Genomic DNA, 57671 nt, shown 5'->3' with positions numbered 1-57671 from the left:
TGGTGCTCGTCGAGCCCTATCTCGCCGGTACTTCGGCGCACCAGGTCGCCGAAGCGCTCGATGACCGGCCGCACCGCCTGCGGTCGCTGGGCGTGCGCCGCGACCGCGAAGTGCGGATCTACGGCGGCATGGCCGATCACGACGTGGCACACGGCCTCGACGAGCAGGGCATCGCCGCGTCCGTGCGGGCTTTCCTCGGCCGCTAGCGGTAGTCCGCCAGCACGCAGGTGATGTTGTCCGGCCCGCCGCCCGCGTTGGCCAGCTCGATCAGCTGGTGCACCGCGGCCTCGGGGTCGGCGACCGCGTCGAGCACCTCGCGGATGGCTTCGTCGCGCACCACGTCGGTCAGCCCGTCGCTGCAGAGCAGGTACCGGTCGCCGGGCACGGCCTCGTGCTCGGACAGGTCGGGCTCGTGCGTGGTGCCGCTCTGCAGGGCTCGCACCAGCATCGACCGCCGCGGGTGCACCTCGGCCTCCTCCGGCGTGATGCGCCCTTCGTCGACCAGGGTCTGGACCAGCGTGTGGTCGCGGGTCATCTGGTACAGGATGCTGTCCCGCAGCAGGTAACCCCGTGAGTCGCCGATGTGCGCGAGGCCGAAGCGCGGGCCGTCCCACAGCATCGCGGTGACCGTGGTGCCCGCACCGGCCGGCGCGTGCTCGTTGAGCCGCCTGCCCGCCTCCGCGACCGCTGCGGCGAGCGCGCCGGTGAGGTCTTCGTGTGGCTCCTTGTCCAGTTCGCGCAGGGCGTCGACGGCGAGCGCGCTGGCCACCTCCCCGCTGGTGTGCCCGCCCATGCCGTCGGCGAGCACGAGCACCCGGGAACCCGCGTAGGCGGCGTCTTCGTTGCCCTTGCGGTTGAGCCCTGGATCCGTGCCGACCACCGCACGGAGTTCGTGTGTCATGCCACCAGTAGAGCATGGTGTGAACTCAATACACAAGTCATTGGTTCGTGGATTAGCATGTCCGTTATGAACCAGGAAGCGACCGTGACCGCCGGCGACATCGCGCGGCTGGTCGACGTCGGCCGGGCCGCGGTGAGCAACTGGCGCCGCCGGTACGACGACTTCCCGCGCCCGGTGGGCGGTACCGCCTCCAGCCCGCTGTTCTCCCTGGCCGAGGTCGAGGACTGGTTGCGCCGCAACGGTAAGCGGTTCGAGGTTTCGCGCGCGGAGCGGGTCTGGCAACGGCTGCGCGCGGCGGCCGACGACCTCGGCCTCGGCGAGCTGGTCGCGGACACCGGGGCGGCGCTGGAGAACGGTGGCTTCCGCGCGGACGAGCAGCTCACCGGCGCGGTCGCGGAACTGGGCGGCCGCGAGGTGTTCGAATTCCTCTACGAGCGCTACCAGGAGGTGCACGCCCGGCGGCTGCCGGTGACGCCGGGCCCGATCGCCGAGCTGATGGCGCGGCTAGCGGGCCGGGTGGACACCGTTTTCGACCCGGCCTGCGGCACCGGCGCGCTGCTGCTGGCCGCCGCCGCGCCCCACGCGTTCGGCCAGGATCTCGACGAGACGGCTGCCGCGATGGCGGGCACGCGCCTGCGCCTGGCCGGGATCGACGCGCGCGTGGTCGCCGGTGATTCGCTGCGGCACGACGCTTTCGACGCCGAACTCGCCGACGCCGTGCTGTGCGACCCGCCGCTCAACGAACGCGCTTGGGGGCACGAGGAACTGGCCGGGGACGCGCGCTGGGAGTACGGCGTGCCGCCGCGTGGGGAGCCGGAACTCGCGTGGGTGCAGCACTGCCTGGCGCACGTGCGGCCCGGCGGCACGGTGGCCATCCTGCTGCCGCCCGCCGTGGCTGGCCGCCGTTCCGGGCGCCGGATCCGCGGGAACCTGTTGCGTGCCGGGGCTTTGCGCGCGGTGGTGACCATGCCCGACGGCACGCGGGACCTGTGGTTGCTGCGCCGCCCGGAACCCGGCAGCGGCGCGGACCGGGTGCTGCTGATGGAGTCCACAGAGGACTTTTCGGCGGTGGAAAAGGCTTGGGGCGAACCGGAATCCTGGCCCACCCGGGTGATCGACCTGCTCGACGACGACGTGGACCTGAGCCCGGCGCGGCACCGCGGTTCCGAAGGCGGGGAAAGCTTCGTGGCCGCGCTGGCCGGATTCCGCGCGCTGGGACTGGAACCGCCGGACCTCGGCGTGTTCGAGCAGGACCGGTCGTGGCCGTTGACGACCATCGGTGAGCTGATCAAAGCCGGGCTGGTGCGCAAGTCCGGGGCGGGCGTGCCGGTGAAATCTCCGGCGGGCACCGAATACCGCGTCGATCCCGAGCGCATCGACCCGGATTTCCTGGCCGGGCTGCTGCGCTCGGCCATGCACCGGATGACCTCCAACTCGACCCGGCTGGACCTGCGGCGGGTGCGCGTGCCCCGGCTCCCGCTGGCCGAGCAGCGCGCGTACGGCCTCGCGTTCCGGCGCCTCGCGGAGTTCGAGGCGGCGCTGGCGGAGGCGGCCGGACTGGGGGAAAGGCTGGTGCGGCTAGGCTTCGACGGACTGGCGGACGGTCACCTGCAACCGGGTTCCTAGGGAGGGTCGCATGCTCATCGCCGATCGGTATGAGCTGGACGACCTGCCGCTGGGCCAGGGCGGGATGGGCGCGGTGCACGCCGGGCACGACAAGCACCTCGGGCGCCGGGTGGCGGTGAAGTTCCTGCGCCTGCCCGGTGGCCCCGACGACGAGCTGGAACGCCGGTTCGTGCGCGAGGCGCGGATCCTGGCGCGGCTGGAGCACGCCGGGGTGCCGGTGCTCTACGACTTCGGCATGTTCGAGCAGCGGTTGTTCCAGGTCATGCAGTTCATCGACGGGGTGACGGTGGCCGATCTGGTCGGCGAGCACGGGCCGCTGCCGGTGCCGTGGGCGGCGGCCATCGCCGCGCAGGCCAGCGCGGTGCTCGCGGCCGCGCACCAGCTGTCGATCTGCCACCGCGACCTCAAGCCGACCAACCTGATGCTCTGCCCGGACGGCAGCGTCAAGGTGCTCGACTTCGGGCTGGCCATGCTGCGTGAGGCGGATGTGGCGCAGTTCACCAGGGCCGGGCAGATCCTCGGCACGCCCGCATACATGGCGCCCGAGCAGATCCAGCGCGGGGTGGCCGAGCCGCGCAGCGATCTGTACGCGCTGGGGTGCGTGCTGCACGAGATGCTGACCGGGAACCAGCTGTTCACCGGGCCGACCGCGTTCGCGGTGTTCGAGAAGCAGGTCAGGGAGCAGCCGCCGCGGCTGCCGGGGGAGTTGGGCGCGCTGCTCGGGCAGGTGCTGGCGAAGGCGCCGGAGGACCGGCCGTCGACCGCGGCGGAGTTGTTCGAGCGGCTGCGGCCGTTCACCGCGGACCCGCCGATGCTGCCCGGGTACCTGACGCCGTCGGTCAGCCCGGCGCGGATGTACGCCAGCATGGTGGGGCAGTTGCACGGTATGGGAGGGTGACCACCGGTCCGTGGTCGTCTGGATGGGGAGCGCACTCGATGGAGCGACGGTTCGTTTCGGCTGCCCTCCTCGGTGCGCTGCTGGTGACCGGCTGTAGTTCTCCGCCGGAGAGCCCGCCCACGGTCGAGCCACCGGCTGTTGCTCCGCCTCCTGGCTTCTCGGTGGTCGCCACCGGTGACGTGCTGGTGCACCCGGCGCTGACCGACCAGGCCGAGGCCGACGGCGGTGGCAAGCTCGACTTCCGGCCGCAGTTCGACGGTGTCCGCCCGGTGGTTTCGGGCGCGGACCTGGGGTTGTGCCATCTCGAGGTGCCGCTGGCCGACCCCGGCGGGCCGTACAGCGGGTACCCCTCGTTCAACGCGCCGCCGGAGATCGCCGGGGCGCTGAAGGAAACCGGGTACGACGCGTGCTCGACGGCCTCGAACCACACGCTGGACCAGGGCGAGGACGGGGTGAAGCGCACGCTCGACGGCCTGGACGCGGCCGGGCTGAAGCACACCGGCTCGGCGCGGACGTCGAAGGAAGCGGGCACGCCGCTGGTGCTGGACGCGGCGGGCACGAAGGTCGGGCACGTGTCGTTCACGTTCGGGTTCAACGGGATCGAGCTGCCCGACGGCAAGCCGTGGATGTCGAACCAACTGGACGCGGCGGACGTGCTCGCGGCCGCGCGCAAAACCCGTGAGGCGGGCGCGGAAGTGGTGATCGCGAGCCTGCACTGGGGCACGGAGTACCGCGCGGAGCCGACGAAGGAGCAGACCGCGTTGGCGGAAAAGCTGCTCAAGGACGAGTCGATCGACCTGATCATCGGGCATCACGCGCATGTGGTGCAGCCGATCGAGAAGATCGGGTCGAAGTGGGTGGCCTACGGGCTGGGCAACCACATCGCGAAGCATTCGGAGCCGCGGGGCACGACGGAGGAGGGCGTGGCCGCCCGGTTCCACTTCACGAAGAAGGACGGGGCGTGGGCGGTCGACCGCGCCGAGTACGTGCCTACGCTGGTGGAGCTGGGGCCGCCCATTCGACTGGTCGATGCCACCGTTGCCGAGACGCCAAGGCAGCGGGAGGCGCTGGCCCGTACGGATGAGGTCGTCCTCAGCCGAAACGCCGCCGCCGACGGCCTCACCCGCCCAGGCAAGTAACCCACCCCTTCACCACGGCGGTCGCCACCCCTTCGTGGTGGACACGAATGTGGCCTTGGGAGCGGCGTCGCGGACACGAATGTGGCTTTCGGGGCAAAATCGGCCCCGAAAGCCACATTCGTGTCTTGGGGCGAGCCGCTCAGGCGGCCCCCGCGTGCGGCCGAGCCGCGGGGCGACGCGTCCGGTGCCGTGCCCCGAAAGCCACATTCGTGTCGTGGGGCGGGCTGTTGGGGCGTGCCTGCGTGCGCTGAGCCGTGGAGCGATGCGTCTGGTGCTGTGCCCCCACCGCCACATTCGTGCGGGGCGGGTCGTTCGGGTCGCGCCTACGTGCGCTGAATCGTGGGGCGGCATTCGGGGGCTGTGCTCCGACCACCACATTCGTGTTGTGGGGCGGGCCGTTGGCGGCCGTGCCTGTGTGTGCTGAGTGGTGGGTGGTGCGTTCGGTGCTGTGCCCCGAAAGCCACATTCGTGTCCGGGGCGGGCTGTTCGGGCGCGCCTGCATGTGTTGTGTCGTGGGGCGGCGTTCGGGGGCTGTGCTCCGAAAGCCACATTCGTGTTCTAGGCGAACCGTTCGGGGCGCGCCCGCGTGCGCCGAGCCGTGGGCCGGTGAATCCGGGCCGTGCAAGGAAAGCCGCGTTCATGGCGGCGGGTATCAACCGGGGGCGAAGCTGCGGCGGTAGTCCTTGGGCGACACGCCGACCACACGGTGGAAGTGGTGCCGCAGCAACGCCGCCGTGCCGAAGCCGGTTTCGGCGGCGATTTCGTCCACGTTCAGCGTGGTTTCCTCCAGCAGCCGCCGGGCGTGCAGGACGCGTTGCGTGGAAAGCCACCGGTTCGGCGTCGTGCCGGTTTCGGCGGCGAAGCGGCGGGCGAAGGTGCGTTCCGACATTTTCGCCCGGCGCGCCAGGCTGGCCACGGTGTGCTCGACGGTCAGGTTTTCCAGCAGCCACGCCAGAAGCGGCTGCAGGCTGTCCCCGGTGCACTCCGGGATCGGCGTCTCCACGAACTGCCGCTGCCCGCCCTCCCGCTGCGGCGCCACCACCATCCGGCGCGCGATGAGGGTCGCGACCTCCGAACCCAGCTCCCGCCGCACCAGGTGCAGGCACGCGTCGATGCCCGACGCTGTCCCAGCGCTGGTGATCAGGTCCCCGTCGTCGACAAAAAGCACATCCGGATCCAGCGAAGTCTTCGGGAACCGCTCGGCGAACGCCTTGGCGTGCCGCCAGTGCGTGGTGCACCGCCTGCCGTCGAGCAGGCCCGTCGCCCCGAGGAAGAACGCACCGCTGCACACCGTCAGCACGGTCGCCCCGCGCGCGCTGGCCGCGCACACCGCTTGGAGCGGCGCCTCGGGATAGGCGTCGCGAATGTCGTACGCGGGCAGCGCCACCAGGTCGGCGCCCTCGAGCCCGCCCAGCCCGTGGTCCGGCGTGAGCGACATGCCCATGCTCGTCCGCACCGGCTGCCCGGCGCGTTCACCGCACACCCGGAACTCGATCGGCGGCACCCCGCCGTCGGTCCGGTCCACACCGAACACCTCGCACAGCACACCCAGCTCGAACGGCGCGACCCCGTCGATCACCAGCGCGGCCACCGTCTTCAGCATGCCCGCAGCGTAGTTGGCAGGATTTTGCCGCACAAGGTCAGATCTGCCACTGTTGGCAGCAATTGCTCGGGCGAACAATTCATGCCATGAGTTATGTCGTGCTGATCCTGCTGCTGGCCCTGTCCGCCTACGCCATCGAACGCAACCACCGCCGCCAGGCCCGGCCGTCCCACACCGGCAGCGGGCACACCGAGGACCGCGACCTCGCCAGGGTCCGGACCGAACTAGCCGCTCAGGCCGTCCGCGCCAGCCGGGGTGCCGCCCGCTCCGGCTCGACCACCGCCGGCTGCGTCTCCAGCTCCGCGGCCAGCTTGGCCGCCCACTGAACCAGCCCCGCGATGTCGATGCCGTACGGCTCGTCCGCGCGGTACGGCTCGATGTTCGCGGCGCCGCGGCGCAGCAGGGAAGCGCCGCCGACCGCGTTGCCGCGAGCGGCGTGCGTCAGCCCGACGGCGAGCTGGGCCATGCCGCGCCACAGCCCCTCCTCCGCCTCGGGACCGGTTTTCCAGGCGTCCTCGAACACCTCGTGCGCGTGGAACGGCATCCCGGCGTCGAGCAGCCGCTGCGCCTCGGCCAGCGTCTCCGCCGGGGTGCGCTCGACGCCTTCCGGCTGACGCTCCACCCCTGGTGAGCCATAGGGCAGCGGGCGTCCGAGGCCGTCCCTCGGCCTCGCGTTGCGCGCCCGCCCTTCTGGATCACGGTCTCGCATACCCGGATTCTCGCACGCGCCCCCGACAGTTTGGGGACGTCAGCGAACGCGGCGGCCCGCGCGGCTGCCCGCGGAGAACTTCGCGGCGCCGGATGCCCCAGGCGCGCCCGAGCGCTGGGGGCGCTGGTTGCCCGTCTTCGGCTGCGCCTTGGCTGGTGGCTGCTGGTCACGCTGGCCCTTGGGTTGCGACCGGCCTGGTGCCTGCGCTCGGCCCTGCTGCGCCGGTGCCCCGGAGCGGGACTGGCCGCCGGACCGCGCCTGCGCCCCGGACCGCGACTGGCCGTTGGAGCGTGCCTGCCCACCGGAAGAAGCCTGCGCACCCGAGCGCGACTGCCCACCGGAACGTGCCGCTGCCCCGGAACGTGACTGGCCGCCCGAACGAGCCTGCGCACCGGAATGCGCCTGGCCCCCGGAGCGCGCCCCCGAGCGGGCTTGGCCGCCGGTACGAGCCGTCGGGCGGGTTTTGGCGGCGGCCTTGGGCGGCGCCTTCGGTGCCTTCGCCGCCGGTTTCACCACCGACCGCTCACCCGGCGCCAGCTCGGCCAGCAGCGGGTGCCCCGCGTCGAGCCGGGTCGTTTTCGGCTTGATCCCGGCCTTGCGCGTGAGATCGCGCACATCCGGCACCTGCTCGTCGGTCATCAGCGTGACCACCGTGCCCGACGCCCCGGCCCGCGCGGTGCGGCCCGAGCGGTGCAGGTACGCCTTGTGCTCCACCGGCGGATCCGCGTGGATCACCAGCGTCACGTCGTCGACGTGGATGCCGCGTGCCGCGATGTCGGTGGCCACCAGCGCCTTCGCCGTGCCGTCGGAGAACGCGGCCAGGTTGCGGGTGCGCGCGTTCTGCCCGAGGTTGCCGTGCAGCTCGACCGCGGGCACCCCGGCCGCCACCAGTTTCCGCGTGAGCGCCTTGGCCCGGTACTTCGTGCGCGTGAACACCAGGGTGCGCCCCGGCGCCGAGGTCAGGTCGACGAGCACCGGCAGCCTGTCGTCCTCGTGCACGTGGAGCACGTGGTGCGTCATCGTGGCCACCGGCGACTGCGCCGAATCCACGCTGTGCGTCACCGGATCGGTGAGGTAGCGCCGGACGATGACGTCGACGCCCGCGTCCAGGGTGGCCGAGAACAGCAGGCGCTGACCGTCCCTCGGCGTGGCGTCGAGAATGCGCCGGACGGCGGGCAGGAAACCGAGGTCCGCCATGTGGTCGGCCTCGTCGAGCACGGTGGTCTCGATCGCGTCGAGGTGCGCGTGCCCGGACGCCACGTGGTCGTTGAGCCTGCCGGGACAGGCGATCACGATGTCCACACCCGCCTTCAGCGCGGCGATCTGCGGATTCGCGCCGACCCCGCCGAACACGGTCATCGTGCGCAGCGAGAGCGCCTTGGCCAGCGGCGCCATCGACGCCTCGATCTGGGTGACCAGTTCCCGCGTCGGCGCCAGGATCAGCGCGCGCGGGCGTCCCGGCCGCCGTTTGACCGGCTTCGCCGCGAGGCGCGCGAGCACGGGCAGCGCGAAGGCGTAGGTCTTGCCGGACCCGGTGCGGCCGCGGCCGAGCACGTCGCGCCCGGACAGCGAGTGCGGCAGCGTGGCCGCCTGGATCGGGAACGGGGTGAGCACGCCCTGCTCGGCGAGTGCGGCGATCAGTGGCGCGGGAAGGCCGAGATCGGCGAACTCCTGCTGGCGGCCCGACATGTGTGCTCCGAACGTGGAAGGGGCCGCGATGCCCGCCGCCAGTGCCTCCAGTGTATTCGGCCGCCTCCGGCGGCTCGCGGCGGTTGCTGGTTACGGTGGCGAAGGTTACGGTTGCGTAGGTTCACTTCCTCCTGCCGGAAGGCCTGGCCCATGCCGATTTCCGAGACCACCCGACTGCTGCTCGAACTCGAACCCGTCGCCGAGGCGAACCTCAACCGGCACCTCGAAGTGGCCAAGGAGTGGATGCCGCACGAGTACGTGCCGTGGAGCCTCGGGCGCAACTTCGCCGACCTGGGCGGCGAGCCGTGGGAGCCCGGCCAGTCCGAGGTCCCGGCGATCGCGCGCACCGCGCTCGAGGTGAACCTGCTCACCGAGGACAACCTGCCCAGCTACCACCGCGAGATCGAGCGCGCCTTCGGCCGGGACGGCGCCTGGGGCACCTGGGTGCACCGCTGGACCGCCGAGGAGGGCCGCCACGGCATCTGCCTGCGCGACTACCTGCTGGTGACCAGGGCGGTCGACCCGGTCGAGCTGGAGCGCGCCCGGATGGCCACCATGCAGGCGGGGTACGACAGCGAGGACAAGCCGCTGCTGCGCGTGTTCGCCTACGTGTCGTTCCAGGAGCTGGCGACCCGCCTTTCGCACCGCAACACCGGGCGGTACACGCAGGACCCGATCGCGGACAAGCTGCTGGCCAGGGTCTCGATGGACGAGAACTTGCACATGATCTTCTACCGGAACCTGGTCACCGCGGCGCTCGAGGTGACCCCGGACGCGATGGTCCGCGCGATCACCGACGAGGTGGTCGGCTTCCAGATGCCCGGCAGCATCATCCCCGGGTTCGTGCGCAAGGCCGCGCAGATCGCCAAGGCCGGGATCTACGACCTGCGCATCCACCACGACGAGGTGATCTGGCCGCTGCTGCGGCACTGGCGCGTCTTCGAGCTGGAGGGCCTCGGCGAGGAGGGCGAGCGGGCGCGGGACGAGCTGCACGAGTTCCTGACCGGGCTGGAGAAGCAGGCCACGCGGTTCGTCGAACGCCGGGCGCAGGCGCTCGCGCGGCAGCCCGGCTGAAAGCGGGCCGATTCTGTCGGTGCGCTCGGGTAGGTTCGAGCGCATGGCGACATTGGTTACCTTTCACGCCCACCCCGACGACGAGTGCATCACCGTCGGCGGCGTGATGCGCAAGGCGTACGAAGAGGGGCATCGGGTGGTGCTCGTGGTCGCCACCCAGGGCGAGCACGGCGAGGTGGAGGAGGGCTTCCTCACCGACGGCGAGACGCTGCGTGAGCGGCGCATCGCCGAAACCCATGCGGCGGCCGGGATTCTCGGCGCGCAACGGGTGGAATTCCTGGGGTACACCGATTCCGGGATGATGGGGGAGCCGGAGAACGACGCCGAGGGCTCGTTCTGGACGGCGCCGGTCGAGGAGGCGGCGGAGAAGCTCGCGGCAATCCTGCGCGAGGAGAACGCCGACGTGCTCACCATCTACGACGACAACGGTGGTTACGGCCATCCCGACCACATCCAGGTGCACCGGGTCGGGATGCGGGCCGCCGAGCTGGCCGGCACACCGCGGGTCTACCAGGCCACGCAGAACCGTGACGAGATCCGGCGCGGGGTCGAGGCGGCGAAGGCCGAGGGTGCCGACATGTCGGACTTCGGGGAGGACCTCGATTTCCTCAGCACGATCGGCAAGCCGGAGGCGGAGCTGACGGCGAAGGTGGACGTCACCGCGTACCTGGAGCACAAGCGGCAGGCGATGCGGGCTCATGCCAGCCAGATCGCCGAGGACTCGTGGTTCCTCGCGCAGTCGGAGGAGGCGTTCCGGTTCCAGTTCGGCACGGAGTGGTTCATCCGCGAGGGGCAGGGGCCGGGGATCACCGAGAAGGATCTGCTCGCCGGGTTGTGAGCCGGGCGAGTTCGGCGGGTCGGGAAAGGAAAGGGTGGTGCCCGGCTTCGAGTTCGACAACTTCATGGGCGTGCCGTGACCATTCGCGCTGACGCGCGGGCGGGGTGGCGCGGTCCCGCGTGAGCACCACGTAGGTGGACGGGATGGTTTGCCATGCCAGGCCGCGTGGTGCCTGCGCGAAGGCCGCGGTGGACTGGGGCGTGAGCCTGGTCGCGGCTTCCGCGGCCAGGTCGTCGGGGCAGTCCTGGAGGAAGATGCCCCGCAGGTCGAGGCCGGGCTTGACGGCGACCGTGCCGTCGTCGAGCGCGTCCAGCCAGGGCGACGGCTCAGGGGACATGTCGGCCAGTGACCGGCCCGCCTCCGGCACCACGGCGGCGAGGTAGACCAGGCGCTCCACAGTGGACCCAAACCCGGTGGCTGCGTCGGTGATCACCATGCCGCCGTACGAGTGTCCACTGAGGATGGTTGGTTCGCCGGTGGCGGCCAGCACTTCGCGGACCGCGTCGGCGTTGTCGTGCAGGGTGGCGCCGGGAATGCGGCAGGTGGGCAGGCTGACCGCCTCGGTGGTGACGCCGAGTTCACGCAGTGGCTGGACCATGCGGTGCCACCACCAGTCGGCATCGCGTACGCAGGCCCCGTGAACGTGAACGACTCGCATACGCGCCAGCAGACCACGGTTGGCTGTGGCTGGGCAGCGCCTTTCGCGCACAGCGTGACGCCTTTCGTGGCGAGCTTGCAGCCCACGCGCCCGAGGCTGGCGTCACGAATGTGGCTTTCGGGACGCCAGACGTCTCGAAAGCCACATTCGTGACATCGGCGAACTCCGGCCAGCGCCAGCGCGCGCTGGTGCGGTGTCGCGTGGCTGGCTGCGCTGGGGCTTGGCCGAGGGCGGCGACGGGTCTTGCGAGGCTCGGGCTCGGTGGCCTGCTCGTAGCACCCAGGCGAACTCGAGCGAGCGCCAGCGCGCGCTGTTGCGGTGCGGTGTGGCTGGCCGCGCTGGGGCTGGCGGGGCTGGGGTCGCTTGGTGCGAGAGCGGTGACGTGGGTCTTGCGGAGGCTGGGCCAGCGTGAGCCGCTGCGGGTGTTGTGTGGCTGCCCGCGCTGGTGGCCTGGCGGCTGGGGGCCAGACCGGCGACGTATGGGTCTTGCGGAAGTTGGGCCAGCGCGAGCCGCTGCGGGTGTTGTGTGGCTGGCTGCGCTGGCCTGGCGGCTGGAGGGGGCGAGACCGGCGACGTGACGTGGTCTTGCGGAGGCTGGGCCAGCGTCAGCCGGTGCGGGGTCGTGTGGCTGGCCCGCCGTGCTGGTGTGCGCAGCGGGCCGAGGCCGCCGTTCGGGCGAAGGCGCGCTCGCGCCAGCGTCGGCGGTTACAGGGTTTGCCACCAGCCGTCGACGGGGGGTGGGGTGGCGACGTCCACTCGTTCCCCCGGTCGTGGCACCGCCAGGGCCACGTCCTTCGCCTTCGCTTCGCGCCAGATGCGGTCGGCGGGGTCGGTCCAAGCGTGCATCGCCAGATTGAACGTGGCCCAGTGCACCGGCACCAGCAAACCACCGCGGACGTCGAGGTGGGTGGCCACGCCTTCCTCCGGGGTCATGTGGATGTCCGGCCAGCTCGGCGCGTAGGCCCCGATCTGCACCAGCGTCGCGTCGAAGGGACCATACTGCTCCCCGATCTTCGCGAAGCCGGGGAAGTAGCCCGTGTCGCCGGTGTAGAACACCCGGTGCCGCGGCCCGATGATCGACCACGACGCCCACAGCGTGCCGTCGTTCGCCAGCCAGCGGCCCGAGAAGTGCTGCGCCGGCGTGGCGACCAGCCGCAGGTCACCGGCGATGAACTCGGCGTGCCAGTCCAGTTCGACGATCCGCTCCTCCGGCACCCGCCACCGGCGCAGGTGCGCGCCGACCCCGAGCGGCACCACAAAGGGCGCGTCCTGGTGCTCGACCAGCGTGCGGATGCTCGGCAAATCGAGATGGTCGTAGTGATCGTGCGAGATCACCACCGCGTCGAGCCGCGGCAGGTCCTCCAGCGCGATCGGCGGGGCGTGCATGCGCTTCGGCCCGATCAGCGGTGACGGCGAGCAGCGCTCGCTCCAGACCGGGTCGAGCAGCACGCGGGCGCCATCGATCTCGACCAGCGTCGAAGCGTGGCCGTACCAGGTCAGGTGCAGGCCGTCGGCCGGGGCGGGTTCCGACGTGGCGACCACCGGCACCGGGCCGCCGGGATGCCGCGGCTCGTTGCCGAAAAGCAGGTCGTGCAGGACCTTGCGGTACGTGCCCTGCTCGACCACCCGGCGGGGTGCCTCGTTCCGGAACCGGCCGTCGCGGAACTGGGGTGAGCGCTTCAGCTGCTCCGGATCGGGCCGTCCGCCGACGGCCTCGGGCAGCCCGCGGGCAGCCAGCCCGATCAGTCCGAGCCCCGCGGCGCCCGCGGCGGCAATCGCCGCCGTGACCAGGTTTCTTGTGCGCATACCTCCATTTTGCCCCCGGTTCCGCGCGGTTCGCAGGCCGAGAGCGTGGCGTGCGTCGCTTCCCGGCGGTCAGCGGAAGGCGGCCAGCTTCGTCACCGACTGGCCCAGCGTGAGCGCGTGCATCTCCTCGGTGCCCTCGTAGGTGAGCACGGTCTCCAGGTTCGCCATGTGCCGCATCACCGGGTACTCCAGCGAAATGCCGTTCGCGCCGAGCATCGACCGGGCGGTGCGCGCCACCTCCAGCGCCGACCGCACGTTCGACAGCTTCCCGAAGCTCACGTGGTGGTGGTGCAGCGAACCGGCGTCCTTGAGCCTGCCGATCCGCATCGCGATCAGCCCGGCCCGGTTCACCTCCACCAGCAGGTCGGCCAGCTTGCGCTGGGTCAGCTGGAACCCGGCCAGCGGCTTGCCGAACTGCGTGCGGGACAGGGTGTAGTCCAGCGCCGACTCGTAGCAGGCGCGGGCCGCGCCGACCACACCGAACAGGATGCCGTAGCGCGCCTCGTTCAGGCAGCTCAGCGGGCCGCGGAGGCCGCGCACCTCGGGGAACGCGGCCGACGCCGGCAGGCGCACGCCTTCGAGCACCAGCTCCGCGGTGAGTGACGCACGCAGCGACAGCTTGTGCTTGACCTCGTTCGCGGTGAAGCCCGGCGTCGAGGTCGGCACCACGAACCCGCGGATGCCGTCCTCGGTCTGCGCCCAGACCACCGCGACCTCGGCCACCGTGCCGTTGGTGATCCACATCTTGGTGCCGTCGAGCACCCAGTCCGAGCCGTCGCGCACCGCGCGCGTGCGCATGCTGCCGGGATCGCTGCCCGCGTCCGGCTCGGTCAGCCCGAAGCAGCCGAGCGCCTCCCCGGTGGCCATGCGCGGCAGCCACTCCGCCTTCTGCTCCTCGGAGCCCCAGCGGTGGATCGCGTACATCGCCAGCGAACCCTGCACCGAAACGAAACTGCGCAGCCCCGAGTCGACCGCCTCCAGCTCGCGGCAGGCGATGCCGTAGGCCATCGCGCTGGTGCCGGCGCAGCCGTAGCCCTCCAGGTGCATGCCGAGCAGGCCCAGCTGCCCGAAGCCCTTCGCCAGCTCGGCGGCGGGCAGCGCGCCCGTTTCGTACCAGCCGGCCACGTTCGGGGCGAGCTGCTCGGCCGCGTACTCGCGCACGGCGTCGCGGATGTCCCGCTCCTCACCGGTCAGCTCGGCGTCGAGATCGAGGAAGTCGCGGGGATCGGGAGTAGCGCTCATCGGGTCATGCTAACCCGCGCCCTACCCGGCGCGGCGGGCCGAATCGTGCTGGATGGCGTGCTGCACCACGGAGATCAGCACCTGCTTGGCCGACTCCCGGTCGCGTGCGTCACAGGCCATGATCGGCACTGACGGCGAGATGGTCAGCGCGTGCCGGACGTCCTCGATCTGGTGGTGCAGCAGGCGGTCGAAGCAGTTGATCGCGACCACGTACGGCAGCTTCCGGTTCTCGAAGAAGTCGATCGACGGGAAGGCGTCGGCGAGCCGCCGCGTGTCGATCAGCACGACCGCGCCGATCGCGCCGAGTGCCAGGTCGTCCCACATGAACCAGAACCGGTGCTGGCCCGGCGTGCCGAACACGTAGAGCACGATGTCCGAGTCCAGGGTGATCCGGCCGAAGTCCATGGCCACCGTGGTGGTGGTCTTGTTGGGCGTGGCCGAGATGTCGTCCACCCCGGCGCCTGCCTCGGTCATCGACGCCTCGGTGGTCAGCGGGTCGATCTCGGAGATCGCCCCCACCAGGGTGGTCTTGCCCGAGCCGAACCCACCGGCGACCACGATCTTCGCCGATGAGGTCGGCCCGCTGGACGGGCGTGGTGCGTTCACCGCGGTTTCTCCTTGTTCCGGGTTCTACAGGGAAGCGACCGGCCGGGGGCCGCTCGCGCCACGCAGCTGGGCGCGCTGGGCCGGGGTCAGCTGCTTGCCGACCCGGTCCACCAGCAGGGTCATCTCGTAGACCACCAGCCCGATGTCGCTGTCCGGCGCGCCCAGCACGGCCAGGCACGAACCGTCGGACACCGACATCAGGAACATGAACCCGTTGGCCATTTCGACCACGGTCTGCGCGACCGTGCCGCCCTCGAAGATCTTCGACGCGCCCCGCGCGAGGCTGGTCAGCCCCGACGCGACCGCGGCCAGCTGATCGGCCTTGTCCTTGGGCAGCCCGCGGGAGTGCGCCAGCATCAGCCCGTCCGCGGAGACCACCACCGCGTGCGCGGCCCCGGGCACGCGCCGGACGAAATCCGTGATCAACCAGGCGAACCCACCGTTCGCCAGCGTGCTCGGCTGGCTTGTGCCTTCCGGCTGCGCCCCTGTCACTGCCACTCCCTAGTGCCTTGCTCTGTCCTGCTGCTGCTCGCTCCCGGGTAGGAGCCCGGCTCACCCGCGTTCTCCGCGAGCGCGTGCCTGCCGGTGGTGAAACCACGCTGGAAACTGGCCATCCGGCTGCGGGCCGCGGCCGCCGACCGCGAGATCGCGCTCGGGCTCGGCTGGCCGACGGAGGTGTCGCGGAAGGCGTCCTGCTCTGGCGCGCCCACCGAACCGGGCACCAGGTACGCGTTCGGCACGCGCTTCGGCAGCCCGGCTTCGGTGATCTCCTCGCTGCGTGTCTCCAGCAGCGCCTGCGCGGCCTGCCAGCCCTGGTCCGACGCGCTCTGCCAGGTCGAGGCCACCACCGGCCGCGGCTTGGGCGGCGGGCCCTCGGTGAACTCGGGCTCCGGGGTGCTGGTCGCCTGCTCGGGCACCGCCGGGGACGACTGAGCCGCCTGAGCCGCCTGGGTCGCGGGCTGCTCGGGCTCCGGCTCGGGCGCCGCCTGGGACGCCGGCTCCGGCTGTGCTTGCCGCTCCGCCTCGCGGGTGCGGTCCCGGTCGGCCGCCGGTCCGGCCAACTCGGACGACGCCGGGGCCTGGGACTGCTGCTCGTCGAGCTCGTCCTCGACCTCGCTGAACCAGCGCGACATCACCGACTGGTAGATCGGCAGGCGGCGGGTCGGCGCGTCCGGGTCGTCGTCGGCCGGCTGGTTGGCCAGCGCCTGGTAGTCGCTGTAGTCGGTGGCCGGCTGGTCCGGTTCCTCGGTCGGGAAACCGAAGTCCTCCTGCGCGGCGGGCTGGGGCTCGGGCTCCGGTTCCGGCGCCGCCGCTGGCTGCCGCACCGGCAGCTGCTGCGGGACCGGGAACGAGCTGGTCAGCGGCGCGTCGGTGGGCTTGCTGGTGAAGGCCGCGTTCGACGAGCCGGCCACCAGGTCGTCCAGCGAGATCGGCTGCGCCAGCGGGGTGAGGCCGTTGCTGGTGGCCGAGGTCTCCGCCGGGGTCGGCGGTGGCGGGGACGGCGACCAGGTCTCGGCCGGCCGCTCCGGCTTCTGCTGCTGGTAGACCGGGGTGATCGGCGGCAGCGAAGACTGCGTCGGCGGGGTCGACGGCTGCGCGGGGAGCCGCGGCTGCGAGGGCGGGCCACCCAGCGACTGCGGGGCGGGCGTGGCCACCAGCAACTCCGCGGGCACCACGATCCGCGCGATGATGCCGTTGTCGATCTCCTCGTTGTCCCGCAGGCGGACCTCGATGCCGTGCCGCTTGGCCAGCCGCGCGACCACGTACAGGCCCATCCGGCGGGTCACCGAGACGTCGAACGCGGGCGGGTCGGCGAGCCGCTTGTTGGCCTCCTCGATGTCCTCTTCGGACATCCCGACGCCCTTGTCGGTGATCTGGATGGCCAGCGAGCGCTTGCGGGTCACCGCGGCCCGCATGGTCACCTTGGTCTCCGGCTCGGAGAAGTAGGTGGCGTTGTCCAGCAACTCGGCCAGCAGGTGCACCAGGTCCTGGATGGCGCGGCCCTGCACGGACACCTCGGGCACCTGGCCGACCTCGACGCGGGCGTACTGCTCGATCTCCGAGACCGCGGCACCGATCACCTCGACCGCGGGGACCGGGCGCGACACCGACTTGGTCAGCCCGGCGCCGGAGAGCACCAGCAGGCTTTCACCGTTGCGGCGCAGGCGGGTGGCGAGGTGGTCCAGCTCGAACAGGCTGGCGAGGTGGTCGGGGTCCTGCTCATCGGCCTCGAGCCGGTCGATCACGCCGAGCTGGCGCTCCACCAGCCGCTGCGACCGCCGCGAGAGGTTGACGAACATGCCGTTGACGTTCTCGCGCAGCAGCGCCTGCTCGGCCGCCAGCTTGACCGCCTGCGCGTGCACCGCGTCGAAGGACCGGGCGACTTCACCGATCTCCTCGCGGGTGAGCACCGGCACCGGCTCGACCGCGCGCTTGGCGGCTTCGAGCGGGTTCGGGTTGTCCAGGATGCCCTGGACCGTGGTCGGCAGCTTGGCGTAGGCCACGTCGAGCGCGTTCGTCCGCAGCGTGCGCAGCGGGTGCAGCAGCGAGCGGGCGATGATCAGCATCAGCGCGATCGCGAACAGCAGCGCGACGAGCACGATGGCGGCGAACTGCCAGAAGGCGACCAGCGCGTCGGAAGCCAGTCCGTCGGCCGCGGCCCGGAGGTCGGCCAGCAGTTGGCCCTCCACCTTGTTCATCCGGTCGACGACGAAGTTTCCGTCGTTGGTCAGCGCGTTGACATCGATGGCCGGCCTGCTCCGCGCGTCCGCGAACACGAAGGCGGAGGCCTTGATGCGCTCGCGGTCGTCGACCTCGGCGCCGCTGACGTTGTCGTTGTAGAGCTGCACCTGCTCGGGATCGGCGGTGGAGCGGAAGGTGTCCAGCGCCGCGCGCGCACTGGCCTGGTAGGCGCGGGTCTGGCTGAGCAGCTCGGCGGGGAAGCCGTCGCGGCGGCCGGCGATCTGCAGCGCGGCGTTCTCGCGGGAGACGTACTCCTTGGCCTCGCTCAGCGCCTGCGCGGTGGTGCCGCGGCGGAGCAGGTCGCGGTCGGTGATGCCGGTGTTGACCTCACGACCGGCCTGGACCAGCTGGTCCAGCAGGGAGGTGTAGGCCGACAACGCGGACAGGTCGGCGTAGGAGGTGTTCCGGACCGCGATGCGCAGCGGGCCGAGCGCGTCGATGCGGTCCAGCGTGCGGGCCATCTGGCTGCCCTCGGGAACCACGTCGGTGCCCAGCGAGCCAGCGAAGGACTTCATGTCGGCGATGGCGCGGTCGGTCTTGATGATCTGCGCGTCCAGCGCGCCCTCGTCCGGCGCGCGGTCCGACGCGATCTTCGCCACCGCCAGCGTGCGCTCGTTCTGCACCTCGTGCAGCACGGTCGCGCTCTTGGCGGCCAGGTCGAGCTGGTCCACCGTCTGCTGGAACTCGTTGGCGCGCTCCAGTTCCTGCGCGGCCAGCAGGCCACCGAGCGCGAGCGCGGTGACCGTCGGCACGATCATCACCGCGGCCAGCTTGCTCCGCAGCCGCCAGTTGCGCAGTGACCAGCGGGAGACCTTGCCGCGCTCGACCGGAGTCGTGTCGAGGGCGTCCGCCGTGGTCGGCTCCACCGGATCGGGCAGGGCCCGCGCGTCCGGTGCCGACCCGCCACCAATGTTTCCCCGGCCGTCAGAGGCCCCAGGGTCTTGGACCCGCACTACGAGCACATCCCTTGTACTTGAGCCAGCAGCTCGCTTCGCGGAGTCCAGCTCGAACGGACATTTACCGATTTGTAACGAATGACTTCCACCGCGGTTTCCGTGTTCAGCACTCGCCGCCCCGTGTGCCGCGGCGCCCTGGGGTGGGGCTCCGGGTGGACTCGCGTCCGCACGGACATCCGTCTCGCTCGCTCCTCACCTGCCGGGGTCGGCGTGACCTGCTGTGACTGAAACTGACGCGCGCTACCCAGCGCCGCGAAGCAGAAGGTAGCGAATACGCTGCGAGGATGTAACCCTTCCGGGGGGATCCTCGGCCGGGACAACTATGGCATGCCGTGTCTGGCCGACTCGTCTGAGTGTCCCTTTCTGGGGAATTTTGTCGCCTGGTCAGGTGAGCCAGCCCGCAGGCAGGTGGCGATCTCGGCACCGATTGTGACGACATCTAGTGATCTCTTACAGTGTCGGGTGCGGACGCACCGCGGTCTCGGGGCGGGCTTCGGTTGTCGCGCGCTATCGCCTGGTCGCACCCCAGGCGCACCTACTCTTCACACCAGGAGTTGGCCTTGCTACGTACCGGCAACAGTTTCCGGCGCCCTGGGCGCCGCACCCGGGTGGGCGTGCTGCTGAGCAGCCTCGTCCTGCTCGCCTCGACCAGCGGCTGCGGGCTGCTCGGCGGTGACGAGGGCGACAGCGCCGCCCAGGGGAACGGGCAGGTGGAGAAGGCGAAGATCAAGGTGTCCGTGATGCCGCTGATCGACGTGGCGCCCTTCCACCTCGCGAACAAGAAGGGGTACTTCAAGGAAGAGGGCCTGGAGGTCGAGACGGTCAACTCGCCCAGCGGGCAGGCCGGCCTGACCAAGCTGATCGCCGGCGACGTCGACATCAGCTACGGCGGTGACATCCCGTTCGTGATGGCCAACGCCACCGGCAGCGCGGACATCAAGTTCGTCGCCGAGTCCTCCTCCGGCAAGCCGAACACCATGATGATCCTCACCGTGCCCACCTCGCCGGTGAAGAACGTGCAGGACCTGGCGGGCAAGAAGATCGCGATCAACGGTGAGAAGGGTGTGTCCGACACCCTGACCAAGTCCGTGATGAAGGCCAACAACGTCGACTTCAGCAAGGTCACCTGGGTGACCCTGCCGTTCCCGGAGATCGCCGGCGCGATCTCGCGCGGTGACGTGGACGCCGGCTTCCTGGTCGAGCCGTTCATCACCCAGGCCAGCAAGAGCGTGGGCACCGTGCCGGTGGTCGACGCCTCGTCCGGCCCGACGCAGGACTTCCCGATCTCGGCCTACGGCGCCACCGCGAAGTTCGTCAACGAGAACCCGAAGACGGTGGAGGCCTTCCAGCGCGCGATGGCCCGTGCCACCAAGGAGGCCGAAGCCGACCGCAAGGTGGTCGAACCACTGCTGGTCGAGTTCGCCAAGATCGACGCCGACACCGCGGCGCTGGCCTCGCTGACCAAGTTCGAGTCCAAACTGGACCCGGCGCGGTTGCAGCGGGTGCCCGACCTGATGCTGGAGTTCGGCATCATCACGCAGAAGGTCGACGCGGCGGCGATGATCGCGAAGCAGCCGCAGGACTGACCCGCTCAACGTGCCTCGTCTGCTGCGAAACCTGATCGGTCTGGCCGGCTTCTTCCTGCTGTGGGAAGGGGCCGTCCAGACCGGCCTGGTGCGGCGGGAGTTCATCCCGCCGCCTTCGGTCGTCCTGTCCAGCCTCGCCGAACTGCTCGGCGACGTCTCCTTCCTCCGCGACGTGATCGCCACCATGCTCGCCTGGCTGATCGCGCTGGGCATCGCGGTGGTGGTGGCCATCCCGGCCGGGCTGCTGCTCGGCAGCATCCCGCCGCTGCAGGTGGCCACCCGCGCGATCGTCGAGTTCCTCCGCCCGATCCCGCCGGTGGCGCTGATCCCGCTGGTGATCCTGATCGTCGGCGGCGGCCCGGAGGCGAAGATCACCCTCGCGGTCTACGCCTCGGTGTGGCCGATCCTGTTCAACACCGTCTACGCGATGGCCGAGATCGACCCGGTGCTCACCGAGACCGCGAAGTCGTTCGGCACCTCGAAGTCCCGCATGCTCACCTCGGTGGCGCTGCCGCACGCGGCACCGTTCGTCTTCACCGGCATCCGGATGTCCGCGGCGATCGCGCTGATCGTGATCGTCAGCACCGAGTTCGTCGCCGGCGCCAGCCGCGGCATCGGCAACTTCGTGCTCGAAGCCAGCGAGGGCGGCGGCCGCCGCGACCTGGTGCTGGCCGGCACGGTGGTGGCCGGGATCATCGGCTACCTGATCAACGAGGGCCTGGAGCGGACCGGGCGCCGCCTGTTCGCCTGGAGCGAGGTCCGCACGGAGGTGGTCAAGTGACCGCGACCCTGCCCGAGCGCAAGGCGGGCGCCGGACTGCGCGGCCGCACCAAGGCGGGCGTCTCCGGTTTCCTGCGCAACTGGCTGCTGTTCATCGGCCTGGTGGTGCTGTGGGAACTGGCCACCAGGGTGGCGCAGGACCCGTTCTTCCCGCCGCCGTCGGAGATCCTGTCCGCCGCGGGCCGGTTGTGGTTCAGCGAGAACCTGACCGAGCACATCCTGCCCAGCATCGGCCGGATGCTCGGCGGCTGGCTGATCGCCGTGGTGCTCGGGGTCGGCATCGGCGTCGCGCTCGGCCGCACGCGCACCGGGATGGACTACGCCGGTCCGCTGTTCTCCTTCGGCCGGTCCATTCCGCCGCCCACGCTGGCGCCGGTGTTCCTGGTGCTGTTCGGCATCGGGCCGGGCATGCAGCTGGCCACCATCATCTTCGGCGCGTTGTTCCCGATCCTGCTGAACACCGTGGACGGGGTGCGCTCGGTGGACGCGGTCAAGGTGGACACCGCGCGCTCGTTCCGCAGCCCGCGCCGGTACTGGCTGCTGCTGGTGGTGCTGCCCGCGGCGTCGCCGAAGATCTTCGCCGGGTTGCGGCTGAGCCTGTCCATCTCGATGATCCTGATGGTGGTCTCGGAGCTGATCGGTGCCTTCGACGGCATCGGCTACGCGCTGAACTCCTCACGCCAGATCTTCGACTTCCCCGGCATGTGGGCGTGGATCGTGCTGCTCGGCATCCTCGGCTACGGGTTCAACACCGCGCTGCTCGCGGTGGAGCGCCGGGTGCTGCGCTGGCAGCCGTCCCGTGCCCAGCAAGACGCCAATCTCGGAGGATGAGCCCTGTGCCAACCATGCTCGACGTCGCCGGTCTCAGCCACCGATACGGCGGCGGTGACCAGACGCACACCGTGGTCGACGACCTGGCCTTCACCGTGGAGGCCGGGGAGCTGGCCTGCATCGTCGGCCCGTCCGGCTGCGGCAAGTCCACCCTGCTGCGCTGCGTGGCCGGGCTGATCAAGCCGTCCGCCGGCGAGGTCCGGCTGCACGGCGACCTGATCGACGGCGTGCCGGACGACCTGGCCGTGGTGTTCCAGGACTACAGCCGCTCGCTGTTCCCGTGGCTGAGCGTGCGCGCGAACGTGGAGTTCCCGCTGCGCTGGCGCGGCCTGAGCAAGGCCGAGCGGCACCGGCGCGCCGACGAGGCGCTGGCCTCGGTCAACCTGCCCGACATCGGCGGCAAGTACCCGTCGCAGCTGTCCGGCGGCATGCAGCAGCGGGTGTCCATCGCCAGGGCGCTGGCGTCGGAGCCCGCGCTGCTGCTGATGGACGAGCCGTTCGCGTCGGTGGACGCGCAGACCCGGTTCGAGCTGGAGGACCTGCTGCGGCGGGTGCAGCGCGAACGCGGCAGCACGGTGCTGCTGGTCACGCACGACATCGACGAGAGCGTGTACCTGAGCGACCGGGTGCTGGTGCTGTCGAAGTCGCCCGCGAAGATCGTCGCCGACCTGCGGGTGGGCCTGCCGGCGGAACGCGACCAGATCACCACGCGCGAGTCGGCGGAGTTCGTCTCGCTGCGCGGTGAGGTGGCGCGGCTGCTGCACGGCGGTCAGCCGGCGACGGACGCCGAGAAGCTGGCGGCGGCGGACCTCGCCGAGGCCGACGCGGCCGAGCAACTGGCCGACACCCGGTCGAAGGAAACTCTCTGAGTCCCCTTCGCCACCGCGATTTCCGCCTGGTGCTGCTGAGCACCGCGCTGCTGTTCTCCGGGTACGCGCTGCTGTTGTCGGTGGTCCCGCTGTGGGTGGTGCACCGGGGTTCCGGTGAGTTCGCCGCGGGCGCGGCGACCGGGGTGTTCATGGGTGCCACGGTCGCCGCCCAGTGCGTGGTGCCCGCGCTGGCCGCGCGCTTCGGCTACCGGCTGGTGACCGCGGCGGGCGGGCTGCTGCTCGGCGTGCCGGCGCCACTGCTGGTCCTGACCACCGACTGGCCGGGCATTCTCGGCGTTTCCCTGGTGCGGGGGCTCGGGTTCGGGCTGGTGTCGGTGTGCGGCAGCGCGCTGATCGGCGAGCTGCTGCCCGCTTCGTCGGCGGCTCGCGGGTCCGGCTGGTACGGGCTGGCGACCGGGTTGCCGCAGCTGCTCGGCCTGGCCGCGGGGACCTGGGCGGCCGGTACCTGGGGCTTCACCGAGGTGTTCCTGGTGGCAACGGCGTTGCCACTGGCCGGGGTGCTGCCGTTGTTGCTGCTGCCGAAGCTGCTGCCCGGCGACAGCGGTCCGGTGGTGCGCTGGACCGAGGTCGGCACGCGGACCTGGCGGCCGGGGCTGGTGTTGTTCAGCGGTGCCGTCGGGCTCGGCGCGATGGCCACCTTCGTGCCCCTCGTGCTCAACGGCCCGGCCGCGGCGGTGTCGGCGATGCTGTTCGTGGTGACCGGGGCGGCCTTGCTCGGCCGCTGGTCGGCGGGCCTGTTCGCGCACCGGATCAGCGGGTCCGGCGGCATGCTCGGGGTGGCGACCGTGGTGCTCGGGCTGGGCATGGCGGTGTTCGCGGTGACCGGGCCGATCGGCGGGGCGTGGGCGCTGGCTGCGGCGATCGCCGGTGGCGCGGTGTTCGGCGCCGGGTTCGGCGTGGTGCAGAACGACGCGCTGGTGGTGATGTTCGCGCGGGTGCCGCCGGGCGCGGCCGGGGTGGTCTGGAACCTCGCCTTCGACGCCGGGCAGGGCGCGGGCGCGGTGCTGGTGGGTGCGCTGCTCGCCGGGATCGGGCCGGTCGGCGGGTTCGGTGTGCTGGCCGGGTTCGCGCTGGTCCTGCTGCCCGTCGCACGGCGGGCGCGGGTCACCGGCTAGCCTGGTGGGGTGCCTCGTGTCGTGATCCTGGACTACGGTTCGGGCAATCTCCGGTCCGCCGAACGCGCCGTGCGGCGCGTCGGGGCCGATGTCGAAGTGACCGCCGACGCCGAAGCGGCGCTCGCCGCCGACGGCCTGGTGGTGCCGGGCGTCGGTGCGTTCTCCGCGTGCATGGCGGGGCTGCGCGAGGTCCATGGTGAGCGGATCGTCGGCAAGCGGCTCGCCGGTGGGCGGCCGGTGCTCGGCATCTGCGTCGGCATGCAGATCCTGTTCGAACGTGGCGTCGAGCACGGCGAGGAGACCGAGGGCGCCGGCGAGTGGCCCGGCACGGTCGACCAGCTGAACGCGCCGGTGCTGCCGCACATGGGGTGGAACACGGTGCGCGCGCCCGCCGAGTCGCGGTTGTTCGCCGGGCTGGACGCGTCGACCCGGTTCTACTTCGTGCACTCGTACGCGGCGCGGTCGTGGGACCTGGACTCGGGCCTGGCCGGGCAGCAGCCCCTGGTCACCTGGGCCCACCACGGCGAGGACTTCGTCGCCGCGGTCGAGAACGGCGCGCTGTCGGCCACCCAGTTCCACCCGGAGAAGTCCGGGGACGCCGGTGCCACCCTCCTGGAAAACTGGCTCGGCACCCTCTGACCCGGGCACGGTACGCGGTGCCCTCTCGACGAGAACACGAATGTGGCTTTCGGGGCGAAATCCGCCCCGAAAGCCACATTCGTGTCCAAGGGCGCTGGCCACGCCTGGTCCTGGGCCGCGGGCGCTCGGTTCCGGGGGCTCTCGGGAGGTCGTGGACCGGGCTCTATAGTTGCCCGCGTGACTTTCCAGCTCCTTCCCGCCGTTGACGTCGCCGACGGCCAGGCCGTGCGCCTGGTCCAGGGCGAGGCCGGTACCGAGACCTCCTACGGCGACCCGCTCGAGGCCGCGCTGGCCTGGCAGCGGGACGGGGCCGAGTGGGTGCACCTGGTCGACCTCGACGCCGCCTTCGGCAAGGGGTCCAACCGCGAGCTGCTCGCCCGCGTGGTCGGTGAGCTGGACGTGCAGGTCGAGCTGTCCGGCGGCATCCGCGACGACGCGTCACTGGAGGCCGCGCTGGCCACCGGCTGCCGTCGCGTCAATCTTGGCACCGCGGCGCTGGAGGATCCGGAGTGGACCGCCAAGGTGGTCGCCACCCACGGCGACCGCGTGGCGATCGGGCTGGACGTGCGGATCACCGAGGCGGGCCACCGGCTCGCCGCGCGCGGCTGGACCAAGGACGGCGGCGACTTCTGGGAGGTGCTCGAGCGCCTCGACCGCGACGGCGCGCAGCGCTACGTGGTCACCGACGTGAGCAAGGACGGCATGCTGTCCGGCCCGAACGTGGAGCTGCTGCGCGAGGTCACCGCCCGCACCGACGCCGCGGTGATCGCCTCCGGCGGGGTGTCCAGTTTGGACGATCTGCGGGCGCTGGCGCGGCTGGAGCGCGACGGGGTCGAGGGCGCGATCGTCGGCAAGGCGCTCTACGCCGGGGCGTTCACCCTGCCGGACGCGCTGGCCGCGGTGCGCTCCTGAACCGTCACTCGTCGAGTGTGACGGCGATGCCGATGGTGCGCTGACGCCCGCGCAGCCTGCTGAAGAACATGGTGACCTGACCCACGATCCCGTACTTGCGCGCGATCGTGCTGCGCACGCGCTCGGTCTCGTCGCCGTCGAGCAGCCGTGCCTGCCCGGAAACCTTGTCACCGTGGGTTTTCTTGCCGCCGAAGTCGCTGGCCTGCACGGCCACCCTGGCGTCGTTGCGCAGCCGCTTGACCTTGCCGGCCTGTGCGTCGCTCCAGAGCACCAGCTCGTCACCCCGGCGCGCGATCCACACCGGCGTGGGCACCGGGGTGCCGTTCTTGCGGAAGGTGGTGACCACGACGTACTTCTCCGCGGCCAGCCGGTCCAGCTCGGATGCCATGGTGGTCACCGTACCCGCGCGAGCCGCTCTTCGACGCGGGCGAGGTCGGTGTGGCGGAACTGGCCACGGCACAGCTCGGCGGCCTGCGTCCAGTCGCGGCGCGCGTCGTCGAGGCGGCCGAGGTCGGCATGGGCCTGGCCGGTCGCTTCGAGAATGTTGGCCGCCATGAACGAGTTCCGCCCGTTCAGCTCGAGCGCGCGGCCGAGGTGCTCCAGCGCTTCGGCCGGGTTCCCGGTGCGCCTGGCCAGGTCGCCGAGCCCGTGCAGGCTCACCGCCTCACCGTGCACGTACCCGTGGGCCCGGAACAGTTCGAGCGCCGATTCCAGGCAGGCGCGCGCTTCGCCGGTCGCGCCGAGGCTCGCGCGGTTGGTGCCGAGGGAATTGAGGGCTTCGGCCTGCCAGACCGGCTCGCCGAGTTCCCGGAACAGTTCCAGCGCGCGTTGCCCGTGTTCGACCGCCTCCTGGTACTCGCCGTGGATCGAGCAGGCGAACACGTAGGCGAGGCGGCAGTGGGCTTCGCTGCGGATGTCGGCGGCTTCGCGGGAGAAGCCGAGCGCGAGTTCCAGGCTTTCGCGGGCTTCGTCGAGCTTGCCCAATTGCGCCTGGACGTGGCCGAGGAACCGGTGGGCCTGGGCGCGGTGCTCGAGGTCGGGCAGGTGCCGCGTGGCCACCACCGCGGCCTGCCAGACCATCAGGTCGTCCTGCGTGCGGCCCCGCCGGAACAGGTAGTTGACCAGCGGCCACGACAGTTCCCACACCGTGCGGTGCCAGCCCTTGGCCGCGGCCAGCCGGTGCAGGCCGAATATCGGGGTGATTTCGGCGTCGAACCAGGCCAGCGCGTCGTCTTCACTGGACGGTGAAACAGGGCAGCAGCCCTCCGGCAGCGGGGCGAACGCCAGCGCCGGCCGGTGCGGGGCGAGCTGGCGCTCGGCGGCCGCGGCGCTGTGCACGTAGAACGCGGCCAGCCGGTGCAGCGCGGGCTCGTCGTCCGGGGCCAGCTCGGCGGCGTAGTCGCGGATCAGGTCGTGCATGCGGTAGCGGTGCGGGAGGTGCTGCACCACCAGCGACGCGGCTTCGAGCCGCTGCAGGATCGACCGGGTGCGGGCGCGCGGCAGGGCGGCGAGCGAGGCGACGGCTTCGAGGCTGGTTTCCGGGTGCGGGAGTAGCCCGAACAACCGGAACAACCGCGCGGCTTCGTCGTCCAGTGCGTGGTACGACCACGACAGCACCGAGCGGACGCTCGCGCTGAGGTCACCGCTGTCCAGCAGGTCCAGGCGGCTGGCCGACTCGCCGAGTTCGTCGGCCAGCGCGCGCAACGGGAACCCGGGGTGGCTGCGGGCTCGCGCGGCGAGAATGCCGAGCGCCAGCGGGAGCCCGGCGCACTGGTCGAGCAGGGCGGTGACGGCCTCCGGTTCGGCGGCGAGCCGGGCACCGCCGAGGTGCTGGACCAGGATCTCGCGGGCTTCGGGAACGGGCAGCGCGTCCAGGTCGACCGGTTGCGCGCCGTGCCCGGTGACCAGGCCGAGCAGCCGGTGGCGGCTGGTGACGAGCACCGTGCAGCCCGCCGAGCCGGGCAGCAGCGGCGCGACCTGCTCGCTGCTGTGCGCGTTGTCGAGCACGATCAGCATCCGGCGGTCGGCGAGCAGGCTGCGGTACAACGCGGCGAGCGGGTCCTCGGTGGCCGGGAGCGCGTTCGGCGGTACCCCGAGCGCGGTGAGAAAGCCTTGCAGCGCAACGGTTGCCGGGGTCGGCGTGTCGCCGGGCCCGAACCCGTGCAGGTTGACGTAGAGCTGCCCGTCCGTGAAGTCGCGCGCGTGCCGGTGTGCCCAGTGCAGGGCGAGCCAGGTTTTGCCCATGCCGCCGGGGCCGCTGATCACGCACACCGGCGCCGCGCTGGTCAGCCGGTCGAGTTCGCCGCTCCGGCCGGCAAAGAGCCTGGGGGCGGGCGGAAGCTGCCGCGGCACCGGACGGGTGTCGGCCGGTTCGCCGCCGCGCAGCAGTTCCCGGTGCAGCGCGGTCAGCTCGGCGCCGGGGTCGGCGCCCAGTTCCGCGGCGATCACCGTGCGCGCGTTTTCGAAGACCTGCAACGCTTCCGCCCGGCGGCCACACCGGTCCAGCGCACGCATCAGCAACGCCCACAGGTGCTCGCGCAACGGGTGCTGCTCGACCAGCGCGCGAAGCTCGCCGACCGCGGTGGCCGCCTCACCGACGTCGAGCTGGGCTCGCGCCCGCCGTTCGACGACGGTGAGCCGCTGCTCGGCCAGCTTGACGAGTTCGCCGCGCAACGCGGGGCCGGGCGACAGCCTGCCGAGCGGTTCACCACGCCACAACGCGAGCGCGTGGTCGTAGTGTTCCAGCGCGGCCAGCGGATCCTGCGCCTGCTGCGCCAGTTCCCCTTGCCCGGCAAGCCGTTCGAACTCGTGGACGTCGAATTCGCCTGGCCCGACCCGGATCAGGTAGCCGTCGCGGCGGGTCTCCAGCCGCGAACCGTCGTCGCCCGCGGCCGTCAGCGCCCGGCGCAGGCCGGCCACGTAGGTGCGGAGATTGCTGTCCGGCGAAGCGGGCGCCTGCTCCCAGACCGCCTCGGCGAGGAAACCACCGCTCACGGATTCGTTGGCATGCAGCAGCAACGCCGCGAGCACGAGTTGCTGCCGCGGCCCGCCCAGTGCGACCGGCGTGCCGCCCGCTCGCGCTTCCGGTGGCCCCAGCAGCCGAAACTCCATCACCAGCTCCCGTCGCGGTCCGGTGTCCGACGATGATAGCCACCGCCTGTGCGCTTCCTGGGCGGAATCTGTGCACCCGCACCAGCACAGTGGGCCGCATGGACGAGATGGAAGCCAAAACGGTGGCCTTGCGCGAGAAGGTCGACGGCCTGCTCGAATCGCTCGGCCGCCAGGTGAGCCAGACCGCCGACCTGCAGGCCAGGGCGGCGGTGGTGACCGGACAGGCGAGTTCGCCGGACGGCCAGGTCAGCGTGACCACCGACGCGCAGGGCGTGGTCACCGGCGTCCGCTTCGCGCCGTCGGCGTTCGTGCGGAACACCCCGGACCACCTTTCACCGGTGCTGGTGCACACCATCCAGGCCGCGGCCGCCGACGCGAAGCGCAAGACCGAGGAGGTGCTGCTGCCGTTGAAGGCGGGCCTGCCCGACCTGCCGGACCTGTTCGAGGACGCGCCTTCGCTGCGGGAGCTGACCACGCCGCCCGCGCCGAGCCCGATGGCGGCACCTCCGCCACCACCGCCACCAGCTCAGCCCCCTCGCGCGCGCCGCCGCCCGGTGGCCGAGGAAGTCGAAGACGAGCCCATCGGCGACATCATGAGGAGGCGGTGACCATGGCCGACATCGACGTCGAACCGGACGTGGTCCGCGCCGCCGCACCGAAGTTCTCCGCGGTTTCGGACGGGGTCACCAAGGCCAAGAACGATCTGTGGGCCAAGGGCCAGGGCGAGGGCGCGCCCTGGGGTGACGACGAAGCGGGCGAGGAGTTCGCGAAGGGCTACCTCCCCGCGGTGAAGCTGGCGGAGACGAAGTTCTTCCAACTGGCGAAGGCGATCGAGGACACCAGGAAGGCGCTCGACACGGCCGCCGACCGGTACGAGGGCACCGACCAGGGCGTCAAGCGCGGCCTCGGCAAGATGGGCGGGCAGAACTGATGGGGATCGAACTGCCCGGCGAGCTGCAGTGGATCGCCAAGTGGGTCGGCGGCGCCGAATGGCCGAAGGGCGACGAGACGGCGTTGCGCCGGCTGGCCGACTACTGGGAGGACGCGGCGAAGGAGCTGGAACGGCTCCGCGGGGACGGTGACGCCGCGTCCAAGGCCGTGCTGGCGGGCATGAAGCGCAACGCGGGGGAGGCCTTCGACCAGCACTGGAAGCAGTTCACCAGCGGGAAGGAGGCGGGCTTCCCCGATCTGGAGGAACTCTGCGAGAAGATCGCGAAGGCGTGCCGGGCAAGTGCCACCAGCATCGAGTACACGAAGTGGAGCATCATCGCCGCGCTCGCCATCCTGGCCGCGCAGATCATCGCGTTGCTCGCCGCGGCGGCGGGCAGCTTCGGGACCAGCACGGCGGGCATCCCGGTGGCACTGGCCGCCGGGCGCACGCTGCTGATGACCTTCCTCCGGAAGCTGGTCGAGCAGATCATCTTCAACGTCACGCTGAACCTGGCCGTCGACGGTGTCATCCAGGGCGTTCAGCTGGGTACCGGCAACCGGGAGTCCTGGGACTGGGGCAAAACCGGGAAGGCGCTGCAGGCCGGGGTCATCGCGGGCGTGGCGGGCGGCGCCGTCGCGGGCGGCGGTGCGGTCGCGAGTGCCAGGGCCGCGGGCGCGGCCGGTGGCAGGTACGGCACCTCCATGGTGACGAACGAAGCGGGGGAGCTGGTGGAGAACACCGCGTCCCGGCCGATCGCCCGTGCCACGGACGCCGTGATCGGGGTGAACTCCTCGGGTTTCGCCGGAGCCGCGGGAAAGGGCGCCGCCAGCGGGGCGATCGGCGGGTCCATCGGCAACTCGGTCAACACCGGCGTCAACACCGGCTGGGATCCGAAGAAGATGGCCGAAAGCGCGGTGGCGGGTGCCGCCGGGGGCGCGGCCAACGGCGCGCCCCAGGGCGTCGGCACCCGCCACGGTGCGCTGAACGAGACCTTCTTCGGCGGTCAGGGCGGTGAATACCGGCTCGGGGAAGGCTCACCGCAGCACCGGAACACCGACGACGGCGGCATCCCCACCGGTCTGGCGGCCAATGCCGAACGCACGCCGCCCGCGAACAACCCGAACGACGAGCGCGACCCGAACCCGTCCACCGGACCGCAACCGAAGTGGCAGCCGAAGGAACTGAACCTGCCGTGACGCCTACCGCCGCAGGTAGACGAACCCGGTGGTCGGCCCGCCCTGTTCCGGGCGCCGTTCGCCGTCGTGCAGCACGAGCAGCCCGCGCGGGAAGTCCCGGCCGAGCGGCGTGGTGGTGACCGCGGCGCCGTCGGAGTGCTCGACCGAGTCGGTCCGCGCGGTGCTGCCGACGGTGAACTCGTACAGCGGCTTGTTGCCGCCGGTGCGGTCGTAGACGACAAAGCGCGAGTCACCCTGGCTGGAGGCGTAGAGCTGCCCGGACCCGCGCGGGCCTTCGGCGATGGTCAGCCCCTCGGCGTCGGCGGTCAGCCGGGTGCCGCCGAAGCCGGGGTCGGGGCCGTCGGGCACGCACTCCTCGGTTTCCTCGTCGTAGCGGGCCGGGGCGCCGAAGGAGCGGACCTTGTCCATCAGCTCCGGTGCCCCGCCGAGCGGGATGCGCCAGATGCCGACGTCCTCCTGCGCGGCGTAGAGCACCCGGTGCGTGGCGTCGAGCACCATGCCCTCGATCTGCGGCCGTTCCCCGGGGTCGCCGCAGGGCGTCCAGGTGGTGCCGTCCGGCAGCCCGAACCGCTCCGGCAGGTCCACTGTGGTCAGTGGCTGGGTGCCGACGTGGCCGCCGGGCAGGTCGGTCAGCTCCAGCAACGCGATCCGGGTCTCGTGCCGCCTGCTCACCGCGACCACCCGCCGACCGCCGAGCTCGGCCACCGCCAGCCCGTACGCCGTGCGCTGTTCGTCCACTTCGGACTCGCTGGCGGAGAACACCGGCGGTGCGGCCGGATCGGTGACGTCGGTGAGGGACCGGTCACCGCCGATGCGGTACACGCGGATCCGGTCGCGGCCGCGGTCGCTGACCACCGCGAGGTCGTCGACCACGTCCACGTTGTTGAACCGGCCGGGTGCGGCACCCGGTGACGGCGGCGCCGGTGCGGGCAGCGTGGCCAGCTCGCGCCCGCCCAGGTCGAAGGCGGCCAGCCCGCCTTCCTTGAGCGTGCCGAGCACCAGGCTGCGCGCGGGATCGGCGCGGTTGACCCAGATCGCCGGGTCGTCGGCGTCGGCGTTGGCCGGGGTGGCCGCCGGGTCGTCGACGAACGCCCGCGTTTGCAGCACCGGGCGGGGGAACTGGCTCGCCTGCGCCGCCGGGGTGCCGCCGAGGAGGAGGGGGACGATGAGGATGAGCGGTGTGATGCGCACGGACGGACGTTAGGCTCGCGGGGTAACCGGTGGGTGAACACGTACCCTGAGCGCCATGTCCGTAGCGGTGAGGGTGATCCCGTGTCTCGACGTGGACGCGGGACGGGTGGTCAAGGGTGTCAACTTCGCGGATCTGCGCGACGCCGGGGATCCGGTCGAGCTCGCGCGCCGGTACGACGCCGAAGGCGCGGACGAGCTGACCTTCCTGGACGTGACCGCCTCCTCCGGGGATCGCGAGACCACCTTCGAGGTGGTGCGCCGCACCGCCGAGCAGGTGTTCATCCCGCTCACCGTCGGTGGTGGCGTGCGCACGAACGACGACGTGAACAAGCTGCTCCGGTCCGGCGCGGACAAGGTGAGCATCAACACCGCGGCCATCGCGCGGCCCGAGTTCCTGCACGAGGCCTCGCGCCGCTTCGGCTCCCAGTGCGTGGTGCTCTCGGTCGACGCGCGCCGCACGCCGGACACCGAATCCGGCTTCGAGGTGACCACGCACGGCGGCCGGAAGGGCACCGGCATCGACGCGGTGGAGTGGGCAGCCAGGGGCGAGGAACTCGGCGTCGGGGAGATCCTGCTCAACTCGATGGACGCCGACGGCACCAAGGCGGGCTTCGACCTGGAGCTGATCGGGCTGGTGCGCAAGGCGGTCCGGGTGCCGGTGATCGCCAGCGGCGGGGCGGGTGCGCTGGAGCACTTCCTGCCCGCGGTGCGGACCGGGGCGGACGCGGTGCTCGCGGCCAGCGTGTTCCACTTCGGACAGTTCACCATCGGTGAGGTGAAGACCGCGCTGCGCGCGGGCGGGGTGGAGGTCCGATGAGCCGGTGGAGCGCGCCGCTGGAGATCAAGGTGATCACCGGCCTGCTGCTCGGCATCGCGCTGGTGCACATCCTGCTGTCGCTGGTGCTGCTGTCCGCGCCGGGCTCCACCGGCCGGGTGTTGTTCGTGCCGGTGACCGCCCTGCTGCTCGGGGCGATCGTGGCGGGCGGGCTGGCGGTGCCCGACCGGCTGCCGCGGTTCGCCAGGTTCGCGCGGTACATCGGGTACGCGGTGATCGCGATCATGGCGCTGCAGCACGCGTTCGGCATGCTGGCGGGCACGCTGTGGTGGCTGCGGATCTTCTTCGGGCTCGCCGCGGCGGGCTACATCTACGCCGGGGTGCTGCTGAGCAGCCGCCCGGTGCTGCGCCACGTGGGGAGTGCGAAGGCGTGAACCCGGTCGAACGCGTCAAGTTCAACGCCGACGGGCTGGTCTGCGCGGTGGTGGTCGACCACCAGAGCAACGACGTGCTGATGGTCGCCTGGATGAACGCCGAGGCGCTGGAGCTGACCCTGACCACCCGCCGCGGCACCTACTTCTCCCGCAGCCGCGGCAAGCTGTGGGTCAAGGGCGAGACCTCCGGTCACGTGCAGCACGTCCAGGAGGTCCGGCACGACTGCGACGGCGACACCCTGCTGGTGCGGGTCGTCCAAGAGGGCCCGGCCTGCCACACCGGCACGCGCACCTGCTTCGACACCGACGAGCGGCGGCTGCTCTAGCCGGCCGGGTCGAGGTCGCCGGTGAGGTAGCGCTGCAGCGTCGGCGCCACCGCGGCGACGACCTCCTCACGCTCGGCGGACGCCAGCGGCTCGAACTTCGCTACGTACCGCACCATGCCCATGCCGACCACCTGCGACGCGCACAGCGACGCCCGGAACTGCAGCTGGTCGCTGCTCACGCGTTCGGCGAGCTTGGTGAACATCTGCTCCAGGAACAGGTGCCGCAGGGCGGCGGCGACCTGCTCGTGCCCGGCCACGCTCCGGATCAGCGCGGCGAACGCGCCGCCGCCGCTTTCGTCCCAGCGGGTGAGGAAGGTGCGCACGATGCGCTCGCCCAGCTCCTCCACCGGCCCGCTCTCGAAGATGTGGGTGAACAGCTGGACCGGGTCGAACGGCAGTTGCAGCACGGCCTGGGCGAACAGGCCCTGCTTGCCGCCGAACCAGTGGTTCACCATGGCCGCGTCCACCCCGGCGCGCTCGGCGATGGCACGCACGGTGGCCCCTTCGTAACCCAGTTCGGCGAACATCTCCCTGGCCGCGGCCAGCATCGCCGCGCGGGTGTCCTCACCGGCGGGACGGCGCCCCCGCCGCTTGGTGGTTGCCATCGGAATCCTTCGGGGTGGTGGGGTGGTGGGCGGTGTCACGAATGTGGCTTTCGAGACGTTTCGCGTCCCGAAAGCCACATTCGTGACATGGGCAGAGCCTGGGCTCCGGCGCCTCCGCCCTTCCACTCAGCAGTAGTTCAACGTTCAATGAATTGTACACGCGGGTGTAGGTACACCTGTACCCGAGCGCGCCGCGGCGCGGCGGCACAATGTGGCGCATGGTCAGCTCGCGCACCGACACCGCGTCCTCCTCCGTCGCCACCGGCCTCGGTGAGGTCAGCCCGACCCGGGAGGAGTTCCGCGCGCTCGCCGAGTCGCGCCGGGTCATCCCGGTGGTCCGCCGCCTGCTCGCCGACGGGGAGACCCCGGTCGGCGTCTACCGCAAGCTGGCCGCCGACCGGCCGGGCACCTTCCTGTTCGAGTCGGCGGAGAACGGTGCCTCCTGGTCGCGCTGGTCGTTCGTCGGGGTGAACAGCCCGGCCGCGCTGACCGTGCGCGACGGCGAGGCCGTGTGGACCGGCACGCCGCCGGTCGGCCTGCCCTCCGACGGCGACCCGCTGACCGTGCTGCGCGCCACGCTCGAAGCACTGCACACCGAGGCGCTGCCCGGCCTGCCCCCGCTGACCGGCGGCCTGGTCGGCTACATCGGCTACGACGCGGTCCGCTGGCTGGAGAAGCTGCCCGAGCTGGCCGAGGACGACCTGCGCATTCCCGAGCTGACCATGCTGCTGGCCACCGACCTCGCCGCGCTCGACCACCACGAGGGCACGGTCACGCTGATCGCGAACGCGGTCAACTGGGACGACTCGCCGGAGCGGGTGGACGCCGCCTACGACGACGCCGTGGCCCGCCTGCGGTCGATGACCGACCAGCTCGCGGTGCACGCCCCGGCCACCAACGCGGTGTTCGACCGGCCCGCGCCGGAGTTCACCCGCCGCCGCACCAAGGCCGACTTCCACGACGCGGTCCGGAAGGCGGTCGAGGCGATCAAGGCTGGCGAGGCCTTCCAGGTGGTGCCGTCGCAGCGCTTCGAGATCGAGACCGGCGCCGACGCGCTCGACATCTACCGCGTGCTGCGCACCTCCAACCCCAGCCCGTACATGTACCTGCTGCGGATGGAGGGCTTCGACATCGTCGGCTCCAGCCCGGAGTCGCTGGTGACCGTGCGCGACGGGCGGGCCACCACGCACCCGATCGCGGGCACCCGGTGGCGTGGCGCCGACCCGGAGGAGGACGCGCAGCTGGCCAAGGACCTGCTCGCCGACGAGAAGGAGCGCGCCGAGCACCTGATGCTGGTCGACCTCGGCCGCAACGACCTGGGCAAGGTGTGCAAGGCGGGCACCGTGCGCGTGGTCGACTTCTTCACCATCGAGCGCTACAGCCACGTGATGCACATCGTGTCCACCGTCACCGGTGAGCTGGCCGACGGCAAGACCGCCTTCGACGCGGTCACCGCCTGCTTCCCGGCCGGCACGCTCTCGGGCGCGCCGAAGGTGCGCGCGATGGAGCTGATCGAGGAGCTGGAGCCGACCCGGCGCGCGCTCTACGGCGGTGTGGTCGGCTACCTGGACTTCGCCGGGGACGCCGACACCGCGATCGCCATCCGGACCGCGCTGGTCCGCGACGGCCGGGCGTACGTGCAGGCCGGTGGTGGCGTGGTGGCGGACTCGGACCCGGACTACGAGGACAACGAGTCGCTGAACAAGGCCCGGACCGTGCTGTCCGCGGTGGCCGCCGCGCAGACGCTGGCACCGGCCGGGGCGATCGAGGAAGCGGGTGACCCCGCCGGTGTCTGAGCCCGCCGCCAAACGTCCTTTGTGGATCATCACGCTGCTGCTCGTGCTGGGCGCCCTGGCGCTGTGGGCCTCGTCCAGGCTGATCTGGCTCGAACGCCCCCGCTCCGACCTGCCCGGCGTGCCACCGCAGCTGGTGACCGGGGGCGCCCACCTGCCCGCGCTGTCGCCGCTGGCCGCGCTGGTCCTCGCCGGGGTCGCGGGCATGGTGGCCACCTCCGGCTGGGCGCGCCGGGTGGTGGCGCTGGTGCTGGCCGTCACCGGGCTGGCCGCGTGCCTGGTCGTGCTGCTGAACCTCGACGGCGGCATGCGGTTCACCGGCTGGGGACTGGCCCTGCTCGGTGGCCTGCTGGTGCTCGCCGGCGGCGGGCTGGGGCTGCGTGAGGCGGCCCGGCTGCCGCGCCTCGGCGCCAAGTACTCCGCACCCGGCGGGAAACGGCCCGCGCGCGACGCCGATACAGAGCTCTGGGACGCCCTGTCCGAAGGCGAAGATCCCACGACCGGTCGATGAGGGTTGACAAACGCACGGCGGACCCGGGACCGGCCGGTCAAACTGCGCGGGTTAGCATCTTTCCGGCGGGAAGGGGAAGGTTTTTGTGAGCGAGCTTGCGAGGAAAACGGTGTGTACACCGGTAGGCGGGGCCGTCCGGTGACTGTTCTCGAAGACATCGTCGAAGGCGTCCGGGCCGACCTCGCCACCCGCGAGGCGGAGCTGCCGTTCGACGAGCTGAAGCGCCGGGCCGCCGAGGTCGCGCCCCCGCGTGACGTGATGGCCGCCCTGCGGGAGTCGGGCATCGGCGTGATCGCGGAGGTCAAGCGGCGCAGCCCGTCCAAGGGTGAGCTGGCGTCGATCGCGGACCCCGCGGCGCTGGCCAAGGACTACGCCGACGCCGGGGCCCGGGTGATCAGCGTGCTGACCGAGCAGCGCCGCTTCGGCGGTTCGCTGGCCGACCTGGACGCCGTGCGCGCCGCGGTGGACGTCCCGATCCTGCGCAAGGATTTTGTGGTCAGCCCGTACCAGGTGCACGAGGCGCGCCTGCACGGCGCGGACATGGTGCTGCTGATCGTGGCCGCGCTCGAGCAGAACGCGCTGGTGTCCCTGCTGGACCGGGTCGAGTCGCTCGGCATGACGGCGCTGGTGGAGATCCACAACGCCGAGGAGGCCGACCGCGCGCTCGAAGCGGGCGCGTCGGTGATCGGCGTCAACGCGCGCAACCTGCACACCCTCGAGGTGGACCGCGACGTGTTCAGCAGGCTCGCCCCCGGGCTGCCGATGGACGTCTACAAGGTCGCCGAGTCCGGTGTGCGCGGTCCCGGTGACCTGATGTCGTACGCGGGCCAGGGCGCCGACGCGGTGCTGGTCGGCGAGGGCCTGGTCGCCTCCGACGACCCCAAGGCGGCGCTGGTGAAGCTGGTCACCGCCGGTTCGCACCCCGCGTGCCCGAGGCCTAGCCGATGAGCGAGGAACACCCCACGAAGCAGCACGAGCGCACCGAGCACGACCCGGACGCCAAGGGCCACTTCGGCCCGTACGGCGGCCGGTTCATGCCGGAGGCGCTGATCGCGGCCATGGACGAGCTGTCCGCGGAGTACGACAAGGCCCGGCTCGACCCGGAGTTCACCGGCGAGTTCGCCCGCCTGCTGCGTGACTACGCGGGCCGCCCCTCGCTGCTCACCGAGGCGCCGCGGTTCGCCAGGCACGCTGGCGGCGCGCGGATCTTCCTCAAGCGCGAGGACCTCAACCACACCGGCTCCCACAAGATCAACAACGTGCTGGGCCAGGCGCTGCTCACCCGGCGCATGGGCAAGAAGCGGGTGATCGCGGAGACCGGGGCCGGGCAGCACGGGGTGGCCACGGCCACCGCCTGCGCGCTGCTGGACCTCGACTGCGTGGTCTACATGGGCGAGGTGGACACCCAGCGCCAGGCGCTGAACGTGGCCAGGATGAAGCTGCTCGGCGCCGAGGTGATCCCGGTCAAGACCGGTTCGCGGACGCTGAAGGACGCGATCAACGAGGCGCTGCGCGACTGGGTGACCAACGTCGACACCACGCACTACCTGCTGGGCACCGCCGCCGGCGGGCACCCGTTCCCGGTGATGGTGCGCAACTTCCACAAGATCATCGGCGAGGAGGCGCGGCGGCAGATCCTGGAGCAGGCCGGTCGCCTGCCGGACGTGGTCGCCGCCTGCGTCGGCGGTGGCTCGAACGCCATCGGCATCTTCCACGGCTTCATCGACGACCCCGAGGTCCGGCTGGTCGGCCTGGAGCCGGGCGGCAAGGGCCTGGACAGCGGTGAGCACGGCGCCACGCTGACCGAGGGCACCCCGGGCATGCTGCACGGCGCGCTGTCCTACCTGCTGCAGGACGAGGACGGCCAGACCATCGAGGCCTACTCGATCTCCGCCGGGCTGGACTACCCGGGCGTCGGCCCGGAGCACTCGTGGCTCAAGGACACCGGCCGCGCCGAGTACCGCGCGGTGACCGACGCCGAGGCGATGGAGGCCATGCGGCTGCTGTCGCGGACCGAGGGCATCATCCCGGCCGTGGAGTCCGCGCACGCCCTGGCCGGCGCCATCAAGCTGGGCCAGGAGCTGGGCGAGGACGGCCTGATCGTGGTGAACCTCTCCGGGCGCGGCGACAAGGACATGGACACCGCGGCGAAGTTCTTCGGCCTGGTGCCCGAGGAGGAGCTGTCGTGAGCGAGCTGGACGAGGTCTTCCGCCGGAGCAAGGCGGAGAACCGCGCCGCGCTGGTCGGCTACCTGCCCGCCGGTTACCCGACCGTGGACGGCTCGAAGGACCTGCTGTCGGCGATCATCGACGGTGGCGCCGACCTGGTCGAGGTGGGCGTGCCCTACTCCGACCCGGTGATGGACGGCCCGACCATCCAGGCCGCCGCGGACGCCGCGCTGGCCGGCGGGTTCCGGCTCAAGCACCTGTTCGAGGTGGTCGAGTCGGTGTCCGCGCGCGGCGGCAAGGCCGTGGTGATGACCTACTGGAACCCGGTGCACCGCTACGGCGTGGACGCGTTCGCGCGTGACCTGGCCGCCGCGGGCGGGCTCGGCATGATCACCCCGGACCTGATCCCGGACGAGGCCGACGACTGGTTTGCCGCGTCCGAGGCCCACGGGCTGGACCGGATCTTCCTGATCGCGCCCTCGTCGACCGAGGAGCGGGTGCACCGCACGGTCCAGGCGAGCACCGGTTTTGTCTACGCCACCGCGCTGATGGGCGTCACCGGCGCGCGGGAGACGGTGGATGCGGCCGCGTCCAAGCTGGTCGACCGCGCCAGGGCGCACACGGACCTGCCGATCGGCGTCGGCCTCGGGGTGCGCTCGGGCGCGCAGGCCGCCGAGGTGGCCGGGTTCGCCGACGCGGTGATCGTCGGTTCCGCGCTGGTCACCGCCGCCGGCGAGGGCGTCGACGCGGTGCGGGCGCTCTCCGGTGAGCTGGCCGCCGGTGTGCGGAAGGCGCCCACCCCCGCCTGATATCCGGGATTTCACGACCAAAGGGTCGTTCGTGCGTTGAGCCTCCCGCGTGGCCCGATGTCACGAATGTGGCTTTCGAGACGCCTGACGTCTCGAAAGCCACATTCGTGACATCGCAGGCCATGCGCGGAGCGGGCAGAGGCTCGCTTTCGGTTTCGACAAGCGCGAACGGCCCTTTTTGTCTGCTCGCATGCACATATTAGATTCTTCGTACTTGACAATGATTTCCATTATCTGTCAGTATTGCCGCAGTTGGGGAGATCTCACCTGAATGGTGCATGCGTTAAGTCGTTCGGCGGGTTTTCCTCGCTCCGCGTTTTCGCCGACGATTCTTCGCAGGCGCGGCGCCCGCCGCGGGAAATGGAGGAGCCGTCATGCCGATCGCCCTGACGCGGCGGGGTTTTCTCGGATTTTCGGCGGGAGCGGCACTGGTGCTCGGGGGGTGCGGTGGTGCGGAGAGCCCGGGCGAGGCGGGCGAACCCCAGCGCGGCGGGCGGTTGCGTGCGTTGTTCACCGGGGGCGGGACCAGGGAGACCCTCGACCCGCACGCGCAGAACCTGTTCATCGACCAGGCCAGGCACAAGGCGATCTTCGACAAGCTCACCGAGCTGGGCGACGACCTGGCGCCGGTGCCCCGGCTGGCCGAGCGCTGGGAGTCCACTGCGGACGCCACCGTGTGGCGGTTCACCTTGCGCCAGGCGATTTTCCACGACGGCCAGCCGCTGACCGGCGACGACGTGTTGTTCAGCCTGGCCAGGATCCTCGACCCGGCGGCGGGTGACCGGCTGGCCAGGCAGTCCCTTTCGGCCATCGACATCGGACGGTGCCGGGTGGTCGATCCCCGCACGGTGGAGATCGCGCTCAGCACGCCGTCGGCCGAGCTGCCCGCGCTGCTGGCCACCACCGGTGCGGCGATCGTGCGCAACGGTTACGCCGATCCGGCGAACCCGGTGGGCACCGGGCCGTTCCGGTTCGTCTCGTTCGAACCGGGCCGGGCACTGGTGGCCCGGCGCTTCGACGAGCACTGGGAGGGGCCCGCGCTGCTCGACGAACTGCACATCCTCTCGGCTGACGCGGACGCGCGCGCGAACGCGCTGCAGGGCGGGCAGGCCGAGTACGCGCACGAGATGTCCCCGACCTTCGCCAGGACGGCCGAGGCCGGGCGCACGGTGAAGATCGTCGCCGCGCCCGGCTGCACCACGCAGGCGTTCGTGCTGAAAACCGACCGGCCGCCGTTCGACAACCCGGACGTGTCGCTGGCCTTCAAGCTGCTGGCCGACCGCCAGCGGCTGGTCGACGTGGTGCTCGGCGGTCGCGGGGTGCCGGGCAACGACCTGTTCGGCAAGGGCTACCGCTACTACAACAGCACGCTGCCACAGCGCCCGCGTGATGTCGCCGAAGCGCGTTCGCTGCTGACCAAGGCGGGTGTGCTCAACCAGCCCGTGCAGTTCTTCACCTCCACCGTTTCCGCTGGTTTTGTCGACGCCGCAACGCTTTTCGCCGAGCAGGCCGGTGAGGCGGGCATGCGGGTGGAGGTGGTCACCGGTGCCGCCGAGACCTACTTCAAGGACCAGCTGACCACCGGGGTGCTCGGCAGCCACCGCGCCGGAGCCGCGCCGATCCCCGACTACATCAACTCGCGCCTGCTCTCCACTTCCCCGTTCAACGCCACCGCGTGGAAGCGCCCCGAGTTCGACGCCGCCTTCGCCACGGCACAGTCCACTGTGGACGAAGCAGAGCGGACCCGGCTGTACCACGCCCTCCAGCGAGACCTGCACGACCGCGGCGGCCTGCTCGCCTGGGGCCACCCCGACTGGATCACCGCGGTGGCCGCGAACGTGCACGGCGTCCGGCCGGTGCCACCGAACACGGTGGACTGGGCCCGGTTCGACAAGGTGTGGCTGGGCTGAAGCGGTGCGTGGATACGTCGCCCAGCGGCTGGGCCTGGCCCTGGTGCAGCTGATGGTGCTTTCCGTGCTGGTCTTCGCGTTGACCGCGCTGCTGCCGGGGGACGCCGCCGACGTGCGGTTCGACGAGAGCGCGTCCCCGGAGCAGGTCGCGAACCTGCGTGCCGAACTCGGGCTGGACCGGCCCGCGGTGGAGCGGTTCTTCGACTGGGCCGGCGGGGTGCTCACCGGGGACCTCGGGCATTCGCTGGTCAACGGGCAGCCGGTGACCGAGATCATCGGCGGCTCGGTGGGCGCGACGCTGGTGCTCGCGGTGGCCACGCTGGCCGTGGTGGTGCCGCTGGCCGCGCTGCTCGGCGCGCTGGCCGGGGTGTACGAGGGCGGCAGGCTGGACCGGTCGATCACCTCGATCACCCTGGTGCTCACCGCGATCCCGGACTTCGTGCTGGCGCTGCTGCTGATTTCGGTGCTGTCACTGCAACTCGGCTGGCTGCCCGCGACCTGGGTTGGCGCCACCGGCGAGGACCTGCTGACCAGCCCCGAACTGCTGGTGCTTCCGGTGCTGGTGCTGTTCCTGCGCACGGTGTGCACGCTGTCGCGGCAGGTCCGCGCGGGCACGATCACCTCGCTGCACGCCGGGTACGTGGTGCAGGCGCGCCGGCTCGGCGTGCCCCGGAAATCCTTGCTGCTGCGGCACGTGCTGCCCAACGCGGCGGTGCCCGGCGTGCAGGAACTGGCCCGCGTCGGCGACAACCTGCTCGGCGGGGTGCTGGTGGTGGAGGCGATCTTCGCCATTCCCGGGTTCGCCACCGCGTTGATCGACGGGGTGGAAGCGCGGGACGTGCCGGTGGTGCAGGGGCTGACGCTGGTGCTGGCGGTCGCCGCGCTGCTGGTGAACCTCGCCGCGGACCTGGTCTGCAACCGGCTCGTGCCGCGGACGGAGGTGCTGCGGTGAAGCGCCTGATCACCGGGGTTTCGGTGGCACTGCTCGCGGTGCCGGTGCTGGTCGCGCTGCTCGGACCGCTGCTGGCCGATGCGGTCGCGCGCCCGCCCGGTCTGCCGTACAGCGGCGGCGGGCTGCTCGGCACCGACGGGCTCGGCCGGGACGTGTTCGGCACGCTGCTGCTCGGCGGGCGCACTACGCTGGGCGTGGCGCTGCTGGCCGTGGTTTTCGCCTATCTCGCGGGCGGGCTGATCGGCCTGGTGGCCGCGTCCACCCGCCGCCGGGTGCTGGACGAGGCGCTGATCCGGCCGCTGGACATCCTGCTGCCCCTGCCTTCGCTGCTGGTGATCAGCGTGGTCGCGGTCGGCTGGCGCGGGGACCCGCTGGCGATCGCGCTGGTGGTCGGCGCGGTGAACGTGCCGACCGTGGCCAGGCTGGTGCGCGCGGCCGCGCTGGACGCGGCGAGCGGGCCCGCGGTGGAGGCGATGCGCATGCAGGGCGAGTCGTGGGCACGCATCCAGTTCGGCTTGGTCGCGCGGTCGGCGTTGCCGCCGGTGCTCGCCGACATCGGTACCCGCATCACGCTCGCGGTGTTCATCGTGGCTTCGGCGAACTTCCTCGGGCTCGGGCTGAACCCGACCTCGCCGGACTGGGCGGTGACGGTTTCGCGCAACCGGGAGGGCCTGCTGCTGCAACCGTGGTCGGTGCTCGCGCCGGCGGCCATGATCGTGGCCTTCACGCTCGGGCTGAACCTGCTCGCCGACCGGTTGCTCGGCCGTCGCCGGGAGGTGGTCGCGGCATGAGCGCACTGGTCGAAGTGGACGGTCTGACCGCCCGCGCCGGAGACGAGTTCCTGGTGCGGGACATCGGTTTCCGGTTGTGGCCCGGCAAGGTGGCCGCGCTCGTCGGGCCGTCGGGCAGCGGGAAGACCACGGCGGCGCTGGCGCTGCTCGGCGAGTCCGCGCCCGGGGTGCGGCTGACCGGATCGGTGACCGTCGCCGGATCCGCCGTGCTGGCCGGGGAACCGCCGCCCGGACTGCGCGGGGGAGTGGTGTCATACCTGCCGCAGCACCCCGGCAGCGCGCTCAACCCCGCCCGCCGGATCGGCACCACCCTGCGGGAACTGGCGAAACTGCACCGCCCCAACGAGTCCACAGAGGACGTTGTCGCCGAAGCGCTGCGCGCGGCGCAACTGCCCGGTGACGTCCGGCGGCGGTTCCCGCACCAGTTCTCCGGCGGTCAGCGGCAGCGGGTCGCGCTGGCGCAGGCGCTGGTCTGCGGGCCGCGGGTGCTGGTGCTCGACGAACCGAGCACCGGCCTCGACACGGTCACCCGGCTGCGCCTGGCCGGTGAGCTGGCCGAACTCGCTGCGACCGGGCTGGCCATCCTGCTGCTGAGCCACCAGCACGATCTGGTGCGGGCGCTGGCCGACCACGTGGTGCTGCTGGACCACGGCCGGGTGGTGGCCACGGGCACGCCGGACGAGGTGCTCGGCGAGGTGGTGCCACCGGCACACGACTGGGCGGCGCCCGGCCCGGCCGACGCGCTGCTCGAACTGCGCGGGCTGTCGGCGTCGGTGCGGCCACGCGGACGGCAGCCGATCCTGCACGACATCGATCTCGCGCTGCCGCCGGGCGGCCGGATCGGCGTGGTCGGCCCGTCCGGCAGCGGGAAAACCACGCTCGCCAGGTGCATCGCCGGGCTGCACGAGCGGTACACCGGCGAACTGCGCCTCGACGGGCGGCCGCTGCCGGTGCTGCGCAAGCGCGGCCGCGAACTCCGGCGCCGCGTGCAGTACGTCTGGCAGGAGGTCCGCGGCTCGTTCGACGACCGGCGGCCGGTGCTCGACCAGGTGGCCCGCACCGCGGTCCGCCTGCGGGGCCTGGACGCCACGGCGGCGCGTGGCGAAGCCGTCGAACTGCTGGCGGAACTGGGCGTCAGCGCGGAAATCGCGGCCAGGCACCCCGGTGAACTGTCCGGCGGCGAACTGCAGCGGGCCGCGCTCGTGCGTGCCCTGCTCGCCGAGCCGGACGTGCTGGTGTGCGACGAGATCACCACCGCGCTCGACCCCGGCACCGCGCGCCGGGTGACCACCCTGCTCGCGCGGCTGAACGAGCAGCGGGCCACCGCGCTGCTGTGGATCAGCCACGACCTCGGGCTCATCGCCGCGGTGACCAGCGAGGTGCTGGTCCTCGACGACGGGATGGCCACCGGACTGGGGCAGCCCCGCTCCGCTCCGGTGCTCGACAGGAAGGAATCGGTATGAGCGAAGAATCCTGGGCACTGCACGCGAGCCTGCCGCCCACGCTGTCCACCGCCGAGATCCTCGAGGTGAACCCGCCGAGGAACGATCTGCACACGGTGCGGTCCCACACCTACCGGGACTGGGAATTCGAGCTGCCACCCGGGGTCTTCCGGCCGGGCGAGACCAGCAAGATGATCCACGACCGGCTGCTCGACGGCCGGATCCCGGTGGCGGGCAGGACCTACGTGGCCATGGGGTCCGGGCTCGGCGTGGAGGCGGTGGCAGCCGGGACCGCGGGCGCGGCCGAGATCTACGCGCTCGACGTGCACCCGGCCAGCGTGGCCGCGACCGAGCAGCACTACCGGCGGTTCGTCGGGGACACGCCGCCGCTGCACGCGATCGTCTCCGACCTGTTCACCGCCTTCCCGGACAAGGCGCAGGCCGACGTGATCACCTTCAACCCGCCCGCGGTCGCGCTGAAGACCAGCGAGGACCCGGACGTGGTGCGCAACGTCTGCGTCGGCGCCGGGATCACCGCGCGGTTCTTCGACCAGGTGCTCGCGCGCGGTCTGCTGGCTCCCGGCGGCGAGATCCACCTGATCGTGTCCAACACCGCGGACCTGCGCGGCATCATCGCGCACGCCATCGAAAGCGGGTTCGTGCCCGAGGTGCGCGAACGCCGGACCTGGCCGGACGACGACGTGCAGACCTACCTGTTCCGCCTGCGCGCCAAGGGAGACGCGGCCTGATGCACGACCACTTCGCCGAGGCGGTCAAGGAACCGGACCTGATCCGGGTCCGGGACGACCTGCTCTGCGTGCGCTTCGAAACGATGAAGATCTATTCGGCGCTGGGTGCGGTGCGGCGCCTGCTCGACACCGGCGTGGTGCGGCCGGGCGACACCCTGATCGACAGCTCCAGCGGGATCTACGCCCACGCGCTGGCGCTGGCCTGCAACCGGTACGGCCTGCACTGCCACATCGTCGGGTCCACCACGATCGACGCCACGCTGAAGGTGCAGCTGGAAATCCTCGGCGCCACGCTCGAGCAGGTGCAGCCGTCGCGCAGCCTCAAGCTCGACCAGAGCCTGCGGGTCCGGCGGATCACCGAGATCCTGCGGGAAAACCCGTCGTACCACTGGATGCGCCAGTACCACGACGAGATCCACTACCTCGGTTACCGCGAGGTGGCCGAGCAGATCGACCGGGCGGTGCCGTCCGGCCCGCTCGGCCTGTCCGGCGGTGTCGGCACCGGCGCGTCCACCGGCGCGATCGCCTCCTACCTCGGTGAGCTGGGGCGGGACGTGACGCTGATCGGCGTGCAGCCCTTCGGCAGCGTCACCTTCGGCGCCGAGCACGTCGCCGACCCGGAGATGATCATCGCGGGCATCGGCAGCTCGATCGAGTTCGAGAACGTGCGGCACGAGCTGTACGACCGGATCCACTGGATCTGCTTCGAATACGCCATGTCGGCGGCGGTGGACCTGTTGCGCTCCAGCGGGATCTTCGCCGGGCTGTCGGCCGGTGCGGCCTATCTGGCGGCGCACTGGGAACACGAGCGCGAGCCGGGGCGGCGGCACGTGTTCCTCGCCGCGGACACCGGGCACCGGTACGCCGAATCGGCCTACAGCAGGCATCGCGAGGCACACGACCTGGACCGGATGCGCCCGCGCGAGGTTGGCGTGCTCAGCGAACTGGCCTGCCCGTGGTCGGCGATGGACTGGGCGCGGCGGCCCGCCTGCGCGCGGGGCCACGACGTGCTGGGAGTGGCGTGAACGAGCCCGGATACCGAATCCTCCACGGCCTGTTCGGCGGTGCCGAACTCGCGCGGCTGGCCGAGGCCGCCGAGTCGGTGCAGCGCGACGTGCTGGCCAAGGCCGCGTCCGGCCGGACCTCCGTCGAGGTCTGGCCGGACGGCCACCGGCTGGAAAGCGTGGACGGCACGAAGCTGCACTGGGAGCCGGAAGCAACCGGCACGATCCGCAGCCTCGCGCCGGTCTCGCACCTGCACCCGGCATTCGATGCACTGTGGACGGACCCGCGGCTCACCGGGCCGATGGCGGACCTGCTGGGTGTGGCCGAACCGGGGCCGTTCGTGTCCAAGCTGAACTTCAAGCGGGCCGGGGTCGGCTCGGAGTTCGCCTGGCACCAGGACTTCCCGTTCTGGTACTGCTGCGCCGGACCGGCCGCGGCGGACATCGCCACCGCGATGATCTACCTGGACGACGCGGGTGCCGGCAACGGCGCGCTGAGCGTCATCCCGGGCAGCCACCGCGACGGCCCGGCACCGCGGGACCGGGCCGAGCCCACCGGGCTGCTGGTCGATGCGTCCAAAGTGGACGCGTCACGCGAGCGGGTGCTCGAGCTGCCTGCCGGTTCGGTGCTGATGTTCCCCGGCACGCTGGTGCACCGGTCGGCGCCCAACCGCAGCGATCGCGACCGGCGCACGCTGTTGTTCTGCTTCCAGCCCGCGGGCCGCCCGCAGCTGGCCGAGTTGCGTTACCGGCGGGAACTGCTGGCGGACCTGCCATGAAAGGGAAAGTGGAAATGGAAAGTGTGCCCGCGCTGACCGAAGCCGTGCTCGCCGGGGAACTGGGCCCGCCACCCGGCGAACGCACCGTGACGAGCGCGTTCTGGCTGCACCACACCACCCGGCTGGCCGGTGGCGGGGTCACCTACCGCAACCACTACCTGCTGCTGCGCGTCGGCAGCGCGTTCGGTGCCTGCTCGTTCGAAGAAGGCGAACTGGACGCCGATTTCTGCGCCACCGCTTCGGGTGAACCGCTGGACGCGCTGATCCGGCACGACCGGTTGCCGGTCCGGATCGCGGCACTGGACGCCTACCTCGCCGACACGCGACCGCACCGCGAAGCCGGTGCCGAGCCGGTGGTGCTGCCCGTCGGCACGCCGGAGGTCCGGGCGCGGGCCAGGGACGAGGCGATCGCCGGGCTGCTGGACATCCGGCCGGGTGCGCGCGTCGCCCTGATCGGCGTGGTGAACCCGCTGGTCGCGGCGATCACCGAGCGCGGCGGTGCATGCCTGCCGTGCGACCTGAACCTGCGCACCACCCAGTGGGGGCAGCCGGTCAGCCGCGAAATGGACGAGGTGCTCGACGCCGCCGACGCCGTGGTGGCCACCGGGATGACGCTGGGCAACGGCAGTTTCGACCGGTTGCTCGCGCGCAGCCGGGACCGCGGCCTGCCGCTGGTGATCTACGCGCAGACGGGCAGCGCGGTGGCCAGGGCGTTCCTCGGGCACGGGGTGACCGCCGTTTCGGCGGAACCGTTCCCGTTTTCGCAATTCAGCGCGGAACCGAGCACCGTCTACCGCTATCGGGCGCCCGTCGGGCGTGCCGGTTAAATTGTGCCCCCAGGGGCGGAACACGAAGAAAAGAGTGCGATAAGTGAGTGCGGAAACCGTGAAGCCGGTGGGGGAGCTGCCGGTGCCGAGCGACCTGCGCATGGCCAGGCTGCTGGGCCCGGTCCTGCTGGCCTCGGCGGTGAGCCTGTTGCCGTTCACCGTGTTCAGCACCTTCCTGGTGCCGATCTCGGCGGACGCCGGAACCAGCGTGGCCGCCATGGGCGGGCTGCGCGGGCTCGGCGGGCTGGCGGCGCTGGGCGTGGGCGCGGCGGTGGCCCCGCTGCTCGACCGGGTGCCCAAGCAGTACACCGCCGGGGGCGGGCTGGTGCTGCTCGGCCTGTCCGCGGTGCTGGGCGCGGCGGGGCAGTTCCTCGCGCTGGCCGCGTTCTGCCTGCTGGTCGGTGCGGCGACCTCGGTGCTGAACCCGGCGCTGGCCGCCGACGCGGCCGACCGGTTCGGCTCGGGCGCGGCGGCCGGGCGGGCGGCCACGCTGGTCACCGCCACCCAGTCGCTGACCGCGATGCTGGCCGCGCCGCTGGTGGCGCTGCCCGCGCTGCTGTGGGGGTGGCGGGGGAACCTGCTGGCGGTGGCGGTGATCTCGGTGGCGCTGTCGGTGGTGTTCTTCCGCCGCCGCCCGGCACCGGTGGCCGCCTCGGACGACGGGCCGCGGCTGGGCTACCTGGCCTCGTTCCGCGCGCTGGCCGGGGTGCCGGGCGCGGTGCCGCTGCTGGTGGTCGCGCTGCTGCGGACGGCGGCGTTCATGGGCTACCTGTCGTACCTGGCGGCGTTCTACGATTCGCGGTTCGAACTGGACCCGGAGCTGTTCGCCCTGGTGTGGACGCTCAGCGGGGCGGCGTTCTTCGTCGGGAACCTGCTGGCCGGGCGGTACACCAGCGCGGAGCGGCCGTGGATCCGGCCCGAGCACATGCTGACCGCGAGCCTGCTGGTGGCGCTCGGTGCGGTGGCCGGGTTCTACTTCGCCACGAACCTGGTGCTGGCGCTGGTGCTGACCGCGGTGCTCGGGGCGTCGCACGCCACCGTGGCCGCGTGCGTGGTGACCCTGCTGGTCCGCCGGTGCGGCCCGCTGCGGGGCTCGGCACTGGGCGTGAACGCGGCGGGCATGAGCCTGGGCACCTTCGCCGGCGCCGCGATCGGCGGGGTCGGCCTCGGCCTGGCCGGCTACCCGGGCACCGCGATCGCGTTCGGGGGCATCACGCTGCTGGCGTTGGCCGCCTCCCTCTTCGTCCGCCCCGGCGCAGAAGCGTGACCCACCAGCCGAGGCGGCTGGAGCACCTGCCCGGTGCGGCGTCACGAAAGCCACATTCGAGACGCCAGACGTCTCGAAAGCCACATTCGTGACATCGGGCCGGGCTCACGCTGGGCGGGCTCGGTGACCGCATGCTCATCCTCCGACCTGCTGATCAGTGACGGTCCCCGCGGTCCCTCTACGCGCAGGCCCGGGTGCCGTACTACCTGGTGGTCGAGGAATTCGACGCGGTGCTCCACGAATGGCACGACGGTGAATACCACCTGGCGGCGAAGAGTGAAGGAGGCGTACTGCGCCTCCAGCGCCCGTTCCCGGTGGTGCTCGCGCTGGGCGGCTGAACACCCCGGTTTCCCGCATTTCCCATTCAGGAAATGGCGCATTGGTGAATGCGCCGAATGGCGGGCTGCGATTGTGGGGTTGGGGGCAGGAGTGGGGGAACGGCGGCGTGGTGCCGGTGGGTGTGCGCGGGGGTGGGGGACCGCTGCGGGGTGATCCCGCTGCGCTGCCAGGGTGAAGCGAGGTACGAAACCCGGTGGCGGCTGGGCAGAATCGCCGCGTGACGGGCATCGGGCCGGGATCGACCGGCGGAACTGCGGGGCTGGGATGAGCCGGCGGTGAACCGCGCCAGGGCGGCCTTGCTGGTGGCGCTCGCGATCGACAACTTCGGCACCGGCCTCTTCCTCCCGCTGACCCTGGTCTACCTCAGCCGGGTGGTGGGGCTGCCGCTGGCGATCGCGGGCACCGTCGTCCCGCTCGGCACGGTGGCTGGCCTGCTGGTGCCGCCGCTGGCCGGGCGGCTGACCGACCGCGTCGGCGCGCGGCTGGTGGTGATCACCGCGCAGCTGGTGCAGGCCGCCGGTGTGCTCGCGTACCTGCTGGCGGGCTCGGTGGTCACGGTGGCCGTCGCCGCCGTGCTGGTGGCCGCGGGGCAGCAGCTGTTCTACTGCGCGCTCTATGCACTGGTCGCCGACGTCGCCGGGGACGTGCCGAAGGACCGGCCGTTCGCGGTGGTCGGCATGGTTCGCGCGGCGTCGTTCGGCGCGGGCGGGCTGGTCGCGGCGGTGCTGCTGACCGGGTTCGGCACCACCGGTTTCCGGGTGGCGCTCGCCGCGAACGCGGTCACCTACCTGCTCGCCGCGCTGGTGCTGCTGCTCGGCCTGCGCACGCGGACCACCCGCTTCCTGCCGCCGCCCCGCTGCCTCGCCGCCGGGCCGCTGCGTGACCGGCCGTACCTGAAGCTGATCCTGATCAGCGGGCTGTTCGGCCTGTCTCTGGACGTTTTCCTGATCGGCGTCCCGGTTTTCGTGCTGGAGCAGCTGCACGGCCCGTCGTGGCTGCCGGGCGCGATCATCGCGCTGCTCACCCTGTGCACCAGCGTCGGCGGCACGCTCGCGCTCCGCCTGACCCACCGCCTCAGCCGGATCGACGCGATGCGCTTCGGGTCGATGCTCTACGCGCTGTGGTGGCTGGGTTGCCTCGGCGCGCTGCTGGTGCCGCGGGCGGCGCAGCCGGGTTACCTGCTCGCCGTCACGCTGATCATCGCCACCGCGAACCTGGTGTTCGGCCCGCGGGCCAACGCACTGGCCGAGGCGGCGGCCCCGCGTGCCGCGCGGGGCCGCTACCTCGCCGCCTTCCAGTACGCCTTCACCACCGCCCAGGTGGTCGCGCCGGCCGTGGTCGCCCTGTTCTCGGTGGCGGTGTGGCTGCCGTGGGTGGTGGTGGCGGTGTGCGCGGTACTGGCGGTGTTCGGGCTGAGCGGGCTGTCCGCCCGCCTGCCCGCACATGCGGTACGGCCCCCGCCTTAGATTTTCTCGATGCGGAAGACTGCGCAGCGTCCGGCGAGGGCTTCGAACTCGTCCGGGGAGTCGCTTTCGACGATGCCCGCGCTGGTCATCATCGACACCCCGGACGGCACTTTCGCCGGGAACGCCCGCAGCACCGGGCGAGCCTCTTCGACGGGCAGCTCGACCAGCCGCACGGACTCGTGACGACGGCCGCAGCTGAGCGTGCCCGCCCCGGCGGCGCTCGCGTTGCGCACCCAGTCCGCGCCGGGGAACCCGCCGACGACGTACCGGGCCCCGTCCAGCTCCATCAGCGAGATGGGCGTGGTGCGCGGCTTCCCGGACTTCCGGCCGGGCACGGTCAGCAGGTACATCCCGCCGAGCTTCAAGCCGGTCCGCTGCAGCCCGATGAACACCCGGTTCATCGGCTTGAGCCAGCGCGGGGGAGTGACCTTCGTGGGCAAATCCGACCTCCAACCTTTGACGGTAGAGTGTACCGTACAGCATACGGTACGACTTTGTCTAGGATGGGCTGATCATGGCGACAGACAACGGCTCCGACCCCGCCCGCAGCCTGGCGATCCTCTGGCGCACCCGCGAGGTGTCCAGCCGCAAGGGCAAGCCCGAGCTGAGCGTGGACCGCATCGCCCGCGTGGCGATCGAGCTGGCCGACGTGGACGGCCTCGACGCGCTGTCCATGCGCAAGGTCGCCGAGAAGCTGGGCGTCGGCACCATGTCGCTGTACACCTACGTGCCCGGCAAGGCCGAGCTCGTCGACGTGATGGTCGATCTCGTGCAGGCCGAAACCGCGCGTCCTCAAGAGGGTGGCGATGACTGGCGCGCCAAGCTCGAGCTGATCGCGCGCGAGAACCTGGCGCTCTACCAGCGGCACCCGTGGCTGCTGCAGGCCTCGCACCGCACCGTGCTCGGGCCCAACGTGATCGAGAAGTACGAGTACGAACTCCGTGCCCTGGAAGGGATCGGGCTGACCGAGATCGAAATGGACTCGGTGCTCACGCTGCTCATCGGCCAGGCGCAGGTCTCGGCACGCGGGCGCGCGGAGATGTCCAGGGTGGAGCGCAACTCGGGGCTGACCGAGGAGCAGTGGTGGACGCAGCACGCGCCGTTGCTCGACCAGGTGATCGACTACAGCCGCTTCCCGGTGGCCTCGCGGGTCGGCGCCGCGGCGGGCGAAGCGCACCACGCCGCGTACAGCCCGGAGCACGCCTTCGAGTTCGGCCTGGCCCGGCTTCTCGACGGGATCGAGGTCCTCATCGGGGGCAGGGCAGACGCCGGGAGCTGAATTGGCTACGGTGGCCCGGTGAATACCGCCGCGGCGTCGTTCCTGGCCAGCATCCCCAGCCCCGATCGCGGGGTGTGGCACATCGGGCCCATCCCGATCCGCGCCTACGCCCTGTGCATCATCGCGGGCATCGTGGTGGCCATCTGGCTGGGCGAACGCCGCTGGGTGGCGCGCGGCGGCACCAAGGGCACGATCCTCGACATCGCGGTGTACGCGGTGCCGTTCGGCCTGGTCGGCGGCCGGCTCTACCACGTGATCACCGACTGGCACCGGTACTTCGGTGAGGGCAAGGACCCGATCCAGGCGCTGAACATCGTCAACGGCGGCCTCGGCATCTGGGGTGCCATCGCGCTCGGCGGGGTCGGCGCGTGGATCGGCGCGCGCCGCAAGGGCATCCCGCTGCCCGCGATCGCGGACGCCATCGCGCCGGGCATCGTCATCGCGCAGGGCGTCGGCCGCCTCGGCAACTACTTCAACCAGGAGCTCTACGGCGGTCACACCGACCTGCCGTGGGCGCTGGAGATCTACGCGCGGGTCAGCCCGGACGACCCCCGGATCGAGGACACCCTCAACGGCGTCGCGCTGAACAACATCCCGATCGACACCGTGCACCCGACGTTCCTCTACGAGCTGCTGTGGAACCTCGGCGTCGCGCTGCTGGTCATCTGGGCGGACCGGAAGCTGCGCCTCGGCCACGGCCGCGCGTTCGCGCTGTACGTCGCCGGGTACACGCTGGGCCGGACCTGGATCGAGCTGATGCGCACCGACGCGGCCACGCTGGTCTTCGGGGTCCGGGTCAACGTCTGGGTGTCGATCCTGGTGTTCGCCGGTGCGGTGGTCTACTTCGTCGCCGCCAAGAGCCGGGGCGAGCGCGAGGCGCCGGCGCTGCTCAAGGGCAAGGACGGCGACCTGCCGGACGAGGAACTCGACGACGTCACCGACGTGAAGAACACCGACGCGGACGAGACCGCGGTGGTGTCGAACGGCAACGGCGGGGAGAGCCGGGCCGACGAGCCCGCCGAGAAGCCGGACGGCAAGGACAAGTAGGGCAAAAGGCCCAGGTCAGGGCGATCAGCTCGAAGTACGCACGCCACCGGAGCTGCCTCGCGCGGCCAACCGGGCTAAGATGGTGCGTCTGCGCCGGACTGTAGTAAGCGGACAGTTGGCGGACCGAACCATTCGCATCCCATCAAGAACGACGTCGTTCTGGCCGTCCAGATCGTTACGGTCGAATGACCGGAAACACGCCTTCGACAGGTGCCCCCCGGTTTCCAGGATGTTAAGGTCGCGTCAACGAACGGGCCATCGTCGTCCCGTGCGCAGCGTCAACCAGGGATTTTTCCCGAACTGAGCACGAAACGACGAGGGAGGTCCCTTGATGATCTTCTCCGCCAATCCCGGTCCCAGTGGTCTGTACGACCCCACCACCGAGCAGGATTCCTGCGGCGTCGCCATGGTGGCCGACATCCGCGGGCGGCGCTCGCACGGCATCGTCACCGACGGCCTGACCGCGCTGGCGAACCTGGAGCACCGCGGGGCCGCCGGGGCCGAGCCGACCAGTGGCGACGGGGCGGGCATCCTGCTCCAGCTGCCGGACGAGCTGCTCCGGGCCGAAGTGGACTTCGCGCTGCCGGAGCCGGGCGAGCACGGGCACTCCTACGCGGCGGGCATCGCCTTCCTGCCGGTCGAGGAGGACCGCCGGATCAAGGCGGTCGAGCTGATCGAGCGCATCGCCGACGAGGAGAACCTGGTGGTGCTCGGCTGGCGCGACGTGCCGGTCACCCCGGACACCGCCGAGGTCGGCCCGACCGCGCGGTCGGTGATGCCGCACTTCGCCATGCTGCTGGTGGCGGGCAAGCCCGCCGCCGACGGCCACACGCCCAGCGGGATCGAACTCGACCGGCTGGCCTTCTGCCTGCGCAAGCGCGCCGAGCACGAGTCGGAGGTGGCCGGCTGCGGCACCTACTTCCCGTCGCTGTCCGCGCGCACGCTGGTCTACAAGGGAATGCTCACCACCGAGCAGCTGCCCGCGTTCTTCAGCGACCTCACCGACGAGCGGCTGGCCAGCGCGATCGCCGTGGTGCACAGCCGGTTCTCCACGAACACCTTCCCGTCGTGGCCGCTGGCGCACCCGTTCCGGTTCGTCGCGCACAACGGCGAGATCAACACCATCCGCGGCAACCGCAACCGCATGCGGGCCAGGGAGGCGCTGCTCGAGTCGGACCTGCTGCCGGGCGACCTGAGCAGGCTGTACCCGATCTGCTCGCCGGACGCCTCGGACTCCGCCTCCTTCGACGAGGTGCTGGAGCTGCTGCACCTCGGCGGGCGCAGCCTGCCGCACGCGGTGCTGATGATGATTCCGGAGGCCTGGGAGAACCACGCCACCATGGACGCGCAGCGCCGCGCGTTCTACCAGTTCCACGCCAGCCTGATGGAGCCGTGGGACGGTCCGGCCTGCGTCACCTTCACCGACGGCACGCTGGTCGGCGCGGTGCTCGACCGCAACGGCCTGCGCCCGGCGCGCTGGTGGCGCACCGCCGACGACCGCGTGGTGCTGGCCAGCGAGGCCGGGGTGCTGGACGTGCCGCCGGACCAGGTGGTGGCCAAGGGCAGGCTCAAGCCGGGCCGGATGTTCCTGGTGGACACCGCGGCCGGCCGGATCGTCGACGACCGCGAGGTCAAGTCGGAGCTCGCCAGCCAGCTGCCCTATGAGGACTGGCTGCACGCCGGGCTGCTGCAGATCGCCGAGCTGCCCGACCGCGACCACATCGTGCAGAGCCACGATTCGGTGCTGCGGCGCCAGCTCTCCTTCGGCTACACCGAGGAGGAGCTGAAGATCCTGCTCACCCCGATGGGCACCACCGGGGCCGAGCCGATCGGCTCGATGGGCACCGACACCCCGCCCGCCGTGCTGTCCCAGCGCTCGCGCCTGCTCTACGACTACTTCAAGCAGAACTTCGCGCAGGTGACCAATCCGCCGCTGGACGCCATCCGCGAGGAGCTGGTCACCTCGATGGCGCGGATCATGGGCCCCGAGCAGAACCTGCTCGAGCCGGGTCCCGCCTCCTGCCGTCACGTGCAATTGCCGTACCCGGTGATCGACAACGACGAGCTGGCCAAGCTCATCCACATCAACGACGACGGCGACCTGCCCGGCTTCGCCTGCACCGTCCTCTCCGGACTGTACGAAGTGGACGGTGGGGCGGCGGCGCTGGCCGAGGCCGTCGAGCGGGTGCGCCGCGAGGCCTCCGAGGCGATCGCCGCCGGGGCGCGCACGCTGGTGCTCTCCGACCGCGACTCCGACCACCGGATGGCGCCGATCCCGTCGCTGCTGCTGGTCTCCGCGGTGCACCACCACCTGGTGCGCACCAAGGAGCGCCTGCGCGTGGCGCTGGTGGTGGAGAGCGGGGACGCGCGCGAGGTGCACCACGTCGCGCTGCTGCTCGGTTACGGCGCCGCCGCGGTCAACCCGTACCTGGCCTTCGAGACCATCGAGGACCTGATCGGGCAGGGCGCGATCACCGGCATCGAGCCGGCCGTGGCCATTCGCAACTACGTGCAGGCGCTGGTCAAGGGCGTGCTGAAGATCATGTCCAAAATGGGCATCTCGACCGTCGGTGCCTACACCGCGGCGCAGGTCTTCGAATCCTTCGGCCTGGCGCAGGACCTGCTCGACGAGTACTTCACCGGCACCAGCTCGAAGCTCGGCGGGGTCGGCCTGGACGTGCTCGCCGAAGAGGTGGCCATGCGCCACCGCCGCGCGTACCCGGACAACCCGACCGACCGGGTGCACCGCCGCCTGGACACCGGCGGCGAGTACGCCTACCGCCGCGAGGGCGAGCTGCACCTGTTCACCCCGGAGACGGTGTTTCTGCTGCAGCACGCCAGCAAGACCGGGCGCGAGGAGGTGTACCGCCAGTACTCGGCCGAGGTCGAGCGCCTCAACCGCGAGGGCGGTGCGCTGCGCGGCATGTTCGCCTTCCAGACCGAGGGCAGGCAGCCGGTGCCGATCGACGAGGTGGAATCGGTCGAGTCGATCTGCAAGCGGTTCAACACCGGCGCCATGTCCTACGGCTCGATCTCGATGGAGGCGCACCAGACGCTGGCCATCGCGATGAACCGGATCGGCGGGCGGTCGAACACCGGTGAGGGCGGCGAGGACCCGGAGCGGCTGTACGACCCGGAGCGCCGCAGCGCGATCAAGCAGGTCGCGAGCGGGCGGTTCGGCGTCACCAGCGAGTACCTGGTCAACGCGGACGACATCCAGATCAAGATGGCGCAGGGCGCGAAGCCGGGTGAGGGCGGGCAGCTGCCGCCGAACAAGGTGTACCCGTGGATCGCGCGCACCCGGCACTCCACGCCGGGCGTCGGGCTGATCTCGCCGCCGCCGCACCACGACATCTACTCCATCGAGGACCTGGCGCAGCTGATCCACGACCTCAAGAACGCCAACGAGCGGGCCCGCATCCACGTGAAGCTGGTCAGCTCGCTCGGTGTCGGCACGGTCGCGGCCGGGGTGTCCAAGGCACACGCCGACGTGGTGCTCATCTCCGGGCACGACGGCGGTACCGGTGCCTCGCCGATGAACTCGCTCAAGCACGCGGGCACGCCGTGGGAGATCGGCCTCGCCGAAACCCAGCAGACCTTGCTGCTCAACGGGTTGCGCGACCGGATCACCGTGCAGGTGGACGGTGCGCTGAAGACCGGGCGGGACGTGGTGGTCGCCGCGCTGCTCGGTGCCGAGGAGTACGGCTTCGCCACCGCGCCGCTGATCGTGGCCGGTTGCGTGATGATGCGCGTGTGCCACCTCGACACCTGCCCGGTGGGCGTGGCCACGCAGAACCCGGACCTGCGCAAGCGCTACACCGGCCAGGCCGAGCACGTGGTGAACTACTTCCGGTTCGTCGCCCAGGAAGTGCGGGAAACCTTGGCACAGCTGGGTTTCCGCACCCTGGACGAGGCGATCGGGCGCACCGACGTGCTGGACACCGACGAGGCGCTCGAGCACTGGAAGGCACAGGGCCTCGACCTCGGGCCGGTGTTCGAAATGCCGTCGCACACCCCGTACGGCGGCGCGAAGCGCAAGGTCCGCGAGCAGGACCACGGGCTGGAGTTCGCGCTCGACCGCACGCTGATCCAGCTGGCCGAGGCGGCGCTGGAGGACGCGCACCCGGTGCGCCTGGAACTGCCGGTGCGCAACGTGAACCGGACCGTCGGCACGCTGCTCGGTTCGGAGATCACCCGGCGCTACGGCGGTCAGGGCCTGCCGGACGACACCATCCACGTGCGGCTGACCGGTTCGGCGGGGCAGTCGCTCGGCGCCTTCCTGCCCTCGGGCATCACGCTGGAGATGGTCGGCGACGCGAACGACTACGTGGGCAAGGGCCTGTCGGGCGGCCGGATCGTGGTGCGCCCCGATCCGTCGGCGACCTTCGCCGCCGAGCGCCAGGTGATCGCGGGCAACACCATCGGCTACGGCGCCACGAGCGGGGAGATCTTCCTGCGCGGGCAGGTCGGTGAGCGGTTCTGCGTGCGCAACTCCGGCGCGCTGGTGGTGTCCGAGGGCGTCGGTGACCACGCCTTCGAGTACATGACCGGCGGCCGCGCGGTGGTGCTCGGCCCGACCGGGCGGAACCTGGCGGCCGGCATGTCCGGCGGCGTGGCCTACGTGCTCGACCTCGACCGCGCCCAGGTCAACGAGGCGATGGTGGAGCTGAGCACCCCGGCCGGTGAGGATCTGGCCTGGCTCAAGGAAATCGTGCAGCGGCACCACGAC

The 57671-nt window shown here is 71.5% G+C and carries 53 protein-coding genes (2 of these 53 running past the window's edge); 38 read left to right on the top strand and 15 right to left on the bottom strand.

Annotated elements, in window-relative coordinates:
• A protein-coding gene (locus A4R43_RS17575) for a transketolase family protein (protein WP_113693322.1) crosses the window boundary here: on the top strand, positions 1-206 show its end. 688 nt of this gene lie to the left of the window's left edge; the window shows 206 of its 894 coding nt (coding positions 689-894); its start codon lies off the left edge, out of view; the stop codon is at positions 204-206.
• Here the strand turns inward: A4R43_RS17575 and A4R43_RS17570 are convergent.
• Positions 203-901 (bottom strand): PP2C family protein-serine/threonine phosphatase, encoded by a 699-nt coding sequence (locus tag A4R43_RS17570; protein WP_113693321.1) that lies wholly within the window; start codon positions 899-901, stop codon positions 203-205. The genes A4R43_RS17575 and A4R43_RS17570 overlap by 4 nt on opposite strands.
• Before the next feature lie 66 nt (positions 902-967).
• On the opposite strand from A4R43_RS17570, the gene A4R43_RS17565 reads away from it, so the two are divergent.
• The 3 genes from A4R43_RS17565 to A4R43_RS17555 are packed head-to-tail and all read left to right on the top strand — an operon-like array spanning position 968 to position 4564.
• Entirely contained in the window at positions 968-2527 is a 1560-nt protein-coding gene (locus A4R43_RS17565; RefSeq protein WP_113693320.1) for an N-6 DNA methylase, read from the top strand.
• Positions 2528-2537: 10 nt separating this feature from the next.
• Positions 2538-3425: a serine/threonine-protein kinase gene (locus tag A4R43_RS17560; RefSeq protein ID WP_113693319.1), complete on the top strand. Its 888-nt coding sequence runs from the start codon at positions 2538-2540 to the stop codon at positions 3423-3425.
• Positions 3426-3463: 38 nt separating this feature from the next.
• Positions 3464-4564 carry a CapA family protein gene (locus tag A4R43_RS17555; protein WP_113693318.1) on the top strand — a complete coding sequence of 367 codons (1101 nt, stop codon included), beginning with the start codon at positions 3464-3466 and terminating at the stop codon, positions 4562-4564.
• Between the two features lie 652 nt (positions 4565-5216).
• Here the strand turns inward: A4R43_RS17555 and A4R43_RS17550 are convergent.
• From A4R43_RS17550 to A4R43_RS17540, 3 genes are all read right to left on the bottom strand, one after another.
• The gene (locus A4R43_RS17550; RefSeq protein WP_113693317.1) at positions 5217-6167 is read right to left on the bottom strand and encodes a GlxA family transcriptional regulator; all 951 of its coding nucleotides are present in this window, start codon (positions 6165-6167) and stop codon (positions 5217-5219) included.
• Positions 6168-6399: 232 nt separating this feature from the next.
• The gene (locus tag A4R43_RS17545) at positions 6400-6876 is read right to left on the bottom strand and encodes a DUF309 domain-containing protein (protein WP_113693316.1); all 477 of its coding nucleotides are present in this window, start codon (positions 6874-6876) and stop codon (positions 6400-6402) included.
• 39 nt (positions 6877-6915) lie between these two features.
• Positions 6916-8565, bottom strand: a complete 1650-nt coding sequence (locus A4R43_RS17540; RefSeq protein ID WP_113693315.1) for a DEAD/DEAH box helicase — start codon at positions 8563-8565, stop codon at positions 6916-6918.
• A 150-nt stretch (positions 8566-8715) separates the two neighbouring features.
• Here A4R43_RS17540 and A4R43_RS17535 point away from each other — a divergent pair, with 150 nt between their 5' ends.
• Both A4R43_RS17535 and A4R43_RS17530 read left to right on the top strand, forming a co-directional pair.
• Positions 8716-9639: an acyl-ACP desaturase gene (locus A4R43_RS17535; protein WP_113693314.1), complete on the top strand. Its 924-nt coding sequence runs from the start codon at positions 8716-8718 to the stop codon at positions 9637-9639.
• A 43-nt stretch (positions 9640-9682) separates the two neighbouring features.
• Entirely contained in the window at positions 9683-10477 is a 795-nt protein-coding gene (locus A4R43_RS17530) for a PIG-L family deacetylase (RefSeq protein WP_113693313.1), read from the top strand.
• Here A4R43_RS17530 and A4R43_RS17525 read toward each other — a convergent pair.
• The 6 genes from A4R43_RS17525 to A4R43_RS17500 all read right to left on the bottom strand — a co-directional run bounded on the left by A4R43_RS17525 (position 10446) and on the right by A4R43_RS17500 (position 18397).
• Positions 10446-11075: an alpha/beta fold hydrolase gene (locus A4R43_RS17525; RefSeq protein WP_236809093.1), complete on the bottom strand. Its 630-nt coding sequence runs from the start codon at positions 11073-11075 to the stop codon at positions 10446-10448. The two genes, A4R43_RS17530 and A4R43_RS17525, sit on opposite strands and share 32 nt — an antisense overlap.
• Positions 11076-11840: 765 nt before the next feature.
• Positions 11841-12941, bottom strand: coding sequence for an MBL fold metallo-hydrolase (locus A4R43_RS17520; protein WP_113693311.1), 1101 nt, complete (start codon positions 12939-12941; stop codon positions 11841-11843).
• Between the two features lie 69 nt (positions 12942-13010).
• Positions 13011-14183, bottom strand: a complete 1173-nt coding sequence (locus A4R43_RS17515) for an acyl-CoA dehydrogenase family protein (protein ID WP_113693310.1) — start codon at positions 14181-14183, stop codon at positions 13011-13013.
• 21 nt (positions 14184-14204) lie between these two features.
• The gene (locus A4R43_RS17510) at positions 14205-14789 is read right to left on the bottom strand and encodes a GTP-binding protein (RefSeq protein ID WP_113693309.1); all 585 of its coding nucleotides are present in this window, start codon (positions 14787-14789) and stop codon (positions 14205-14207) included.
• Positions 14790-14813: 24 nt separating this feature from the next.
• Complete coding sequence (locus A4R43_RS17505) at positions 14814-15281, bottom strand: roadblock/LC7 domain-containing protein (protein WP_113693308.1); 468 nt, start codon at positions 15279-15281, stop codon at positions 14814-14816.
• Positions 15278-18397: a sensor histidine kinase gene (locus A4R43_RS17500; RefSeq protein ID WP_236809092.1), complete on the bottom strand. Its 3120-nt coding sequence runs from the start codon at positions 18395-18397 to the stop codon at positions 15278-15280. Before A4R43_RS17500 ends, A4R43_RS17505 begins: the two co-directional genes overlap by 4 nt.
• A 704-nt stretch (positions 18398-19101) precedes the next feature.
• On the opposite strand from A4R43_RS17500, the gene A4R43_RS17495 reads away from it, so the two are divergent.
• The 7 genes from A4R43_RS17495 to priA all read left to right on the top strand — a co-directional run bounded on the left by A4R43_RS17495 (position 19102) and on the right by priA (position 25240).
• Positions 19102-20073 carry an ABC transporter substrate-binding protein gene (locus A4R43_RS17495; protein ID WP_236809089.1) on the top strand — a complete coding sequence of 324 codons (972 nt, stop codon included), beginning with the start codon at positions 19102-19104 and terminating at the stop codon, positions 20071-20073.
• A 10-nt stretch (positions 20074-20083) separates the two neighbouring features.
• A complete protein-coding gene (locus A4R43_RS17490) occupies positions 20084-20854 on the top strand; it encodes an ABC transporter permease (RefSeq protein WP_113693307.1) in 771 nt (256 codons plus the stop codon).
• Positions 20851-21684 (top strand): ABC transporter permease, encoded by an 834-nt coding sequence (locus A4R43_RS17485; protein ID WP_418190828.1) that lies wholly within the window; start codon positions 20851-20853, stop codon positions 21682-21684. Before A4R43_RS17490 ends, A4R43_RS17485 begins: the two co-directional genes overlap by 4 nt.
• Before the next feature lie 5 nt (positions 21685-21689).
• On the top strand, positions 21690-22553 hold the full coding sequence (locus tag A4R43_RS17480) for an ABC transporter ATP-binding protein (RefSeq protein WP_113693306.1): 864 nt from the start codon (positions 21690-21692) through the stop codon (positions 22551-22553).
• Positions 22554-22582: 29 nt separating this feature from the next.
• Positions 22583-23689: an MFS transporter gene (locus A4R43_RS17475; protein ID WP_335645160.1), complete on the top strand. Its 1107-nt coding sequence runs from the start codon at positions 22583-22585 to the stop codon at positions 23687-23689.
• A 9-nt stretch (positions 23690-23698) separates the two neighbouring features.
• Positions 23699-24328, top strand: coding sequence for an imidazole glycerol phosphate synthase subunit HisH (hisH, locus tag A4R43_RS17470; RefSeq protein WP_113693304.1), 630 nt, complete (start codon positions 23699-23701; stop codon positions 24326-24328).
• 177 nt (positions 24329-24505) lie between these two features.
• The gene (gene priA, locus A4R43_RS17465) at positions 24506-25240 is read left to right on the top strand and encodes a bifunctional 1-(5-phosphoribosyl)-5-((5-phosphoribosylamino)methylideneamino)imidazole-4-carboxamide isomerase/phosphoribosylanthranilate isomerase PriA (RefSeq protein ID WP_113693303.1); all 735 of its coding nucleotides are present in this window, start codon (positions 24506-24508) and stop codon (positions 25238-25240) included.
• Between the two features lie 4 nt (positions 25241-25244).
• Here the strand turns inward: priA and A4R43_RS17460 are convergent, their stop codons facing one another.
• Positions 25245-25628 (bottom strand): PPOX class F420-dependent oxidoreductase, encoded by a 384-nt coding sequence (locus A4R43_RS17460; RefSeq protein WP_113697680.1) that lies wholly within the window; start codon positions 25626-25628, stop codon positions 25245-25247.
• A 5-nt stretch (positions 25629-25633) separates the two neighbouring features.
• Positions 25634-28351, bottom strand: coding sequence for an AfsR/SARP family transcriptional regulator (locus tag A4R43_RS17455; RefSeq protein ID WP_113693302.1), 2718 nt, complete (start codon positions 28349-28351; stop codon positions 25634-25636).
• Positions 28352-28449: 98 nt separating this feature from the next.
• On the opposite strand from A4R43_RS17455, the gene A4R43_RS17450 reads away from it, so the two are divergent.
• From A4R43_RS17450 to A4R43_RS17440, 3 genes are read left to right on the top strand one after another with little or no spacing between them, the layout of a single operon-like run.
• Positions 28450-28959, top strand: coding sequence for a YbaB/EbfC family nucleoid-associated protein (locus A4R43_RS17450; RefSeq protein WP_162788504.1), 510 nt, complete (start codon positions 28450-28452; stop codon positions 28957-28959).
• A gap of 2 nt (positions 28960-28961) precedes the next feature.
• Entirely contained in the window at positions 28962-29282 is a 321-nt protein-coding gene (locus A4R43_RS17445; RefSeq protein ID WP_113693300.1) for a WXG100 family type VII secretion target, read from the top strand.
• Positions 29282-30478, top strand: a complete 1197-nt coding sequence (locus A4R43_RS17440) for a WXG100 family type VII secretion target (RefSeq protein ID WP_113693299.1) — start codon at positions 29282-29284, stop codon at positions 30476-30478. The genes A4R43_RS17445 and A4R43_RS17440 overlap by 1 nt, the downstream gene beginning before the upstream one ends.
• 3 nt (positions 30479-30481) lie before the next feature.
• On the opposite strand, the gene A4R43_RS17435 is transcribed toward A4R43_RS17440, so the two are convergent.
• Positions 30482-31669 (bottom strand): phytase, encoded by a 1188-nt coding sequence (locus A4R43_RS17435; protein ID WP_113693298.1) that lies wholly within the window; start codon positions 31667-31669, stop codon positions 30482-30484.
• 55 nt (positions 31670-31724) lie between these two features.
• On the opposite strand from A4R43_RS17435, the gene hisF reads away from it, so the two are divergent.
• Genes hisF through hisI form a run of 3 tightly spaced genes read left to right on the top strand, consistent with a single transcriptional unit; the run spans position 31725 to position 33204 of the window.
• On the top strand, positions 31725-32486 hold the full coding sequence (gene hisF / locus A4R43_RS17430) for an imidazole glycerol phosphate synthase subunit HisF (protein ID WP_113693297.1): 762 nt from the start codon (positions 31725-31727) through the stop codon (positions 32484-32486).
• Positions 32483-32878, top strand: a complete 396-nt coding sequence (locus A4R43_RS17425) for a hypothetical protein (protein ID WP_113693296.1) — start codon at positions 32483-32485, stop codon at positions 32876-32878. The genes hisF and A4R43_RS17425 overlap by 4 nt, the downstream gene beginning before the upstream one ends.
• Positions 32875-33204, top strand: coding sequence for a phosphoribosyl-AMP cyclohydrolase (gene hisI, locus A4R43_RS17420; RefSeq protein ID WP_113693295.1), 330 nt, complete (start codon positions 32875-32877; stop codon positions 33202-33204). The genes A4R43_RS17425 and hisI overlap by 4 nt, the downstream gene beginning before the upstream one ends.
• Here hisI and A4R43_RS17415 read toward each other — a convergent pair.
• A complete protein-coding gene (locus A4R43_RS17415) occupies positions 33201-33809 on the bottom strand; it encodes a TetR/AcrR family transcriptional regulator (protein ID WP_113693294.1) in 609 nt (202 codons plus the stop codon). The two genes, hisI and A4R43_RS17415, sit on opposite strands and share 4 nt — an antisense overlap.
• Before the next feature lie 218 nt (positions 33810-34027).
• On the opposite strand from A4R43_RS17415, the gene A4R43_RS17410 reads away from it, so the two are divergent.
• The 16 genes from A4R43_RS17410 to A4R43_RS17340 all read left to right on the top strand — a co-directional run bounded on the left by A4R43_RS17410 (position 34028) and on the right by A4R43_RS17340 (position 50616).
• A complete protein-coding gene (locus A4R43_RS17410; RefSeq protein ID WP_113697678.1) occupies positions 34028-35605 on the top strand; it encodes an anthranilate synthase component I in 1578 nt (525 codons plus the stop codon).
• A complete protein-coding gene (locus A4R43_RS17405; protein ID WP_236809087.1) occupies positions 35598-36113 on the top strand; it encodes a Trp biosynthesis-associated membrane protein in 516 nt (171 codons plus the stop codon). Before A4R43_RS17410 ends, A4R43_RS17405 begins: the two co-directional genes overlap by 8 nt.
• A 138-nt stretch (positions 36114-36251) precedes the next feature.
• Positions 36252-37061 carry an indole-3-glycerol phosphate synthase TrpC gene (gene trpC / locus A4R43_RS17400; RefSeq protein ID WP_113693293.1) on the top strand — a complete coding sequence of 270 codons (810 nt, stop codon included), beginning with the start codon at positions 36252-36254 and terminating at the stop codon, positions 37059-37061.
• Positions 37058-38302 carry a tryptophan synthase subunit beta gene (trpB, locus tag A4R43_RS17395; RefSeq protein WP_113693292.1) on the top strand — a complete coding sequence of 415 codons (1245 nt, stop codon included), beginning with the start codon at positions 37058-37060 and terminating at the stop codon, positions 38300-38302. Before trpC ends, trpB begins: the two co-directional genes overlap by 4 nt.
• Positions 38299-39090, top strand: a complete 792-nt coding sequence (gene trpA, locus A4R43_RS17390; RefSeq protein ID WP_113693291.1) for a tryptophan synthase subunit alpha — start codon at positions 38299-38301, stop codon at positions 39088-39090. Before trpB ends, trpA begins: the two co-directional genes overlap by 4 nt.
• 374 nt (positions 39091-39464) lie before the next feature.
• Positions 39465-41000, top strand: coding sequence for an ABC transporter substrate-binding protein (locus tag A4R43_RS17385; RefSeq protein WP_113693290.1), 1536 nt, complete (start codon positions 39465-39467; stop codon positions 40998-41000).
• 4 nt (positions 41001-41004) lie between these two features.
• A complete protein-coding gene (locus tag A4R43_RS17380; RefSeq protein WP_113693289.1) occupies positions 41005-41952 on the top strand; it encodes an ABC transporter permease in 948 nt (315 codons plus the stop codon).
• Positions 41949-42743, top strand: a complete 795-nt coding sequence (locus A4R43_RS17375; RefSeq protein ID WP_236809084.1) for an ABC transporter permease — start codon at positions 41949-41951, stop codon at positions 42741-42743. The genes A4R43_RS17380 and A4R43_RS17375 overlap by 4 nt, the downstream gene beginning before the upstream one ends.
• A complete protein-coding gene (locus A4R43_RS17370) occupies positions 42740-44206 on the top strand; it encodes an ABC transporter ATP-binding protein (protein ID WP_113693288.1) in 1467 nt (488 codons plus the stop codon). The genes A4R43_RS17375 and A4R43_RS17370 overlap by 4 nt, the downstream gene beginning before the upstream one ends.
• A complete protein-coding gene (locus A4R43_RS17365) occupies positions 44203-44934 on the top strand; it encodes a methyltransferase (RefSeq protein WP_113693287.1) in 732 nt (243 codons plus the stop codon). Before A4R43_RS17370 ends, A4R43_RS17365 begins: the two co-directional genes overlap by 4 nt.
• Positions 44934-45959 (top strand): pyridoxal-phosphate dependent enzyme, encoded by a 1026-nt coding sequence (locus tag A4R43_RS17360; RefSeq protein ID WP_113693286.1) that lies wholly within the window; start codon positions 44934-44936, stop codon positions 45957-45959. Before A4R43_RS17365 ends, A4R43_RS17360 begins: the two co-directional genes overlap by 1 nt.
• A complete protein-coding gene (locus A4R43_RS17355; protein WP_113693285.1) occupies positions 45956-46717 on the top strand; it encodes a phytanoyl-CoA dioxygenase family protein in 762 nt (253 codons plus the stop codon). Before A4R43_RS17360 ends, A4R43_RS17355 begins: the two co-directional genes overlap by 4 nt.
• 14 nt (positions 46718-46731) lie before the next feature.
• Positions 46732-47544 carry a Rossmann-like domain-containing protein gene (locus tag A4R43_RS17350; RefSeq protein WP_113693284.1) on the top strand — a complete coding sequence of 271 codons (813 nt, stop codon included), beginning with the start codon at positions 46732-46734 and terminating at the stop codon, positions 47542-47544.
• 43 nt (positions 47545-47587) lie between these two features.
• On the top strand, positions 47588-48811 hold the full coding sequence (locus A4R43_RS17345) for an MFS transporter (protein WP_236809081.1): 1224 nt from the start codon (positions 47588-47590) through the stop codon (positions 48809-48811).
• Positions 48812-49005: 194 nt separating this feature from the next.
• Positions 49006-49149 carry a hypothetical protein gene (locus A4R43_RS42785; RefSeq protein WP_162788503.1) on the top strand — a complete coding sequence of 48 codons (144 nt, stop codon included), beginning with the start codon at positions 49006-49008 and terminating at the stop codon, positions 49147-49149.
• 276 nt (positions 49150-49425) lie between these two features.
• Positions 49426-50616, top strand: a complete 1191-nt coding sequence (locus A4R43_RS17340; protein ID WP_113693283.1) for an MFS transporter — start codon at positions 49426-49428, stop codon at positions 50614-50616.
• On the opposite strand, the gene A4R43_RS17335 is transcribed toward A4R43_RS17340, so the two are convergent.
• On the bottom strand, positions 50613-51056 hold the full coding sequence (locus tag A4R43_RS17335) for a nitroreductase family deazaflavin-dependent oxidoreductase (RefSeq protein WP_236809079.1): 444 nt from the start codon (positions 51054-51056) through the stop codon (positions 50613-50615). The two genes, A4R43_RS17340 and A4R43_RS17335, sit on opposite strands and share 4 nt — an antisense overlap.
• Before the next feature lie 74 nt (positions 51057-51130).
• Between A4R43_RS17335 and A4R43_RS17330 the strand changes: the two genes are divergently transcribed.
• The 3 genes from A4R43_RS17330 to gltB all read left to right on the top strand — a co-directional run.
• Complete coding sequence (locus tag A4R43_RS17330) at positions 51131-51895, top strand: TetR/AcrR family transcriptional regulator (protein ID WP_113693281.1); 765 nt, start codon at positions 51131-51133, stop codon at positions 51893-51895.
• Positions 51896-51913: 18 nt separating this feature from the next.
• Complete coding sequence (lgt, locus tag A4R43_RS17325) at positions 51914-52942, top strand: prolipoprotein diacylglyceryl transferase (protein ID WP_113693280.1); 1029 nt, start codon at positions 51914-51916, stop codon at positions 52940-52942.
• A gap of 331 nt (positions 52943-53273) precedes the next feature.
• A protein-coding gene (gltB, locus tag A4R43_RS17320) for a glutamate synthase large subunit (RefSeq protein WP_113693279.1) crosses the window boundary here: on the top strand, positions 53274-57671 show its 5' portion. The gene runs 171 nt beyond the window's last position; the window shows 4398 of its 4569 coding nt (coding positions 1-4398); its start codon is at positions 53274-53276; its stop codon lies off the right edge, out of view.

Origin of the sequence: Amycolatopsis albispora, from assembly GCF_003312875.1 — a bacterium.
GTDB classification, from domain to species: Bacteria; Actinomycetota; Actinomycetes; order Mycobacteriales; family Pseudonocardiaceae; genus Amycolatopsis; species Amycolatopsis albispora.
The sequence above is the reverse complement of the archived record's forward strand: the minus strand, read 5'-3'. Positions and strand labels throughout refer to the sequence as shown.

Coding starts and splice junctions, on each gene's coding strand:
- A4R43_RS17570 (WP_113693321.1), bottom strand. CDS start 901: ATGACACACGAACTCCGTGCGGTGGTCGGCACGGATCCAGGGCTCAAC.
- A4R43_RS17565 (WP_113693320.1), top strand. CDS start 968: ATGAACCAGGAAGCGACCGTGACCGCCGGCGACATCGCGCGGCTGGTC.
- A4R43_RS17560 (WP_113693319.1), top strand. CDS start 2,538: ATGCTCATCGCCGATCGGTATGAGCTGGACGACCTGCCGCTGGGCCAG.
- A4R43_RS17555 (WP_113693318.1), top strand. CDS start 3,464: ATGGAGCGACGGTTCGTTTCGGCTGCCCTCCTCGGTGCGCTGCTGGTG.
- A4R43_RS17550 (WP_113693317.1), bottom strand. CDS start 6,167: ATGCTGAAGACGGTGGCCGCGCTGGTGATCGACGGGGTCGCGCCGTTC.
- A4R43_RS17545 (WP_113693316.1), bottom strand. CDS start 6,876: ATGCGAGACCGTGATCCAGAAGGGCGGGCGCGCAACGCGAGGCCGAGG.
- A4R43_RS17540 (WP_113693315.1), bottom strand. CDS start 8,565: ATGTCGGGCCGCCAGCAGGAGTTCGCCGATCTCGGCCTTCCCGCGCCA.
- A4R43_RS17535 (WP_113693314.1), top strand. CDS start 8,716: ATGCCGATTTCCGAGACCACCCGACTGCTGCTCGAACTCGAACCCGTC.
- A4R43_RS17530 (WP_113693313.1), top strand. CDS start 9,683: ATGGCGACATTGGTTACCTTTCACGCCCACCCCGACGACGAGTGCATC.
- A4R43_RS17525 (WP_236809093.1), bottom strand. CDS start 11,075: ATGGTCCAGCCACTGCGTGAACTCGGCGTCACCACCGAGGCGGTCAGC.
- A4R43_RS17520 (WP_113693311.1), bottom strand. CDS start 12,941: ATGCGCACAAGAAACCTGGTCACGGCGGCGATTGCCGCCGCGGGCGCC.
- A4R43_RS17515 (WP_113693310.1), bottom strand. CDS start 14,183: ATGAGCGCTACTCCCGATCCCCGCGACTTCCTCGATCTCGACGCCGAG.
- A4R43_RS17460 (WP_113697680.1), bottom strand. CDS start 25,628: ATGGCATCCGAGCTGGACCGGCTGGCCGCGGAGAAGTACGTCGTGGTC.
- A4R43_RS17455 (WP_113693302.1), bottom strand. CDS start 28,351: ATGGAGTTTCGGCTGCTGGGGCCACCGGAAGCGCGAGCGGGCGGCACG.
- A4R43_RS17450 (WP_162788504.1), top strand. CDS start 28,450: ATGGACGAGATGGAAGCCAAAACGGTGGCCTTGCGCGAGAAGGTCGAC.
- A4R43_RS17445 (WP_113693300.1), top strand. CDS start 28,962: ATGGCCGACATCGACGTCGAACCGGACGTGGTCCGCGCCGCCGCACCG.
- A4R43_RS17440 (WP_113693299.1), top strand. CDS start 29,282: ATGGGGATCGAACTGCCCGGCGAGCTGCAGTGGATCGCCAAGTGGGTC.
- hisF (WP_113693297.1), top strand. CDS start 31,725: ATGTCCGTAGCGGTGAGGGTGATCCCGTGTCTCGACGTGGACGCGGGA.
- A4R43_RS17425 (WP_113693296.1), top strand. CDS start 32,483: ATGAGCCGGTGGAGCGCGCCGCTGGAGATCAAGGTGATCACCGGCCTG.
- A4R43_RS17415 (WP_113693294.1), bottom strand. CDS start 33,809: ATGGCAACCACCAAGCGGCGGGGGCGCCGTCCCGCCGGTGAGGACACC.
- A4R43_RS17410 (WP_113697678.1), top strand. CDS start 34,028: ATGGTCAGCTCGCGCACCGACACCGCGTCCTCCTCCGTCGCCACCGGC.
- trpB (WP_113693292.1), top strand. CDS start 37,058: ATGAGCGAGGAACACCCCACGAAGCAGCACGAGCGCACCGAGCACGAC.
- A4R43_RS17385 (WP_113693290.1), top strand. CDS start 39,465: ATGCCGATCGCCCTGACGCGGCGGGGTTTTCTCGGATTTTCGGCGGGA.
- A4R43_RS17370 (WP_113693288.1), top strand. CDS start 42,740: ATGAGCGCACTGGTCGAAGTGGACGGTCTGACCGCCCGCGCCGGAGAC.
- A4R43_RS17365 (WP_113693287.1), top strand. CDS start 44,203: ATGAGCGAAGAATCCTGGGCACTGCACGCGAGCCTGCCGCCCACGCTG.
- A4R43_RS17360 (WP_113693286.1), top strand. CDS start 44,934: ATGCACGACCACTTCGCCGAGGCGGTCAAGGAACCGGACCTGATCCGG.
- A4R43_RS17350 (WP_113693284.1), top strand. CDS start 46,732: ATGGAAAGTGTGCCCGCGCTGACCGAAGCCGTGCTCGCCGGGGAACTG.
- A4R43_RS17330 (WP_113693281.1), top strand. CDS start 51,131: ATGGCGACAGACAACGGCTCCGACCCCGCCCGCAGCCTGGCGATCCTC.